Annotated in this window: 50 protein-coding genes, 1 pseudogene and 1 riboswitch (2 of these 52 only partly in view); of the genes and pseudogenes, 32 read left to right on the top strand and 19 right to left on the bottom strand. The window is 66.5% G+C overall.

The features are described 5' to 3' along the window. Positions 1-2, top strand: a 2-nt sliver of a protein-coding gene (locus AC3A6Y_RS04765) for a GntR family transcriptional regulator (RefSeq protein ID WP_487867078.1). It extends 718 nt beyond the left edge of the window; only 2 of the gene's 720 nt are visible here; its start codon lies beyond the left edge, outside the window; the stop codon is cut by the window's left edge — 2 of its three bases fall inside, at positions 1-2. 10 nt (positions 3-12) lie between these two features. On the opposite strand, the gene AC3A6Y_RS04770 is transcribed toward AC3A6Y_RS04765, so the two are convergent. Further along, positions 13-456, bottom strand: a complete 444-nt coding sequence (locus AC3A6Y_RS04770) for a flavin reductase family protein (protein ID WP_487867791.1) — start codon at positions 454-456, stop codon at positions 13-15. 151 nt (positions 457-607) lie between these two features. Beyond that, positions 608-1,837 (bottom strand): nucleoside recognition domain-containing protein, encoded by a 1,230-nt coding sequence (locus AC3A6Y_RS04775; protein WP_487867792.1) that lies wholly within the window; start codon positions 1,835-1,837, stop codon positions 608-610. A gap of 91 nt (positions 1,838-1,928) precedes the next feature. On the opposite strand from AC3A6Y_RS04775, the gene AC3A6Y_RS04780 reads away from it, so the two are divergent. Together AC3A6Y_RS04780 and AC3A6Y_RS04785 are read left to right on the top strand one after the other, a co-directional pair. Continuing rightward, positions 1,929-3,509: a phospholipase D family protein gene (locus tag AC3A6Y_RS04780; RefSeq protein WP_487867079.1), complete on the top strand. Its 1,581-nt coding sequence runs from the start codon at positions 1,929-1,931 to the stop codon at positions 3,507-3,509. 8 nt (positions 3,510-3,517) lie between these two features. Continuing rightward, complete coding sequence (locus AC3A6Y_RS04785) at positions 3,518-5,059, top strand: alkaline phosphatase D family protein (protein ID WP_487867080.1); 1,542 nt, start codon at positions 3,518-3,520, stop codon at positions 5,057-5,059. Positions 5,060-5,069: 10 nt separating this feature from the next. Here AC3A6Y_RS04785 and AC3A6Y_RS04790 read toward each other — a convergent pair whose 3' ends face one another. Continuing rightward, on the bottom strand, positions 5,070-5,900 hold the full coding sequence (locus AC3A6Y_RS04790; RefSeq protein ID WP_487867081.1) for a metallophosphoesterase: 831 nt from the start codon (positions 5,898-5,900) through the stop codon (positions 5,070-5,072). 26 nt (positions 5,901-5,926) lie between these two features. On the opposite strand from AC3A6Y_RS04790, the gene AC3A6Y_RS04795 reads away from it, so the two are divergent. Further along, complete coding sequence (locus tag AC3A6Y_RS04795; RefSeq protein ID WP_487867082.1) at positions 5,927-6,199, top strand: hypothetical protein; 273 nt, start codon at positions 5,927-5,929, stop codon at positions 6,197-6,199. Here the strand turns inward: AC3A6Y_RS04795 and AC3A6Y_RS04800 are convergent. After that, positions 6,196-7,170: a LysR family transcriptional regulator gene (locus AC3A6Y_RS04800; RefSeq protein WP_487867793.1), complete on the bottom strand. Its 975-nt coding sequence runs from the start codon at positions 7,168-7,170 to the stop codon at positions 6,196-6,198. The two genes, AC3A6Y_RS04795 and AC3A6Y_RS04800, sit on opposite strands and share 4 nt — an antisense overlap. A gap of 111 nt (positions 7,171-7,281) precedes the next feature. Between AC3A6Y_RS04800 and AC3A6Y_RS04805 the strand changes: the two genes are divergently transcribed. Further along, positions 7,282-7,812 (top strand): hypothetical protein, encoded by a 531-nt coding sequence (locus AC3A6Y_RS04805; RefSeq protein ID WP_487867083.1) that lies wholly within the window; start codon positions 7,282-7,284, stop codon positions 7,810-7,812. A gap of 59 nt (positions 7,813-7,871) precedes the next feature. On the opposite strand, the gene AC3A6Y_RS04810 is transcribed toward AC3A6Y_RS04805, so the two are convergent. The 3 genes from AC3A6Y_RS04810 to AC3A6Y_RS04820 all read right to left on the bottom strand — a co-directional run bounded on the left by AC3A6Y_RS04810 (position 7,872) and on the right by AC3A6Y_RS04820 (position 11,334). After that, positions 7,872-9,719 carry a phosphoenolpyruvate carboxykinase (GTP) gene (locus AC3A6Y_RS04810; protein WP_487867084.1) on the bottom strand — a complete coding sequence of 616 codons (1,848 nt, stop codon included), beginning with the start codon at positions 9,717-9,719 and terminating at the stop codon, positions 7,872-7,874. A 182-nt stretch (positions 9,720-9,901) separates the two neighbouring features. Further along, on the bottom strand, positions 9,902-10,054 hold the full coding sequence (locus AC3A6Y_RS04815; protein WP_181360692.1) for a hypothetical protein: 153 nt from the start codon (positions 10,052-10,054) through the stop codon (positions 9,902-9,904). Positions 10,055-10,134: 80 nt separating this feature from the next. Further along, positions 10,135-11,334: a threonine ammonia-lyase gene (locus AC3A6Y_RS04820; RefSeq protein ID WP_487867085.1), complete on the bottom strand. Its 1,200-nt coding sequence runs from the start codon at positions 11,332-11,334 to the stop codon at positions 10,135-10,137. A gap of 122 nt (positions 11,335-11,456) precedes the next feature. Between AC3A6Y_RS04820 and AC3A6Y_RS04825 the strand changes: the two genes are divergently transcribed. From AC3A6Y_RS04825 to AC3A6Y_RS04835, 3 genes are all read left to right on the top strand, one after another. After that, positions 11,457-13,778, top strand: a complete 2,322-nt coding sequence (locus AC3A6Y_RS04825; RefSeq protein ID WP_487867086.1) for an ATP-binding protein — start codon at positions 11,457-11,459, stop codon at positions 13,776-13,778. 45 nt (positions 13,779-13,823) lie between these two features. Then, the gene (locus AC3A6Y_RS04830) at positions 13,824-15,395 is read left to right on the top strand and encodes a S41 family peptidase (RefSeq protein WP_487867087.1); all 1,572 of its coding nucleotides are present in this window, start codon (positions 13,824-13,826) and stop codon (positions 15,393-15,395) included. A gap of 250 nt (positions 15,396-15,645) precedes the next feature. Further along, positions 15,646-17,208, top strand: coding sequence for a S41 family peptidase (locus AC3A6Y_RS04835; RefSeq protein ID WP_487867088.1), 1,563 nt, complete (start codon positions 15,646-15,648; stop codon positions 17,206-17,208). Between the two features lie 21 nt (positions 17,209-17,229). Here AC3A6Y_RS04835 and recQ read toward each other — a convergent pair whose 3' ends face one another. Next, a complete protein-coding gene (gene recQ, locus AC3A6Y_RS04840; protein ID WP_487867089.1) occupies positions 17,230-19,080 on the bottom strand; it encodes a DNA helicase RecQ in 1,851 nt (616 codons plus the stop codon). Positions 19,081-19,304: 224 nt separating this feature from the next. Here recQ and AC3A6Y_RS04845 point away from each other — a divergent pair, with 224 nt between their 5' ends. The 16 genes from AC3A6Y_RS04845 to hutG all read left to right on the top strand — a co-directional run bounded on the left by AC3A6Y_RS04845 (position 19,305) and on the right by hutG (position 38,616). Continuing rightward, entirely contained in the window at positions 19,305-19,766 is a 462-nt protein-coding gene (locus AC3A6Y_RS04845; RefSeq protein ID WP_487867090.1) for a CesT family type III secretion system chaperone, read from the top strand. A 12-nt stretch (positions 19,767-19,778) separates the two neighbouring features. Further along, complete coding sequence (locus AC3A6Y_RS04850; RefSeq protein WP_487867091.1) at positions 19,779-22,190, top strand: hypothetical protein; 2,412 nt, start codon at positions 19,779-19,781, stop codon at positions 22,188-22,190. A gap of 269 nt (positions 22,191-22,459) precedes the next feature. After that, complete coding sequence (locus tag AC3A6Y_RS04855; protein ID WP_487867092.1) at positions 22,460-24,610, top strand: hypothetical protein; 2,151 nt, start codon at positions 22,460-22,462, stop codon at positions 24,608-24,610. Positions 24,611-24,866: 256 nt separating this feature from the next. Next, positions 24,867-25,832 (top strand): ABC transporter substrate-binding protein, encoded by a 966-nt coding sequence (locus AC3A6Y_RS04860; RefSeq protein ID WP_487867093.1) that lies wholly within the window; start codon positions 24,867-24,869, stop codon positions 25,830-25,832. Positions 25,833-25,911: 79 nt separating this feature from the next. After that, on the top strand, positions 25,912-26,721 hold the full coding sequence (locus AC3A6Y_RS04865; protein WP_487867794.1) for an ABC transporter permease: 810 nt from the start codon (positions 25,912-25,914) through the stop codon (positions 26,719-26,721). Continuing rightward, positions 26,721-27,503: an ABC transporter ATP-binding protein gene (locus AC3A6Y_RS04870; protein WP_487867094.1), complete on the top strand. Its 783-nt coding sequence runs from the start codon at positions 26,721-26,723 to the stop codon at positions 27,501-27,503. Before AC3A6Y_RS04865 ends, AC3A6Y_RS04870 begins: the two co-directional genes overlap by 1 nt. Before the next feature lie 12 nt (positions 27,504-27,515). Further along, positions 27,516-28,301, top strand: a complete 786-nt coding sequence (hutC, locus tag AC3A6Y_RS04875; RefSeq protein WP_487867795.1) for a histidine utilization transcriptional repressor HutC — start codon at positions 27,516-27,518, stop codon at positions 28,299-28,301. 63 nt (positions 28,302-28,364) lie between these two features. Beyond that, a complete protein-coding gene (gene hutH / locus AC3A6Y_RS04880; protein ID WP_487867095.1) occupies positions 28,365-29,999 on the top strand; it encodes a histidine ammonia-lyase in 1,635 nt (544 codons plus the stop codon). A gap of 31 nt (positions 30,000-30,030) precedes the next feature. Next, positions 30,031-31,752, top strand: a complete 1,722-nt coding sequence (gene hutU, locus AC3A6Y_RS04885) for a urocanate hydratase (protein ID WP_487867096.1) — start codon at positions 30,031-30,033, stop codon at positions 31,750-31,752. Positions 31,753-31,762: 10 nt separating this feature from the next. Further along, a complete protein-coding gene (locus AC3A6Y_RS04890) occupies positions 31,763-32,764 on the top strand; it encodes an ornithine cyclodeaminase family protein (RefSeq protein ID WP_487867097.1) in 1,002 nt (333 codons plus the stop codon). Positions 32,765-32,768: 4 nt separating this feature from the next. After that, the gene (locus tag AC3A6Y_RS04895) at positions 32,769-33,575 is read left to right on the top strand and encodes a phosphate/phosphite/phosphonate ABC transporter substrate-binding protein (protein WP_487867098.1); all 807 of its coding nucleotides are present in this window, start codon (positions 32,769-32,771) and stop codon (positions 33,573-33,575) included. Beyond that, positions 33,575-34,537 (top strand): tripartite tricarboxylate transporter substrate binding protein, encoded by a 963-nt coding sequence (locus AC3A6Y_RS04900; RefSeq protein WP_487867099.1) that lies wholly within the window; start codon positions 33,575-33,577, stop codon positions 34,535-34,537. Before AC3A6Y_RS04895 ends, AC3A6Y_RS04900 begins: the two co-directional genes overlap by 1 nt. Then, positions 34,534-35,136, top strand: a complete 603-nt coding sequence (locus AC3A6Y_RS04905; RefSeq protein ID WP_487867100.1) for a HutD/Ves family protein — start codon at positions 34,534-34,536, stop codon at positions 35,134-35,136. The genes AC3A6Y_RS04900 and AC3A6Y_RS04905 overlap by 4 nt, the downstream gene beginning before the upstream one ends. After that, positions 35,133-36,413, top strand: coding sequence for an imidazolonepropionase (hutI, locus tag AC3A6Y_RS04910; RefSeq protein WP_487867101.1), 1,281 nt, complete (start codon positions 35,133-35,135; stop codon positions 36,411-36,413). Before AC3A6Y_RS04905 ends, hutI begins: the two co-directional genes overlap by 4 nt. Further along, complete coding sequence (locus AC3A6Y_RS04915; protein WP_487867102.1) at positions 36,410-37,804, top strand: formimidoylglutamate deiminase; 1,395 nt, start codon at positions 36,410-36,412, stop codon at positions 37,802-37,804. Before hutI ends, AC3A6Y_RS04915 begins: the two co-directional genes overlap by 4 nt. After that, positions 37,801-38,616, top strand: a complete 816-nt coding sequence (hutG, locus tag AC3A6Y_RS04920) for an N-formylglutamate deformylase (protein WP_487867103.1) — start codon at positions 37,801-37,803, stop codon at positions 38,614-38,616. The genes AC3A6Y_RS04915 and hutG overlap by 4 nt, the downstream gene beginning before the upstream one ends. Before the next feature lie 214 nt (positions 38,617-38,830). On the opposite strand, the gene AC3A6Y_RS04925 is transcribed toward hutG, so the two are convergent. The 3 genes from AC3A6Y_RS04925 to AC3A6Y_RS04935 form a co-directional block, all read right to left on the bottom strand. Further along, complete coding sequence (locus AC3A6Y_RS04925) at positions 38,831-40,183, bottom strand: hypothetical protein (protein ID WP_487867104.1); 1,353 nt, start codon at positions 40,181-40,183, stop codon at positions 38,831-38,833. A gap of 231 nt (positions 40,184-40,414) precedes the next feature. Beyond that, positions 40,415-41,200 carry a hypothetical protein gene (locus AC3A6Y_RS04930; protein WP_487867105.1) on the bottom strand — a complete coding sequence of 262 codons (786 nt, stop codon included), beginning with the start codon at positions 41,198-41,200 and terminating at the stop codon, positions 40,415-40,417. A gap of 66 nt (positions 41,201-41,266) precedes the next feature. After that, on the bottom strand, positions 41,267-41,710 hold the full coding sequence (locus AC3A6Y_RS04935) for a CesT family type III secretion system chaperone (protein WP_487867106.1): 444 nt from the start codon (positions 41,708-41,710) through the stop codon (positions 41,267-41,269). Between the two features lie 146 nt (positions 41,711-41,856). Between AC3A6Y_RS04935 and AC3A6Y_RS04940 the strand changes: the two genes are divergently transcribed. Continuing rightward, entirely contained in the window at positions 41,857-42,909 is a 1,053-nt protein-coding gene (locus AC3A6Y_RS04940; protein WP_487867107.1) for a homocysteine S-methyltransferase family protein, read from the top strand. A gap of 154 nt (positions 42,910-43,063) precedes the next feature. Then, a complete protein-coding gene (locus AC3A6Y_RS04945; protein WP_487867108.1) occupies positions 43,064-43,936 on the top strand; it encodes an SH3 domain-containing protein in 873 nt (290 codons plus the stop codon). Positions 43,937-44,043: 107 nt separating this feature from the next. On the opposite strand, the gene AC3A6Y_RS04950 is transcribed toward AC3A6Y_RS04945, so the two are convergent. Then, entirely contained in the window at positions 44,044-44,931 is an 888-nt protein-coding gene (locus AC3A6Y_RS04950) for a LysR family transcriptional regulator (RefSeq protein ID WP_487867109.1), read from the bottom strand. A 95-nt stretch (positions 44,932-45,026) separates the two neighbouring features. On the opposite strand from AC3A6Y_RS04950, the gene AC3A6Y_RS04955 reads away from it, so the two are divergent. From AC3A6Y_RS04955 to AC3A6Y_RS04980, 6 genes and pseudogenes are all read left to right on the top strand, one after another. Further along, the gene (locus tag AC3A6Y_RS04955) at positions 45,027-45,464 is read left to right on the top strand and encodes a PACE efflux transporter (protein WP_487867110.1); all 438 of its coding nucleotides are present in this window, start codon (positions 45,027-45,029) and stop codon (positions 45,462-45,464) included. 10 nt (positions 45,465-45,474) lie between these two features. After that, positions 45,475-45,561: riboswitch (S-adenosyl-L-homocysteine riboswitch) on the top strand. Positions 45,562-45,627: 66 nt separating this feature from the next. Then, positions 45,628-48,342: a methionine synthase gene (gene metH / locus AC3A6Y_RS04960; protein ID WP_487867111.1), complete on the top strand. Its 2,715-nt coding sequence runs from the start codon at positions 45,628-45,630 to the stop codon at positions 48,340-48,342. Beyond that, complete coding sequence (locus AC3A6Y_RS04965; protein WP_487867112.1) at positions 48,342-50,129, top strand: ArnT family glycosyltransferase; 1,788 nt, start codon at positions 48,342-48,344, stop codon at positions 50,127-50,129. Before metH ends, AC3A6Y_RS04965 begins: the two co-directional genes overlap by 1 nt. Then, positions 50,126-51,115 carry a glycosyltransferase family 2 protein gene (locus AC3A6Y_RS04970; protein WP_487867113.1) on the top strand — a complete coding sequence of 330 codons (990 nt, stop codon included), beginning with the start codon at positions 50,126-50,128 and terminating at the stop codon, positions 51,113-51,115. Before AC3A6Y_RS04965 ends, AC3A6Y_RS04970 begins: the two co-directional genes overlap by 4 nt. Beyond that, entirely contained in the window at positions 51,112-51,510 is a 399-nt protein-coding gene (locus AC3A6Y_RS04975) for a GtrA family protein (protein ID WP_487867114.1), read from the top strand. Before AC3A6Y_RS04970 ends, AC3A6Y_RS04975 begins: the two co-directional genes overlap by 4 nt. Positions 51,511-51,538: 28 nt before the next feature. Further along, positions 51,539-51,682, top strand: a pseudogene (locus tag AC3A6Y_RS04980) (FHA domain-containing protein); the annotation flags it as partial. Between the two features lie 53 nt (positions 51,683-51,735). Here AC3A6Y_RS04980 and AC3A6Y_RS04985 read toward each other — a convergent pair. The 7 genes from AC3A6Y_RS04985 to AC3A6Y_RS05015 all read right to left on the bottom strand — a co-directional run. Then, the gene (locus AC3A6Y_RS04985) at positions 51,736-52,440 is read right to left on the bottom strand and encodes an AP2 domain-containing protein (protein ID WP_487867115.1); all 705 of its coding nucleotides are present in this window, start codon (positions 52,438-52,440) and stop codon (positions 51,736-51,738) included. A gap of 198 nt (positions 52,441-52,638) precedes the next feature. Then, positions 52,639-53,070 (bottom strand): hypothetical protein, encoded by a 432-nt coding sequence (locus tag AC3A6Y_RS04990; RefSeq protein ID WP_487867116.1) that lies wholly within the window; start codon positions 53,068-53,070, stop codon positions 52,639-52,641. A 407-nt stretch (positions 53,071-53,477) separates the two neighbouring features. After that, entirely contained in the window at positions 53,478-53,885 is a 408-nt protein-coding gene (locus AC3A6Y_RS04995; protein WP_487867117.1) for a hypothetical protein, read from the bottom strand. Positions 53,886-53,892: 7 nt separating this feature from the next. Further along, positions 53,893-54,318: a hypothetical protein gene (locus AC3A6Y_RS05000; RefSeq protein WP_487867118.1), complete on the bottom strand. Its 426-nt coding sequence runs from the start codon at positions 54,316-54,318 to the stop codon at positions 53,893-53,895. 273 nt (positions 54,319-54,591) lie between these two features. Beyond that, a complete protein-coding gene (locus AC3A6Y_RS05005) occupies positions 54,592-55,791 on the bottom strand; it encodes an amidohydrolase family protein (protein WP_487867119.1) in 1,200 nt (399 codons plus the stop codon). Then, positions 55,737-56,504, bottom strand: coding sequence for a TetR/AcrR family transcriptional regulator (locus AC3A6Y_RS05010; RefSeq protein WP_106560347.1), 768 nt, complete (start codon positions 56,502-56,504; stop codon positions 55,737-55,739). Before AC3A6Y_RS05010 ends, AC3A6Y_RS05005 begins: the two co-directional genes overlap by 55 nt. Continuing rightward, positions 56,504-56,597: the 3' portion of a ferredoxin--NADP reductase gene (locus tag AC3A6Y_RS05015; protein WP_487867120.1), read on the bottom strand. Its footprint extends 680 nt past the window's final position; only the last 94 of its 774 coding nucleotides appear in the window; its start codon lies off the right edge, out of view; its stop codon occupies positions 56,504-56,506. The genes AC3A6Y_RS05010 and AC3A6Y_RS05015 overlap by 1 nt, the downstream gene beginning before the upstream one ends.

Below are 56,597 nucleotides of genomic sequence, written 5' to 3' on the forward strand. Positions count from 1 at the left end.
GAGCGAGCGCGGCTACAGCGGGTGCTCGGTGTAGAAGCGCCCGCCGTGGAACAGCAGCGGCGAGGCGCCCGGCCGGTGCGTGCAGCGCTCGACCTCGCCGACGAAGATCACGTGGTCGCCCTCGTCGTAGCGGCTTCGGTTGAAGCACTCGAAGCTCGCCGCCGCGCCGGCCAGCACAGGCGCGCCGCCCACGCCCTCGGTGAAGGCGACATCGGCCCAGCGGTCCACGTCCTTCGATGCGAAGCGCTCGGCCAGGGCCTTCTGGTCGGCGGCCAGGATGTTGACCGCGTAGTGCGAGCCGGTGCTGAGTGCGGCCATCGAGGCTGCAGTGCGAGCCAGGCTCCACAGCACCAGCGGCGGAGCCAGCGACACCGAGTTGAAGGAGTTGGCGGTGAGCCCGACCAGCCGCCCGTTGGCCGCGCGCGCGGTGACGATGGTCACGCCGGTCGCGAACATGCCGAGGGCGTCGCGGAATTCGTCGGTCGTGAAGGAGGGCGGTGTCGCCTGGTCGGGTGCGGTCACGGGGAAGCTGGAAGTGAGAGGCTATTCTGGCCGATCACCCTGCGCGCCGCTGTCGCGCCGGGTCGCATGGCCTTTGGCAAGCCGTTCAGCCGAAGAACCAGTAGCCCACGCCGATCGCGCCCAGCACCCCGGCCAGCTCGGCGAGCAGCGCGCAGCCCACCGCATGCCGCGCGCGCTGGATGCCGACCGCGCCGAAGTAGACGGCCAGCACGTAGAAAGTGGTCTCGGTGCTGCCCTGGATGGTGGCCGCGACCTGTGCCGCGAAGCTGTCGACGCCTTGGCTCTGCATCGTCTCGATCAGCATCGCGCGCGCGGCGCTGCCGGAGAAGGGCTTGACCAGCGCGGTCGGCAGGGCATCGACGAAGCGCGCGTCCCAGCCCGCCAGGCCGACGGCCCAGCGGATGCCGGCGAGCACCATGTCCAGCGCGCCCGAAGCCCGCAGCACGCCGACCGCGCACAGCATCGCCACCAGGTAGGGCAGCAGGTTCTTCGCCACGTCGAAGCCTTCCTTGGCGCCCTCGACGAAGCACTCGTAGACCTTCACGCGCCGCAGCGCACCCGCCAGCAGGAAGACGAGCACGATGCCGAACAGCGTGAGGTTGCCCAGCAGCGAGGACAGCGAGGCCAGCGCCGCGGCCGAGAGCGTGGCGAGCAGCGCGATGAAACCGGCGAGCAGCAGGGCGCCCGGCAGCAGGTAGGCGAGCACCACCGGGTCCCAGAGCCTGAGCCGCTGCACCAAGGCCACCGAGAGCAAGCCCACCAGCGTGGAGCAGCTGGTCGCCAGCAGGATCGGCAGGAACACCAGCGTCGGATCGGCCGCGCCCTGCTGCGCCCGGTACATGAAGATGGTGACGGGCAGCAGCGTGAGGGAGGAGGCGTTCAGCACCAGGAACAGGATCTGCGCATTGGTGGCGGTGGTCGCGCTGGGGTTGAGGCTTTGCAGTTCGCGCATCGCTTTCAGCCCGATGGGCGTCGCCGCGTTGTCGAGCCCGAGCGCATTGGCCGCGAAGTTCATGGTGATGAGGCCCAGCGCCGGATGGCCCGCGGGCACTTCGGGCATGAGGTGCCGGAACAAGGGGCCCAGCACGCGCGCGAGCCCGGCGACCAGCCCGGCCGCCTCGGCAATGCGCAGGAACCCCAACCACAGCGTGAGCGTGCCGAAAAGCAGCACCATGACCTCGACCGAGAGCTTGGCCATGGCGAACAGGCTCTCGACGAGCGCGGCGAACACCGAGGGATCGCCGCCGACCAGCCAGCGCGAGAACGCAGCCAGCGCTGCCGCCAGAAAAAAACCGAGCCACAAGCCGTTGAGCACGCGTATCCCTTGCTGCCGCTGTCCTTCGAAGATGCGCGCGATCATAGGGGGCGATGCGGACATGCCATGGCACGGCGTTACATTGCGGCGCATGCCGAAGCTTCCCGGATGGCGCATCGCGCTTTCGTTCCTCGCCGTGGCGTGGCTCGGCGGCTGCGCCACGCTGCCTGCACCGGTGCCGGCCCCGGCCAGCCGCGCGATGACCGAGGTGTCGGGCACGCGGCTGGCGCAGGTCGGCACCGCCGGGGCGCCGGCCGGACAGCCCGGACTGTCGGGCTTCAGGCTGCTGCCGCAGGCCGAGTTCGCCTTCGACGCACGCATCGCGCTGATTCGGCAAGCGCAGAAGTCGCTCGACGTGCAGTACTACCACATCCACAGCGACCCGATCGGGCTGCTCTTCCTGCGTGAACTGCGCGATGCAGCCGCGCGCGGCGTGCGCGTGCGGCTCTTGATGGACGATCTCTACACCGGCGGGCAGGACGATCTGCTGCTGGGGCTGGCTGCGCATGCCCATGTCGAGCTGCGCCTGTTCAATCCGCTGCCCTCGCGCGCCGGATCGCTCGCAGCGCGCTTCCTGTTTTCGCTGCACGAGTTCGGCCGCATCAACCACCGCATGCACAACAAGCTGCTGGTGGGCGACAACAGCTGCGCCGTCACGGGCGGACGCAACATCGCAAGCGAATATTTCATGCACGGCAGCGCCGCGAACTTCATCGATATGGATGTGCTGTCCTGCGGGCCGGTCGTGCGCGAGATGTCGCAGAGCTTCGACCGCTACTGGAACAGCGAGCAGGTGCGTCCGGTCGGCAACGTGGTCGCGCGCACGCCGTCGCCGGACGCGGCACGACGGCACTTCGACGAAGCGGTGCGTGCCGCCATCCCGGAGCTGCCGCTGCCTTCACACGACGTGATGGAGCGCAGCTCCGTCGGCCACCAGCTGGAGGCGGGCACGCTCGAGCTGCGCTGGGCCCGGGCGCAGTTCTATGTCGACGACCCGGGCAAGATCGTGCGCGGGAACGATGCCGAGGCCTTCCGCGGCAGCGTGACCGAGGGCACGCTGCGGGCCTTCGACTCGGCGCGCAGCGACGTCACCATCGTTTCGCCCTACTTCATCCCAGGCCGGCGCGGCATGGAGATGATGCGGCGGGCGACCGGCGGACGGCCCGGCAAGATCTTCCTGGTGACCAATTCGCTGGGCGCAACCGACGAGCCGCTCGCCTATGCCGGCTACACGCGCTACCGCGCCGAGATGCTCCGCATCGGGGTCGCGATCCGCGAGATCGGGCCCACGATCACCGGCAAGTCCGGAAGGTTCGGCGACTTCGGCAGCTCGATCAGCCGGTTGCATGCCAAGCTGGCGGTGATCGACGACCGCCTGCTCTTCATCGGCTCGATGAACATGGACCACCGCTCGGCGGCGATCAACACGGAGGCCGGCCTTCTGATCGACAGCCGGGAGCTCGTGGCCGACTACAACACGCTGGTCGGCGGCCCCAGCCGGGCCGGCACTGTCTACCGGCTGAGGCTCTCGCCGGGAGGAAGCCATGTGCAGTGGCTGGAGGTCGATGCAGACGGCAACGACATCGTCCACGACGACGAGCCGGGCGGCTATTTCTGGCTGCGCTTCAAGAACTGGCTGATGCTGCCCTGGGTGGGCGAGGAACTGCTGTAGAAAAGGCCATGGACATTCGCCGTCGAGATCTCAACCGCGCCGCACTGTGGCTCGCCCTGTGCGGGTGGTCGGCGGCGCGCCCGCTGCGCGCGCAGCCGGCGCCGCGCTGGCGCTCGAATCCCTTCACGCTCGGCGTCGCCAGCGGGCAGCCGCGGCACGACAGCGTCGTCCTCTGGACCCGGCTGGCGGCGGAGGGCGATCCCGGCCTCGACGGCCTGCAGCGCTGCGCCGTGCGCTACGAGATCTTCGGCGATGCCGAGCTCAAGCGGCCGGTGGCGCAGGGCGAGGTGCAGGCCGAAGCCGCGCGCGCCTTCAGCGTGCACGTCCATGCGCAGGGCCTGGCGCCGCAGCGCGAGTACTGGTATCGCTTCCAGTGCGGAGAAGCGCAAAGCCCGGTGGGCCGCACGCGCACGGCGCCCGCCCCGGATGCCGCGGTGGCGCGCCTGCGCATCGCGCTGGGGGCGTGCCAGAACTACGAGCATGGCTTCTACGCGGCACACCGCGAGATCGCAGGGCGCGAACTCGACTTCGTGCTGTTCGCCGGCGACTACATCTACGAAGGCAGCAGCCGGACCCCAGAGCTGCGCCGGCACGGCGCGCCCATTCCGACGACCCTGGAGGGCTACCGCGCGCGCCATGCGCTCTACAAGCGCGACGCCGATCTTCAGGCCGCGCATGCGGCACACCCGTGGATCCTGACCTGGGACGACCACGAAGTGGTCAACGACTATGCGAACGACCGCGACCCGGCCTACACCGAGCCCGGGCTCTTCTTGCAGCGCCGCGCCGCGGCCTACCGCGCCTACTTCGAACACATGCCCTTGCTGCTGCCGCCGCAAGGCGCGGCGATGCGCATCCACGATCGCTTCGCCTGGGGCCGGTTGGCCGAGCTCTGGACCCTGGACTGCCGCCAATACCGCAGCCACCATGCGTGCCCCGATCCGGCGCATGACTGGGGCCGGCTCGTGATCGGCTGCGAGACGCTGGCGGACCCGACGCGCACCATGCTTGGCGCCGAGCAGTCGCGCTGGCTGGCGCAGGGCCTGGCCGCCTCCGGCCGGCAGTGGAAGCTGCTGGGCCAGTCCACCCAGATGAGTCCCACCAGCCTCGAAGCGCCGCGCGGCCGTCAGTTCTGGACCGACGGCTGGGACGGCTATCCGGAGGCGCGGCGCCAGCTGCTGCAGGGCATCGCCGACGCCGGCCTGCGCGACGTGGTGGTGCTGGGGGGCGACGTGCACCGGTACGTCGCGGCGGATCTGCGCGTGGTGCCCAACGACACCGCATCGCCGGTGGTCGCGAGCGAGTTCGTCGGCGGCTCGATCAGTTCGCGCGGCGCCAGCCGGACTTCGATGGATTGGTTGCGGCAAGACAACCCCGACGTGCGCCATGCGCGCGGGGACGAGCGCGGCTATGCCCTGATCGAGGCCACGCCGAAGTCCCTGCACTGCGAGTTCCGCGCGACCGCGCATCCGGTGGTGGCCGATGCGCGCTTCCACACCCAGGCGCGTTTCGTGGTCGAGGCCGGCCGCGCCGGCGTGAAACCGGCCTGAGCCCGGACGCTCAGGCGGCGCGGTCCGGCCGCCTTAGCGGGACCTCGATGAGGAGGCCGGGCCTGAAGCCCTCCTGCTCGCCCTTGCCCACATAGCCCAGCGGGTTCGCCACCACCCGGCACCCGTCCTTCACATAGTCGAAAGCGCAATGCAGGTGGCCGTGCAGCCACAGGTCGGCCCTGGGCAGCAGTTCGTCGAGCGAGTTGCAAAAGCCTGCGGTGCCGGGGCTCAGCCCGTAGCGCGGATCGGCGCTGGCCAAGCTCGGCGCGAAGTGCGTGACGGCCACCGTGGGGCCATCGAAGTCCTCGGCCAACGCATTGCGCAGCCACGCTTGGCACGTCAGTGAGTGCTCTCTCAGAGGCTCGGCGAGGAAGACTTCACCGGCGCGCAGGGTGAGGGCTTTCTCCAGGTAGAAGTTCGCGGCGCGCATCGCCTTGCCCCGCTTGCGCAGTGCCTCCGTCATGCCGTCGCCGGGCTCGACCAGGGCATCGAAGTCGGCCCAGAGGGTGGTGCCGACAAAACGGACGCCGCCGACGACGCAGGTTTCGCGCTCCAGCCACAGAATGTCGAGCGCCTGGCAGAGCGTGCGCAGGCGCTCGTGGGTCTGGTCGAAGTCGGCGTTGTCGTACTCGTGGTTGCCCGGCACGTAGAGCACCGGCGTCGGCCAGCCATGCCGCGGCGAAAACCGGGTGAGGCCGAAGTCGGGCGCCATGAGGCGTGATCCGGCCTGATAGGACCCGATATCACCCGCGAGGACCAGGAGATCGGCACCGGCCGCCGGCGAGATCCGAAACTGCGGATGCACTTCCAGATGCAGATCGGAAAGCAGCTGGAGCTTCATGCCGGCCAGTCTAGGCGAATATCCCTATGCGCGACACGCATAACCTTGCGCTGGAAATACTGGGGAAAACCCTTAATCTTGGTTTCATCACCACTCCAGCGCGGGCCACCGGCCGCGCACGCTTCATGTTCACCTTTCTTGCCCAGATCGCGCGCCTGTTCCGTGCCAAGACCCTGGAAGCCCCTGCCAGCCCCGCCGCGGCCCTGATGGAAAGCGCCGATTCCCGTGCGGGCATGAGTGCCCATCAAGCCCAGGAGCTGCGCGCTGCCGCCAGCGCCTGGCTCAGCGTCGTCCGCTAAGCCGGGCCACCCGGCGCGCCGGCAAAGGCCGCCCTCGCGGAACGCAACAGCGCTTGCCGCAGCCATCCATGGGCGTGGCCGTGCTGCGCCCGGCGGTGCCAGATGGCGTCCACGTGCACCTGCGGCTGTTGGAACGGCAGCTCGCGCAGGACCAGTTGCTCGTCGATCCCAGTGACCTTGACGAAATGGCGAGGCAGCACCGTCAACAGGTCTGAATTGGCCACCACCCGGCCGGCCGTAAAGAACTGGTTGACGGTGACCACGATGCGCCGCTCCCGCCCCAGCGCCCCCAGCGTCTGGTCGATGAAGCCGTAGGGCCGGCCCGAGAAGCTCACCAGCAGGTGCCGCGCGGCGCAGAAGGCGTCGAGCGTCAGCGGCTGGTCCGCCAGCGGATGGCCGCGCCGCATCACGCAGACGTATTCGCCGATGTAGAGGCGTTGCGTCTCGAAGGGCAGCAGGGCCGCATCGGACTGGCCGCGCGCCGCCAGGTTGGCGACAACCGCCGGAAAGTAGCCGATGGCCATGTCGACCTCCTCGCTCTCGAGCAGCCGTCGCGGGTCGCGGGTGGTCAGGGGCAGAACGCGCAGGGAGATTGCCGGCGCCTCTTCTTCGACGATCCTGACCAGCCCGGGAATCAGCTCGGCCGCCGTCGCATCGGCCATCGCAAGAACGAAGGTGTCGTCGGCGACCGCGGCATCGAATTCGCCCGGTGCCAGCGAATGCTGCAGTTGCCGCAGGGCATCGCGCACGGTCGGCCACACCGCCAGCGCCCGCGGTGTGGGCTCGACCCCCGCGCCGGAGCGGCGCACCAGCTCGTCGCCGAGCGTCTCGCGCAACCGCCGCAGGGCATTGCTCACGGCCGGCTGGGTGATCGAGAGATTCCGCGCCGCGCGCGTGAGGTTGCGCTCCGCCATCACCTCGTCAAAGACGCGGAGCAAGTTGAGGTCCAACGTGCGAAAGTTGACATCTATCATTGATGTGAATGATAGACATCATGAAGCTAAAGTAGAAAAGCACTAGGGAAACCACTAATATCGCTGCACCGGCATCAGCCAATCGTCGTCCTAGGAGGGACTTTCACCATGACCAGCTTTGTCCACGTTGAACAACCGGCCACTCACCCGGGCGTCGCCCGCGCGGAAGCCGTCATCGATCAGATTCGCGCTGCCCGCCGCAGCTTCGACGGCGCGCGCGGCCTCGCAGCCCTGCTGCTGGCGGCCATCGTCGCCTCGCTGCTCGTCGTCGCCGACAAGCTCATGTCGACCTGGAACGACGGCGGCCTGCTCGTCGCCTGGCTCGTGCTGTGGGGCGTGGCTTTTGCAACGCTCGCCTTCTTCGCCGGTACCGCCCGCACGCTGGCCGTTCGCGCTGTCTCCGCGGCACGCGCCGCCGCTCGCCGACGCGCTGCGGCCCATGCCGATGCGCAATTCCTGGCCTACGCCAAGCTCGACCCGCGCATCATTCGCGAGCTGCAAGCGATCGCCTCTCGGCAGGAAGCAGAATCGGCGGAAGCGGCTGTGACCGCCTCCGCGCAATCGGCGAAGCTCGCCGACGACAGCGTGCCGACCCTGTACTCGGCGCTGCGCAGGGTGAACCTCGGGCAGCACTACTGATCCCGCTGCGCCCATGAAAAAAGCCGCCCTCGGGCGGCTTTTTCTTTGGGTGCCCCCGTTCAGGCGGCGAGCCGCTGCTCGATCGCGGCCTTGGTCGCCGGCAGCTCCTTCGGCAGGTGGTGCGCCAGCTGCTGGAACAGCTCGGCATGGAGCTTCAGCTCGGCCTGCCAGGCCGCCTTGTCGATGTGGGTGACCGTGTCGAACTGCTCGGCGCTGAAGTCCAGGCCGGTCCAATTGAGGTCTTCGTAGCGCGGGCTGACGCCGAACACGTGCTCGGTGCCTTCGCCCTTGGCCTCGATGCGGTCGATCATCCACTTCAGAACGCGCATGTTCTCGCCGTAGCCCGGCCACACGAACTTGCCGTCCGCGCCCTTGCGGAACCAGTTGGTGGTGTAGATGCGGGGCAGGCGCGCGCCTGCGGCCTCGAGCTTCTTGCCCAGGTCCAGCCAGTGCTGGAAGTAGTCGCTCATGTTGTAGCCGGCGAAGGGCAGCATCGCGAAGGGGTCGCGCCGCACCACGCCCTGCTGGCCGCCGGCGGCGGCGGTGGTCTCGGAGCCCATGGTCGCGGCCATGTAGACGCCCTCGACCCAGTTGCGCGCCTCGGTCACCAGCGGCACCGTGGTGGAGCGGCGGCCACCGAAGATGAAAGCGTCGATCGCCACGCCCTTGGGGTCGTCCCAGGCGTCGTCGAGCGCCGGGTTGTTGGCGGCGGCGACGGTGAAGCGTGCGTTCGGATGGGCGGCCTTGGCGCCGGTTTCCCTGGCGATGGCGGGCGTCCAGTCCTTGCCCTGCCAGTCGATCGCGTGGGCCGGGGGCTCGCCCATGCCTTCCCACCAGACGTCGCCGTCGTCGGTCAACGCCACGTTGGTGAAGATCACATCGCGGTCCAGGCTGGCCATGCAGTTCGGATTGGTCTGGATGTTGGTGCCGGGCGCGACGCCGAAGTAGCCGGCTTCGGGGTTGATCGCGTGCAGCTTGCCGTCGGCGCCGGGCTTGATCCAGGCGATGTCGTCGCCGATGGTCGTGACCTTCCAGCCCTCGAAGCCGGCCGGGGGGATCAGCATCGCGAAGTTGGTCTTGCCGCAGGCGCTGGGGAAGGCCGCCGCCACGTGGTATTTCTTGCCCTCCGGGTTGGTGACGCCCAGGATGAGCATGTGCTCGGCCAGCCAGCCTTCGTCGCGGCCCATGTTCGAGGCGATGCGCAGGGCGAAGCACTTCTTGCCCAGCAGCGCATTGCCACCGTAGCCGGAGCCGTAGCTCCAGATCTCGCGGGTCTCGGGGTAGTGGACGATGTACTTGGTCTTGTTGCACGGCCAAGCCACGTCTTTCTCGCCCGGCTGCAGCGGTGCGCCGACGGTGTGCACGCAAGGCACGAACTCGCGCTCCGCACCCAGCACGTCGTACACATCCTTGCCCATGCGGGTCATGATCTTCATGTTGACTGCCACGTACGGGCTGTCGGAGAGCTCGATGCCGATGTGCGCGATCGGCGAGCCCAGCGGGCCCATGCTGAAAGGCACGACGTACATCGTGCGGCCCTTCATGCAGCCGTCGAACAGGGGCTGCAGCGTGGTGCGCATTTCGGCCGGCGCCATCCAGTTGTTGGTGGGGCCGGCGTCTTCCTTCTTCTCGGAGCAGATGAAGGTGCGGTCCTCGACGCGTGCGACATCGCTCGGGTCGGAACTCGCGAGAAACGAGTTGGGTCGCTTGGCCGGATCGAGTTTCTTGAAGGTGCCGGCGTCCACCAGCAACTGGCACAGGCGCTCGTATTCCTCCTGGCTGCCATCGCACCAGTGGATGGCTTCGGGCTTGCACAGCGCGGCCATATCCGCCACCCAGGCGATCAGCTTCGCGTTCTTGACGTACGAGGGTGCCTGCACGGCAAGGCCCTTGAGCGGTGCGTTCATAGAGTCTCCTAAGTTGAAAAATCGTCTTTCCGAACGGGGCTCAGGGGCCGGGGGCCGCCGAGGTCCGTTGGAAAAAACGTTTCGCGTCTCGGGAGAGAGGGGATCGCGCACCCCGAGGCGGGGGGGCGCAATCCTGGAACGGCGGCGGTCCGTGCAGTGTCCGCCGCAGCCGCAGCCGGCTGTCAGGCCATGTAGACGGCGATGGACGCCAGCAGGAGCATCAAAACCCCGCCGGCGATGGGCAACACCAGGGGCATGAGGGGAACGATCGACTCGACGGCGTCGGCCTCGACGGCGGCGGACTTGGCCGGATCGACAGGGGTGGGATTGGACATGGTTATTCCTCGGGTACGCAAAACTGAGGCCATTTTACCGACCGACCAGCGCCCGGCGGTGTAGGGGCTTGCCAGCAGTGTCAGCGCTGCTCGTTCGCCTCGAACCCGGCCTTGCGCAGGGCCTCGAGCACCGCCGTCAGATGGGCTCGTCCGCGGGTCTGCAGCACCAGCTCGATGTCGACGTTCTGCGCCGCCAGCATGGTGAAGGCGCGCTGGTGATGCACCTCGTCGACGTTGGCGCCCGCTTCCGCGACAGTGGCCGTGATCTGGGCCAAGGAGCCCGGCACGTCCCGCGCGCTGACGCGCACCCGGGCGAGCCGGCCGGCACGCACCATCCCGCGTTCGATGATGGCGGCCAGCAGCAGCGGATCGATGTTGCCGCCCGAAAGAACCAGGCCGACCCGCTTGCCCTTGAAACGCTCGGGATGCCGGATCAGCGCCGCCAGCCCGGCTGCGCCCGCGCCTTCGACCAGCGTCTTCTCGATCTCCAGCAGCATCAGCACCGCCTGCTCGATGTCGCCCTCGTCGACCAGCAGCAGGTCGTTGACCTGCTCGCTGATGATGGCTTGCGTCAGCACGCCCGGCGTTCCGACGGCGATGCCCTCGGCGATGGTGCTTTGCCCCAGCGGGTGGTTCGTGCCCTGCACGGCATTGACCATGGTGGGGAAGCGCCGGGTCTGCACCCCCACGATCTCGATGCCGGGCTGTCGGGCCCGGGCCGCCAGCGCCATGCCGGCAATCAAGCCCCCGCCCCCGACCGACACCACCAGGGCATCGAGCCGCGGCGCCACCGCCAGCATCTCGAGGGCCACGGTGCCCTGCCCGGCGATGATCGCCTCGTCGTCGTAGGGGTGGACGAAGGCCAGGCCTTCCTGCTCCGCCAGCGCCAGGGCATGGGCGCGCGCCGCGTCCAGCGTGTCGCCGTGCAGCACCACTTCGGCGCCGAAGCCGCGGGTGCGCTCGATCTTCACACCGGGGGTGAAGCGCGGCATGACGATGAGCGCCCGCAGGCCCAGGCGCTGGGCGTGGTAGGCCACCCCCTGGGCGTGGTTGCCGGCCGACATCGCGATCACGCCCCGGACGCCCTTCTCCGACAGGTCGACCAATTTGTTGCAGGCCCCGCGTTCCTTGAAGGAGGCCGTGAACTGCAGGTTCTCGAATTTGAGGAAGACCTGCGCGCCGACGATCGCGGACAGCGTGCGGGATTCCACGCAGGGCGTATCGAGCACCTGCCCGCGCAGGCGCTCGGCGGCGCGTTCGATGTCGTCGATTCCAAGCATGGCCGGCATTGTGGACGGAATCGCAACATCCGGGTTTTTACTGTCCCCGAGTCTTCCCCAAGCCAAAACTCTGCGCTATGGTCGCGATCAGTTTCCGTGTTCTCCTAGCTGGGGGTTGCTCGATGGTCAAGCGTTCCGGTGCCGATGTCGTGGCCGCGGCTTCCCGCGGCCATGCATTGCCGTCGCCCGGACTCAAGGAAGCGCCGGTGCTGGAGCTCATGTGTTCGCACTTCGTGCTCACCCTGGCGGCGAAGCAGGGCCCGCGCTTCAACGTGCGGCGCGACCTCAACGGCCTGCTCTCGCTGACCGGCCGCCATCTGGTCTGGCCTCTGGCCGTGCTGCAGCGCCTGCGCGAATTCCTCGGCCGCCGCTGCGCCGGCAACGATGTCTGGAAGGGCGTCGAGCAGTTCGACGGCCGCACGCTGCTGGAGCGCCACGGCGTCTGGCGCGGCCCGTACGAGGAAGGCACGCTTTTCTTCTACCTCGACGAGTACGCCAAGGACCAGCCCAAGGACCTGCTCTCCGTGCTGTCTGCCACGCGCGACTGGCTTACCCATGCGCTGCGCAAGCAGTCGACCCTGGTCGAGAAGAACATCGATGCGCTCGCCGGCCTGCTGCAGCTCAACAAGGCCGAGCGCGCGCTGCTGCTCTACGGCACGCTCGCGCGCTACCAGCGCGACCTGCGCTCGCTGCTGGTGGAGTTCAAGGTCAACAACGCGCCCGAGGCCTATGCCGCGATCGCCGAGGTCGCCGGCGTCAATGCCAGCGACGTCGGCGAGGCGCTGCGTGCCGGCTCGCGGCTGGAACGCATCGGCCTGGTCGAGAACCTGATCTCCGAGCACAACATCACCGACCTCGCCGACCTGATGAAGGTCAGCGAAAAGCTGCCGCCCGTGCTGATGCGCGAGTACCGCGACCACAACGAGCTGATGGCCGTGTTCACGCGGCCCTCGGCCAAGAGCGCGCTCGCGGTGAACGACTTCGCATTCGTGCAGGAAGACGCGCAGATGCTCATCACCCTGCTTTGCGCCGCCGTAGCGCGCAAGGAGCCGGGCGTGAACGTGCTGCTCTACGGCCCGCCCGGCACCGGCAAGACCGAGCTCGCGAAGGTGGTCGCGCAGGCCGCGGGCCTGGAGCTCTTCGAGGTCGAGTACGCCGACCGCGACGGCAATTCGCTGTCGGGCCGCGACCGCTACCGGTCGTTGCAGATCGCGCAGGTTTTCTTGAAGGGCAGCGCGCAGGCGGCCCTGCTGTTCGACGAGGTCGAGGACGTGTTCCCGCCGATCAGCACCGAGGCGGCCCAGCTCATGGCCCGCGCCGAGCAGGTCCCCGCCTCCGCCAGCGGCAGCGTGAGCGGCAAGGCCTGGGTCAACCAGATCCTCGAATCGAATGCCGTGCCCACGATCTGGGTGACCAACCGCATCGAGCAGATCGACCCGGCCTTCCGGCGCCGCTTCGCCTACCACCTGGAGCTCAAGTCGCCCCCGCCGGGTGCGCGCGAGCAACTGGTGCGCAAGACGCTCGAGGGCGTGGCCGTGTCCGAGGCTTTCGCCGCCAAGCTGGCCGCCCGCAAGGGCCTCACGCCGGCGCAGATCCGCACCGCGGTGCGCTTCGCGGGGCTTGCCATGTCCGAGGGCGCCTCGATCGAGAGCCTGATCGAGCGCCAGCTGCGCAATGCCGACCTCGCGCTCGGCACGCAGGGAGGCTTGGGCGCGCGCCGCAGCGTGACCACCTATGACCTCGACATGCTCAACGTCGAGTGCCGTTTCGAAATCCCGCGCGTCGTCGAGGCGCTCAAGGCGCGCGGCCACGGCACCCTGTGCTTCTACGGCGCGCCCGGCACCGGCAAGACCGCACTGGCCGAGTACATGGCGCGGGCCATCGGCCGGCCGCTGATCATCAAGCAGGCGAGCGACCTGATGAGCAAGTACGTCGGCGAGACCGAGCAGAACATGGCCGCCATGTTCAAGGAAGCCGAGGCCGAGCAGGCCATCCTCCTGCTCGACGAGGCCGACAGCTTCCTGCAGGACCGCCGCGGCGCCCAGCGCACCTACGAGGTGACCGAGGTCAACGAGATGCTGCAGGGCATGGAGCGCTTCGACGGCATCTTCGTCTGCACCACCAACCTGCTCGACCGGCTCGACCAGGCGGCGCTGCGGCGCTTCACCTTCAAGATCAAGTTCATGCCGCTGACGCAGGTGCAGCGCGAATGCATGTTCGTCACCGAGGCGCTGGCGGGCGATGCCGCCGGCCTGACGAGCGAGCGGAAGCAGCGCCTGGCCAGGCTGCAGCAGCTGTGCCCGGGCGATTTCGCGGCCGTGAAGCGCCAGACGGATATCCTTGCCGTCGCTTTCTCGGCCGACGAGTTCCTGGACCAGCTCGAGGCCGAGCACCGCATCAAGCCCGAGGTACGCGAATCGCGCGGCATGGGCTTCGTTCACTGAGACAGACGCCGTCGCGCTGGGCGCCGGCGTGCGAGGGAGATCTTCATGGAGCTTGGATTGCAGCGCCTGGCTGCGCTGTTGGCCGTGTGCGCGGCCGCAGTGGCATTGAGCGCCTGTGGGGGCGGCGGAGGAGGCGGCGGCGCCTTCCTGCCGTTGGCCGCGACATCGCAGCAGCCGGCCGCGCCCGCCGCCGAGGACGACGCCATCGTCGCTTCCTCCAGCGTTGCCGGTCTCTGCGCCACGCCGCGCACCGGCATCGATCCGGACACGGGGGCGGCTTTTCTCGACCGCAGCGGAACCACCGTCGACGAGAAGCGCTGGGTGCGCGGCTGGATCGACGAGACCTACCTCTGGTTCGACGAAGTGCCGACCACGTTGGCGTCGAAGGACTACGCCACCCCGATCGCGTGGTTCAGCGTGCTCAAGACGCCGGTTCTCACAGCCTCCGGCCGCGCCAAGGACCGCTTCCACTTCACGCAGGACACGGCCACCTATCGCGCGCTCTCGCAGGGCGGCGTGGATGTCGGCTACGGCCTCGAGCTCGCCTTCCTGAGCGCATCGCCGCCGCGAGACGTGCGCGTGGCCTACACCGAGCCCAACTCGCCGGCGGCGCAGGCCGGCATCGTGCGCGGCACGCGCGTCGTGGAGATCGATGGCATCGACGTCGCCAACGGCAGCGACACCACGAAGCTCAACGCCGGCCTGGCGCCGGCGCGCGAAGGTGAAGCCCACAGCTTCAGGCTGCGTGCCCCGGACGGCACCGAGCGCACGCTCTCGCTGGCCGCTGCGCGCGTCACTCGCGTTCCGGTACAGAACGTGAAGACCATCGCCACCGCCAGCGGGCCCGTCGGCTACATGCAGTTCAACGACCATCTGGCGACCGCGGAGGCCGCGCTGATCGCGGCCGTGAACCAACTGCAGGGTGCCGGCATCGTCGACCTGGTGATCGACATGCGCTACAACGGCGGCGGCCTGCTCGATGTCGCGAGCGAACTGGCCTCCATGGTCAGCTCGGCGGGCGCCACCAGCGGCGCCGTGTTCGAACGCCTCCTCTTCAACAGCAAGAACCCGTTTCGCCTGGCGCCCGCGCAGACGACCTTGCCCTTCCACGCAACGTCCCGCGGCTTCTCCACCCCGGCCGGGCAGGCGTTGCCCCGGCTGGGCCTCTCTCGCGTCACCGTGCTTGCCGGCCCCGACACCTGCTCCGCCAGCGAATCGGTGATCAACAGCCTGCGGGGCGTCGGCGTTGCCGTCAACCTGGTCGGTGCCGCCACTTGCGGCAAGCCCTATGGCTTCTTGCCGCAGGACAACTGCGGCACCACCTATTTCGCCATCCAGTTCCAGGGTGTCAACAACCAGGGCTTCGGCGACTACGGCGATGGCTTCGCGCCAACGTGTGCGGTGGCCGACGATTTCGACCACGCGCTCGGCGACCCGGCAGAAGCGCGCCTGGCAGCTGCGCTGAGCTTGCGCAGCAGCGGAACTTGCCCGACGGCCGGGTCGAGCAAGGCCGAGCTCGCGCTGCGCAAGTCGGAAGCGCAGGGCACGCCGTATCTCGTGCGTTCGCCGGCCCGGGAGAATCGGCTGGTCGTGACGCAGCTGCCGACCCAGCCTTAGCCCGGCACGGTGCAAGGCCGTGCAAGCGCGGCCGTCGAGCGCTGCGCGGATGAAACCTGAACAAATGTCACGCCTGGACCCCGCGTGACAGGAGGCCTCCTAGGATGCCCGCGGCGCTGGCGCTCCGCCGGCGTATCGCACTGGAGGAAAGATGGGGAGAATTCTCGACAAGAAGTTCGCGCGGTCTGCAGTCTGCGCGGCTTGGATCATCGCACTGGCGGCTTGCGGGGGCGGCGGCGGAGGCGCGGTGATGTTTCCGCCCATCGCAGCGGCGCCATCCACGACTCCCGAAGATCCGGCTCCGGCTCCTGACGCCTCGCCGCCCCCTGCGGTGCCCGATCCCTCGGTCCCCCCGCCCACCCCGACGCCCACTCCGCAAGCCACCATCGTTCCGTCGGCTTCGGTGTCCGCCCAATGCGCCGCGCCGCGCGCCGGCATCGACCCCTCGACCAACGCCGCCTTTGCAGATCGCCTGGGCACCCTGGCCAACGAAAAAGACTGGGTGCGCGCATGGATCGACGAGACCTACCTGTGGTTCGACGAGGTCCCCACCACGCTGCTCGCGCAGGACTACGCCACGCCTGTTTCCTACTTCAGTGTGCTGAAGACGCCGAAGCTCACCGCGTCAGGCAAACCCAAGGACCGCTTCCATTTCACCGCCAACACCGAGCAGGCGCGCGCATTGGTGCAGAACGGCGCGGACATCGGCTACGGCATGCAGCTCGCCTTCATCGGCGCTTCGGTGCCGCGCGACATCCGCGTCGCGTTCACCGAGCCGGGTTCTCCGGCGGCACTGGCGGCGGTCGCTCGCGGTGATCGACTGATCGAGATCGACGGGCTCGATGTCGTGAACGGGGTGGATGTCGACGCATTCAACGCGGCGATCGCGCCCCAGCGCGCAGGAGAGCAGCACAGCTTCAAGCTGCGGGCGAACGACGGCACCGAACGCACCCTCACGCTCGCATCGGCGTCGATCACTCGCGATCCCGTGCCGACGCTGAACGCCTTCAACATCAACGGCGGCAAGCGTGTCGGCTACATGCTTTTCAATGGACACATGGCATCAGCCGAATACTGGCTCACCTCCACGATGGAGCTGTTCCAGTCCATCGGCATCACCGATCTCGTGATCGACATGCGCTACAACGGCGGCGGCTATCTCGACATCGCGAGCCAACTCGCGTACATGGTGAGCTCCAGCGCGGCGACCCAGGGCAAGACCTTCGAGCGGCTTCAGTACAACCGCAAGAATCCGTTTCAACTGACGCCTGAGCAGACCATCGTGCCCTTCTATCCCATCGCCCTCGGATTTTCGGAGGATGCGGGGCTCCCTTTGCCCGCGGGGTACCCCTTGCCCCAGCTCGGGCTGTCGCGCGTCACGGTGCTGAGCGGCCCCGACACCTGCTCGGCCAGCGAGTCCGTCGTCAACAGCCTGCGGGGCATCGGCATCACCGTCGACCTGGTCGGCGGCGGCACCTGCGGCAAGCCTTACGGCTTCACCCCGCAGGACAACTGCGGCACCAGCTACTACGCAATCCAGTTCCAGGGCGTCAACGACAAGGGCTTCGGCGACTACGGAGACGGCTTCGCGCCGACCTGTGCGGTGGTGGACGACTTCACGCACGAGCTCGGCGATCCGAAAGAAGCGCGCCTTGCAGTGGCATTGCATCTGCTCGGGGGCGGGGTCTGTCCCACCCCGCCATCGGCCAGCAAGGCCGACATCGCCATGCGCAAGGCCGAGGCCGAGCGCGTGCCCTACCTGGTGCGCTCTCCGGTCCTCGAGAACCGCCTGCTCCGACCCGCCCGGCGCTAGTGCTGACGGGCCTATGACGGTTCACGAGAACGCGGCGCAGACCCTGAGTACGTCCGTCCCGTAGGCTTCGAGCTTCTTGCTGCCGATCCCGCTCAGGCCCTGCAGGTCCTCGAGCGTGGCCGGTGCCCGCTCGGCGATCGCGGCCAGCGTGGCGTCGTGGAAGATCACGTAGGCCGGCAGGTTGTGCTCGCGCGCCACCTCGGCACGCCAGGCCTTCAGCGCGGCGAAGCGCGCCTGGCCCGTCGCGTCCAGCGTGGCCGCAGCCGGCGACGGCGTGCCGCGCGCCGGCTTCTCCCGTCGTGATTTCTTGCGCTCGCCCGGCGAAGACACCGATTCGCGCAGCAGCACCGCTACCTCGCCTTTGAGCACCGCCCGGGAGCCCTCGGTCAGCTGCAGCGTGTTGTAGGCCTGCGCGTCGACCGCCAGCGCGCCGGTCGCGATCAACTGGCGCATCACCCCGCGCAGTTGCGCTTCGCTGAACTCGTTGCCGAGGCCGAAGGTGCTGAGCCTCGCATGGCCGAACTGCGTCACCTTCTCCGTCGTCTTGCCGCGCAGGATGTCCATGATGTGCCCGGCGCCGAAGCTGATGCCGCTTTGCTGCTGCACGCGATAGACGGTGCTGAGCAGCTTGCGCGCCGCATCCGTGCCGTCCCAGACCTGTGGCGGGTTCAGGCAGTTGTCGCAGTTCCCGCAGGGCGTGCTGTGCTCGCCGAAGTAGTGCAGCAGCCGCACCCGCCGGCAGTCGCTCGCCTCGGCCAGCGAGAGCAGGGCGTCGAGCTTGCCGCGCATCACCTGCTTGAAATCCTCGCCGGCGGGACTCTCGTCGATCATGCGGCGCTGGTTGACCACGTCCTGCAGCCCGTAGGCCATCCAGGCATCCGCCGGTGCGCCGTCCCGGCCGGCACGGCCCGTCTCCTGGTAGTAGCCCTCGATGTTCTTCGGCATGTCGAGGTGGGCGACGAAGCGCACGTCCGGCTTGTCGATGCCCATGCCGAAGGCGATGGTCGCCACCATCACGATGCCTTCGTCGCGCAGAAAGCGGTCTTGGTGCTTCTGCCGCACCGCGGCATCGAGGCCGGCGTGGTAGGGCAGGGCCTCGACGCCGGCGTCGCGCAGGGTCTGGGCCGTGTCCTCGACGCGCTTGCGCGACTGGCAGTAGACAACGCCCGCATCGCCCTCGTGCTCGCGTTCGATGAAGCGCAGCAACTGCGTGGCCGGTTCCTTCTTCTCGACGATGGTGTAGCGGATATTCGGACGATCGAAGCTGGAGACGAACTGGCGCGCCTCCTCGAGCTGCAGCCGTTCCACGATGTCGGCCCGCGTCAGCGCGTCGGCGGTCGCCGTGAGCGCGATGCGCGGCACGCTCGCATAGCGCTCGTGCAGCACCGTCAGCGCACGGTACTCCGGACGGAAGTCATGCCCCCACTGGCTTACGCAATGCGCCTCGTCAATTGCAAACAGCGACAGCTTGCCGCGTGCGTGCAGCCCGTCGAGTTGCGAGAGAAAGCGCGGCGTCGTCACGCGTTCGGGGGCCGCGTAGAGCAAGGTGATCTCGCCGCGCAGCAGACGGCGCTCGACGTCCTGCGTCTGTTCCCAATCGAGCGTGGAATTCAGGAAGGCCGCCGCCACGCCCGCCTCGTGCAAGGCCCCCACCTGGTCGTGCATCAGCGCGATCAGCGGCGAGACCACCACCGTCACGCCGCGGCCCGCGCGCTGCCGCGCAATCGCGGGAATCTGATAGCACAGCGACTTGCCGCCGCCGGTGGGCATCAGCACCAGCGCGTCGCCTCCGTGGGTGACGTGCTCGACGACGGCCTGCTGATGGCCGCGGAACTCGGCATAGCCGAAGACGTCGCGAAGGATTTGCGACAACTCGCGTTCGGATGATGGAGACGGCAGGACAGACACGGGTTTGACACCGACGGCGTGGTGATTTCGGGAGAGGGCTGAGCGGCACCGCATTGGGCGCCGAAAACTGATTGTCGCTTGAGCCGCCGCCACAAAAAGTCAGGCCGCTTGCGGAGTGTCCAGGACACGATTGTTACCAACAGATCAGGTGGAACTTCCATTGTTCGATCTGGTGAGGAGACGGGCCCATGAGTCGAGAAGACTATGTCGAGCTGATTCAGGATCTTTGCGAGGAGCTGGAGCTCGGCGACGCCGGCGAGTTCCTGGATCGCGGCTTGCTGCAGGTGGACGACACGCTGGTCGCCATCGAGTACCTCGAGGAGCGCGACGAGATTCGCCTGCTCGCGGATCTCGGAGAGATCGAGGACGGCATCGACCGCAACGCGATGCTGGAGCTGCTCCTGGAAGCCAACCTCGGCAACACCAGCTTGTACTTGCCGACCTTCAGCGTGCACCCCGAGAACCATCACCCCGTCGTGGCGTACCACATTCCTCTGCCGGTCTTGCTGGAGGAGGACGTCGATCTCGCATTCGTGCTCACCGAACAGCTGATCCCTTTGCTGGACGAATGGAGGCTCAGATTGCAGGAGGCACTCGACAGTGATTCATGCGACGCCGGCCCCTTGCCTCTTTCCGGCTCGCTGGTTTGAAGGAGATTCGTGATGCCCGTGTTCCAACTCAGCAACCGGACTCCTTCACAGTCCCAGACCAACAGAAAGTATCCCCAGGCCATGCCGGCGATGGGGGACAAGTTGCCACGAGTTCATTCGTTCAAAGGGGTCAAAGGGAATGCGGGGTTTGGACCTTCTCCGCGATTGCGTGCGGTGAGGGTCTCTTCGGTGAACCCGCATGCAGACATAGAGGAGGCCGAAGAAGGCACAGAGTGGTCCGAGGCGGACATTCAGATCAACGACCAATTCGATGCCGTCCTCCATGAGTCATCAGCACCAGAAGCAGTCGTGCAGCCGGGAAAGCCGCTCAATGGCGCGTTCGGAATACCTTTGGAAAAATTGGAGGCAGTTGGCGATTCACGCTCGAAGTTCAAGAGCTTCTACAAGGAAGCGATCAAATGGCAGCTCGAGAAAGGTGACAAGCTCACCGAAAACCAGTATGCCGTGGTAACAAGGCGCAAGGCCACGCATAGCGTGAGGTTCCAAGCCTGGCAGGCCAGGACGGGAAACAAGCTGCAGATCCCCTTCAACAAGTTCGCGCGCGTCCTGCGCGAGAGGACCGGCTTCCCGCGCAAGAGAGGCGGCAACTACCTGACCGACAAACCAAAAGAAGAGCTACTGACACCCGGCAAACAGGTGATCAATGACTACGCTGCCGCGGCCGTGGCGGGGACCAGAGCAGCCAACCAGTTCCCCGCTGTCTTTGCCTGGCCGGAAGTCCCGGACTTGAGCGCCGACACGGCTCCTGCGAGCGATGGACTGGCGGGTCTCGCGGTGGTGCCATCGGCCATCGACGCGGTATTCGCTGGCAGAGCGTACGCAAGTCTTTGCTCCGAGAAAGAGAAGGCCAAGCATGACCTCAACTACGCAAAACCCGCTGAAGAATTCACGAGGAAACTGCATGTCGCCACTCCTCAGGATGCCGAGAGCTTTTTGAAGTTCATGGAAGCCGGAGACAAGGTGCTCGCGCCGACGCAGGAAAGCATCTCCATCAAGACGGCGGCGCTCTTTCGTCAAATAAGAACGACGGGTTCGGCGCCGGTCAACGCTGCCGTGGCCGGCATCGAGATTGCCAATACGGTTGCGGCAGTCGTTCCTGGGGCGACGACTTTTGCGGCGCCGGTCACAGTGGGCTTGGGCATGGTCGAGATCTACGAAGGCAGACACGAGTTGCTGCGACGCGTGGATCAAAAAGCGCAAGCGATGCTTTGCAAGGAGAAGATGAATGCGGTATTGGACACTGCGTCCAAGGACCATCCCGACTATGGATTGGCGAAAGGCCTCGTCGCTTGCCTCAACGTTCAGCAAGACCGCCTGATACGCCAGGCAAGGCGCGAGAAGAAATTTGCCCGAACGCGCATCGCCAAAGGCGGTGGTGCCGTCGGTGGGGCAGTGGGCGCGGCGGCCGCTGTTGGTGCATTGGCCGCTTTTGGAGCTCTCACTGCGGTAACAGGGGGTGCAGCAGCGGTAGGGGCTGCTTTGGTGGCGGCGATCGGGGGCGGCGCAATGGCAGCACGCAACGATCTGCGGGCGCGTGCCGAGCACACTTCGAAGTGGCGCCAGCGTATGGCGCAAGTGGTTGCTCTCGAAACCTCGCGCGAAGAACTGCAAGCCAAACTGAGCGGGACCCTAGAAGACACCCTCATTCGTTTCGAGCAACAGGAAGGCGAATACTTGCCTGAGGGTCATCGCTTCGCGGGAACTCATGTTCTGGAACTCGAGGCGCGCAACAACGAGTACGTTGGTCTTCGCATACTGGCGCTCAAGGTCCGGGACATGGTCCAAGCCGGTACATACGATGAGAACTCGCCAATCGTTGCCCTCGTGCATGCCATCGGCATCGATCCCCTCTACCTCCTGGCCATTTGCAAAGCGGCCCAACCGAAGAAGCCGGAGGAACAACTGGACTTCATCCAATCGAAGCTGGGGCTCAAGTTGGGCATCAAGCTGAGGATGGCGGGGGCGACCCAGGCGCCTCCCCATGTGTCGGTTTTCCTCAGGCATTTCGAGGTGGCATGGGATAAGGCCTTCTGGAAGGACAAGAAGGGTCTCGTGCCCCATTCGACCGGCTTGTATTCAGCAATTCGGGAGGAACTGGTGGCGCTCTATCCCGACTCGCAGGCGGGCATGCGTGCCTTCGAGAGTGCTATCGGAAGCTTCCTGAAGAACACGCAACGACTTCCTCAGACAGAGTTCACCACATTGCTCAAGGGGTTCGCCGAGTATGTGAGACAACCTCGCGACAGGTTTGACGGTCTTCTCAACAAGGAACGCACTGCCGCGAAGATGAAGGCCGACAACATCAAGCAAGCAATAGAGAAAGAGGCTACCGATCTCGCCGAAGAATTGGAACGATTCGCTCGTATGAAGCAAGCCGATGCGGTGATGCTGACACGGGCATGATTTGGGCACGAGGCTTGCATGCGAGCCTGCCACCACGCAATAAGGAAGTCATGTCGGCAATAGCAACCCACAAGAAAGCAATTGCGCCTGTTTCGCCGCACCCCGCAAAGCCCGCAAGCGCCCGATGCGAGAACTGGCCGGAGCGGAGCAAGATCAAGCTTGCGGATTGCGTGGCTGCTCATGCTTGGAAAAGCGCCACGGTGCCGAACGCCAGGAAGGCACCAACTCGGGCAGGAGCTCCTCCGGCAGGGTCCCACGATGATGCATCGATGCACTCTACCGAGGCCATCCCGCGCGAAGCGATGACGAACGCGGCAAGCGCGAACGAGGAAACGAATGCCAGGAAGAGCGACACCTTCGGCATCGATGCCAAACGATTGAACTCGGACCTGGTGGCCGGCAAGAAGCGCTTTCTCAATTACTACGAACAGGCCAAGAAGCGCGAGCACGCAGTCCAGCATCGCAAGCACTACCAGACTGCCGAGGTGTCGTTCGTGCGGGACGACGGCCGCATCGACAAGGAAGAACGCTTTGTCCGTGTCGAGAAAGCCCGCGCACAGCACACACAGGAACGCAACGAGAAGAATGGCGAGCGCGTCAAGCGCGCGTTCAACCACCTGAGCGGTTGGCTTCGCGAGATCGCTGATAGACCTCGCAAGACCGGCAGCCACTACGGCAGGAGGAAAGGCCGCGGGTCTCTGGTGGCGCCGGCAACGCTGATGCCGGTCGAGCAGTTGGGAGTCGCCGTTGGGTCCGGAAAGTTGATCACAGGCGCTGTCCGCAGCGGCGCGATGAGCGAGCAGCCTGGGCTTCTGCCGTCCCTCTCTCCGGCCAGCGATGCACTGGCGGTGGCGGGTATGCCAAGCGTCATTGGCGACGCAATGGAGGCGGCCGACCTCGCGCTGGGCGTGTCGAGCACCAAGGCGCAAGCCAAGGCCGACTTTCTGCACCACCGCGAGGATGCGTTGCGGTTTCGACGGTTTCTTGGCAGGGCGACCATGGCCGAGGCGGAGGCTTACCTGGCCTTCGACACGGCGGCTGCCAGCTTGATCGCCCCCACGGTGGAACAGCAGCGTGCCGATGCAGTCATCCGCGATATCGCCATCAAGGGTCTGGGCATCCAGCCGGTGTCGAGTGGCGTTGCGCTCGGTGCCCAGGTCACGGGCTACGCGATGCCTGTTTCTGCTGCAGCGGTGAGCGTCGTTGCGGGTCCGCTGGCCGTGGCGGGCGGGGCCGTCGATCTGCATCAGGCCCGGCAGGAATACCTGCGCCGAGGAGCCCAGGCTGCGACCGCGTGGAACCGCAAGCAAGTCATGGCGTCGGTGTTGAATGAGTTCGGGGAGCAAGCGCTCGATGAGCGGCCCGGGGCTGGTGTTCTCGCCGGCGCCATGGCCAGCCTTGATGGACAGCAGGATCGATTGATCTGGCAGGCCAAACGCGAAAAGGGTTTTGCCAAGATCCGGGCTGCCCGGGCCGGCGCCGCCATCGGCGGCGGCATATCCGGCACTGTGTTGGCCGGGGTGGTGCTGGGAGGCGTGGTGACCGCGGCGGTGGCGACCCCGGCTGGTGTCGTGCTGGCCGCGCCGCTGCTCGCGGGCAGCGCTGCGCTCGCGGTGCGCAGCGTTCGCCAGCATCGGGCAGAGCACACATCCAAATGGCGCCAACGCGCTGCGGCCACCGCCATCCAGGGGCTGACGCGCCGCGAGCTGGAAGACAAGCTATCCAAGCCCGCGGGCGACAAGGCTGCCCAATTGACGGTGAGCCTTGCGGAGGGCCAGTATCTGGAAGGCGAAGACCGCTTCGCCGGCAAACGCACCATCACCTTCGACGTCCGCGAGAACGAGTACGTGGGGCTGCACATCTTCGCACTGCAGATCCGGGACCTGATCCGCCACCGCGGCGAAAAGGCCGCGGAGCCGTGGATCGAGACCTTGAAGGGCCTGGGCGTCGATTCGGTCCGGCTGCTGGCCATCTGCAAGGTCGCCTCCGCCAGGCCCGTGCACCAGCAGCTCGACTTCATCAAATCGCAGCTCGCGCCTGCGCTGGGCATGAAGTACCGGATGACCGGCTCCCAGGCTCTGCCGCATCCTTCGGTGTTCCTCGGTCGTTTCCAGAGCGCGCTGCGCGACGCGGGCGTCGAGAAGAAGCCGCTGCCGACGACCAGCGAATACGGCCGCGTTCGTGAAGCGCTGGTCAAGCAATTTGGCGATGAAGAAGAAGGAATGGCCGCCTTCAAGGCCTCCATCGGCGAGTTCCTGCGCAAGACGGAAAAGCTTCCGGCGTCGCCGCTGCGCTCTCATCTGCAAGCCTTCCTCGCCCTGGATGGATTGCTTGCGTCCGGTACGCCTTTGCCCGAGCTCGATCCGGATGTGGCGACCAAGTTGTCGCGGGCGCCGTATCTGCACCTCCTTCACCCGTAGCCGCTGCGCGGCCATGCGCATGGCGAGGCGCCCTCTCGCGGCACGCGCCTTGCTTTCCGTGAAAAGCCCGCGTCCGCGCGGGCTGCCCGACGAACCCTGATGCACCGGAGCCGAGCGCGGCAAGCCCCAGGAACATTTCATTCTGGGGTTTGCCTGTATATACAGGTGCATCGCAGGTGGGCAACATATGCCTGAATGCCGCGTGTGTCACGTATGGCGAGACAGGCTTTTTTCGAACGCAACAGGAGTACCCCAGATGGTCAAGACCCTCGCCAAAACCGCCTCGCTGCTCGCGGCAGGCCTCTGCGCCGCAGGCATGGCGGCAACCGCCCACGCCCAGGAAAGCAAGCTCACCCTCGGCATGTCCGGCTGGACCGGCTTCGCACCGCTTTCCCTGGCCGACAAGGCCGGCATCTTCAAGAAGAACGGGCTCGACGTGGAGATCAAGATGATCCCGCAGAAGGACCGCCATCTCGCCCTGGCCTCGGGCGCCATCCAGTGCGCGGCCACCACGGTCGAGACGCACGTGGCCTGGAACGCCAACGGCGTGCCGATCGTGCAGATCTTCCAGATGGACAAGTCCTACGGCGCCGACGGCATCGCGGTGCGCAACGACATCAAGTCCTTCGCCGACCTCAAGGGCAAGACCATCGGCGTCAGTGCTCCCGGCACCGCGCCATTCTTCGGCCTGGCCTGGATGCTGAGCAAGAACGGCATGTCGCTGAAGGACGTGAAGACCGTTTCGCTCGAGCCCCAGCCCGCCGCCCAGGCCTTCGTCGCCGGCCAGAACGATGCGGCCATGACCTACGAGCCCTATCTCTCCACCGTGCGCGCCAACCCGCAGGCCGGCAAGATCCTCGCCACCACGCTCGACTACCCGATGGTGATGGACACCGTCGGCTGCGCGCCCACCTGGCTCAAGGCCAACGCCAAGGCCGCGCAAGCCCTGACCAACTCGTACTTCGAGGCGCTGGAGATGATCAAGAGCGACCCCACCAAGGCCAACGAACTGATGGGCTCGGCCGTCAAGCAGAGCGGCGAGCAGTTCGCCAAGTCCGCGGCCTACCTGCGCTGGCAGGACAAGGCGGCCAACCAGAAGTTCTTCGCGGGCGAGCTCACCCAGTTCATGAAGGAGTCGGTGCCGATCCTGCTGGAGGCCGGCGTGATCCGCAAGGCGCCCGAGGATCTCTCGGCGACCTTCGACGCGAGCTTCATCAAGTAAGGCCTACGAACCTGCCCGGGCCCCTGCCATGCAAGCGACCACCGCCGTCCCAACCGCTGCGCCTGCAGCACCCGCCGCCATGCCGGCCGCCGCAGCGCCCCGCCGGCGCCGCCGCATGGCGCCGCTCGAACCCGTCAGCCCGCGCGCGCGCTGGATGCTGGGCCTGGGCTTCTTCGTCGTCTTCTTCGCGATCTGGGCCGCGTTCACGCTGGGCGGCTTCGTGCCGCCCACCTTCCTGGCGAGCCCGGTGACGATGGTGAAGGAGGGCTACGGCCTCTTCACCGAATTCAACTTCATCCACGACATCGGCATGACGGTGTGGCGCGTGGTCGGCGGCTTCGTGCTGGCGGCTGTCGTCGCCGTGCCGCTGGGCATCGCGATGGGCGCCTACAAGCCCATCGAGGCCTTCTTCGAGCCCTTCGTTTCCTTCTGCCGCTATCTGCCGGCCTCGGCCTTCATCCCATTGCTGATCCTTTGGGCCGGCATCGGCGAGGCGCAAAAGCTGCTGGTCATCTTCATCGGCTCGGTATTCCAGATCACGCTGATGGTCGCCGTCACCGTGGGCGGCGCGCGGCGCGACCTGGTGGAGGCGGCCTACACGCTGGGCGCCGACAGCCGCGGCATCGTCGCGCGCGTGCTGATCCCCGGCGCGGCTCCAGGCATCGCCGAAACCTTGCGCCTGGTGCTGGGCTGGGCCTGGACCTACGTCATCGTGGCCGAGCTGATCGGCTCTTCGTCGGGCATCGGCCACATGATCACCGACAGCCAGGCGCTGCTCAACACCGGCCAGATCATCTTCGGGATCATCGTCATCGGCGTGATCGGGCTGGTCTCGGACTTCGCCTTCAAGTTCCTCAACCGCCGTCTGTTCGCGTGGAGTGCCCTGTGATGCAAAGCCAGCTCTCGATCCGCAGCGTCTCACGCACCTTCACCGGCAATCGCGGCCAGCGCACGCAAGCGCTCTTGCCCATCGACTTCGAGGTGCGCGAGAACGACTTCGTCACCATCCTCGGCCCCTCCGGCTGCGGCAAGTCCACGCTGCTGCGCATCGTCGCGGGCCTGGACGACCCGAGCGAAGGCCGCGTGCTGCTCGACGGCCAACCCATCGAAGGGCCGGGCGCCGACCGCGGCATGGTGTTCCAGAGCTACACGCTCTTTCCCTGGCTCACCATCGCGCAGAACATCCGCTTCGGCCTGCGCGAGCGCGGCATGGGCGAAGCCCAGCAGAAGGAGCGCAGCGACTACTTCATCGCCAAGGTCGGCCTGCGCGGCTTCGAGAACCACTACCCCAAGCAGCTCTCGGGCGGCATGCAGCAGCGCACGGCGATCGCGCGGGCGCTCGCCAACGACCCCAAGATCCTGCTGCTCGACGAGCCCTTCGGCGCCCTCGACAACCAGACCCGCGTGCTGATGCAGGAACTGCTGCTGGGCATCTGGGAATCGGCGCAGAAGACCGTGCTCTTCGTCACGCACGACATCGACGAAGCCATCTTCATGGCCAACCGCGTGGCGGTGTTCAGTGCGCGGCCCGGCCGCATCAAGAGCGAGATCGCGGTCGACTTCCCGCATCCGCGGCACTACACCATCAAGACCTCGCCGGAGTTCATGGACATCAAGGCGCGCCTCACCGAGGAGATCCGCGCCGAGTCCATGGCCGCGGCCGAACACTGACGAATGAAGACCATGAGCACCGGCGCCAAGCACCGCAGCAGCAAGCCCGCGCACCGGACGGCGGCACCGGCGCAGCCTGCGCTGGCGCTCTATGAGCAGGTCAAGTCCTTCATCACCCACAAGATCCAGGACGGCTCCTGGCCCGCCGGCCATCGCCTGCCTTCCGAGAGCGAGCTGGTCGCGCAGTTCGGCGTCGCGCGCATGACGGTCAATCGCGCGCTGCGCGAGCTCGTGGAACAGGGCCGCATCGTGCGCGTGGCGGGCGTCGGCAGCTTCGTGGCCGAAGACAAACCGCAATCCACGCTGCTGCAGATCGCCAACATCGCGAGCGAGATCCGCGCCCGCGGCCACGACTACCGCTGCAAGTTCCTGGTGGCCGAGCGCATCGCCGCCTCGCCCGACGTGGCCGTGTGGCTGGACCTGCGGCCCGGCGAGTCGGTCTTTCACACCGTGTGCCTGCACCTGGAGAACAACCTGCCCGTGCAGCTGGAAGACCGCCACGTCAACCCGCGCATGGTGCCGGCTTTCCTCGAGCAGGACTTCTCGGCCATGTCGCCCAGCGAGTACCTGGTGCGCAACGTGCCCTTCGACCAGATCGAGCACGTGGTCGACGCCGTGCTGCCCACGCTCGAGCAGGCCGAGCGCCTGGACATGCCCTCCAACGATCCGTGCCTGCTGCTGACGCGCCGCACCTGGTCGCGCAGCACCCCCGTGACGATGGTGCGCTGCCTGCATCCGGCGTCGCGCTACCGCCTGGGCAGCCGCTTCCGCGCGGACGGAAATCCGAGCTTCGGCTGAACGAAGTCCGCCCCGACCAGACCGCCGTTCGCACGCACCTACTTGTATAGACAGGATTCACGCATGGACAATGCCTCCCTCTCCACCGCACCGCTGCTGCTCACGCCCGGCGAAGTCGAGCTCGCCGCGCTGCGCCGCGTGCATGCCGGCGGTGTGCAGCTCGCCCTCGACCCTGCAGCGCGCGCGGGCCTGCTCGCGGCCCAGGCGACCGTGCGCCGGATCGTCGATGCCGGCGAGGTCGTCTACGGCATCAACACCGGCTTCGGCAAGCTCGCTCAGACCATCATTCCGCACGAGCGCCTGGCCGAGCTGCAGCGCAACCTCGTGCTCTCGCACAGCGCCGGCACCGGCGCGCCGCTGCCGGACGGCGTGGTGCGCCTGGTGCTCGCCACCAAGGCCGTGAGCCTGGCGCGCGGGCATTCCGGCATTGCGCCGGAGATCGTCGATGCGCTGATTGCGCTGCACAACGCCGGCCTCCTGCCGCTGATCCCGTCCAAAGGCTCGGTCGGCGCCTCCGGCGATCTCGCGCCGCTCGCGCACCTGGCCTGCGTGCTGATCGGCGAGGGCGAGGTCACCACGCCCGAGGGCGCGGTGATCGGCGGCGCGGAGGCGCTTTCGCGCATCGGCCTCCAGCCCTTCGTGCTCGGCCCCAAGGAAGGCCTGGCCCTGCTCAACGGCACGCAGGTCTCGACAGCGCTGGCGCTGGCGGGCCTCTTCGGTGCCGAGGATGTGTTCGCGGCCGGCCTCATGGCGGGCGCGCTCTCGCTCGAGGCGATCCAGGGTTCGATCAAGCCCTTCGACGCCCGCATCCACGCCGCGCGCGGCCAGCCGGGCCAGATCGCCGTTGCCGCCGCGGTGCGCACGCTGCTCGAAGGCAGCGAGATCATCCCTTCGCATGCCGACTGCGGGCGCGTGCAGGACCCGTACTCCGTGCGCTGCGTGCCGCAGGTCATGGGCGCCTGCCTCGACAACCTCGCGCATGCCGCTCGCGTGCTGCGCACCGAGGCCAACGCGGCCTCCGACAACCCGCTGGTCTTCGACAACGGCGACGTCATCTCCGGCGGCAACTTCCACGCCGAGCCCGTGGCCTTCGCAGCCGACATCATCGCGCTGGCCGTGGCCGAGATCGGTGCCATCAGCGAGCGCCGCATGGCCTTGCTGCTCGACAGCGGCCTCTCGGGCCTGCCGCCCTTCCTGGTGCGCGATGGCGGCGTCAACTCCGGCTTCATGATCGCGCAGGTCACGGCCGCGTCGCTCGCCTCGGAGAACAAGTCGCTCGCCCATCCGGCCAGCGTGGACAGCTTGCCCACTTCGGCCAACCAGGAAGACCATGTGTCGATGGCCACCTTCGCGGCACGGCGCCTCGCCGAGATGGTGGAGAACACCGCAGTGGTCGTCGGCATCGAGGCGATGGGTGCAGCGCAAGGCATCGAGCTGAAACGCGGGAGTACGGCCCCCACGCTCGGCACTGACGTGTCCTCGCTGCCCCCCGAGGGGGCGCAGCCCGCCTTGGGGCGGCCCGGCGGCGGGCTAAAAAGTTCGCCCCTGCTCGAAGCCGAATTCGCCGCCATCCGCCGGCGCGTCGCCTTCATCGACCAGGACCATTTCATCGCCCCCGACATCGAGGCCATGCGCCAATGGGCGCGCCGCAGCGATTGGCCTGCCGCCCTGCTGGACATCCTCCCCAGCCGACCCTGAACCTCGCCCCCCAACGAAAGGACAAGCCGCCATGAACGCTCCAGACAAGTTCGTCGCCCAGACCGCCACCGATCCCCGCCACGACCCGAGCCGCGTGATCCGCGCGCCGCGCGGCAGCCAGCTCAGCTGCAAGAGCTGGCTCACCGAGGCTCCCTTCCGCATGCTGCAGAACAACCTCGACGCCGAGGTGGCCGAGCGCCCGCAGGACCTGGTGGTGTACGGCGGCATCGGCCGCGCGGCGCGCAACTGGGAATGCTTCGACCAGATCCTCGCCTCGCTGAAGACGCTCGAGGACGACGAGACCCTGCTGATCCAGTCCGGCAAGCCCGTCGGCGTGTTCAAGACCCATCCCGACGCTCCGCGCGTGCTGCTCGCCAACTCCAACCTGGTGCCCAAGTGGGCGACCTGGGAGCACTTCAACGAGCTGGACCGAAAGGGACTCTTCATGTACGGCCAGATGACCGCCGGCAGCTGGATCTACATCGGCAGCCAGGGCATCGTGCAGGGCACCTTCGAGACCTTCGTGGAGGCCGGGCGGCAGCACTACGACAACGACCTCGCCGGCAAGTGGTTCCTCACGGCCGGCCTCGGCGGCATGGGCGGCGCACAGCCCCTGGCCGCGACGCTCGCCGGTGCGGTCTCGCTCAACATCGAATGCAAGCAGTCGAGCATCGACTTCCGGCTGCGCACGCGCTATGTGGACAAGCAGGCCAAGGACATCGATGACGCGATCGCGCTCATCCGGCAGCACACGGCGGCGAAGGAGGCCGTGTCGATCGCGCTGCTGGGCAACGCGGCCGAGATCCTGCCCGAGCTGGTGAAGCGCGCCAAGGCCGGCGGCCTGAAGCCCGACCTCGTCACCGACCAGACCTCGGCGCACGACCTGATCAACGGCTACCTGCCTGCGGGCTGGAGCGTCGAGCAATGGGTCGACGCGCAGAAGGACCCGTCGCAGCACGAGCGCCTGAAGGCCGAGGCCGCGAAATCCTGCGCGGTGCACGTGCAGGCCATGCTGGACTTCCAGGCCATGGGCATCCCCACCGTCGATTACGGCAACAACATCCGCCAGGTCGCCTTCGACGAGGGCGTGAAGAACGCCTTCGACTTTCCCGGCTTCGTGCCCGCCTACATCCGCCCGCTCTTCTGCGAGGGCAAGGGCCCGTTCCGCTGGGTCGCGCTCTCCGGCGACCCGGAGGACATCTACAAGACCGACGCCAAGATCAAGGAGCTCTTCCCCGACAACAAGCATACGCACCGCTGGCTGGACATGGCCCGCGAGCGCATCTCCTTCCAGGGCCTGCCGGCGCGCATCTGCTGGCTGGGCCTGGGCGAGCGCCACAAGGCGGGCCTGGCCTTCAACGAGATGGTGAAGTCGGGCGAGCTCAAGGGCCCGATCGTCATCGGCCGCGACCACCTCGACACCGGCTCGGTCGCCAGCCCCAACCGCGAGACCGAAGCCATGAAAGACGGCACCGATGCCGTGTCCGACTGGCCGCTGCTCAACGCGCTGCTCAACACCGCGGGCGGCGCGACCTGGGTCAGCCTGCACCACGGTGGCGGCGTCGGCATGGGCTACTCGCAGCATTCGGGCGTGGTGATCGTGTGCGACGGCACCGACGCCGCCGCCAAGCGCATCGCACGCGTGCTCTGGAACGACCCGGCCACCGGCGTGATGCGCCATGCCGACGCGGGCTACGAGCAGGCGGTCGCGACGGCGAAGCAGCACGCCCTTCAACTCCCCATGATCAAGTGAGGCCGCAAGCATGTCCGAAATCTATCTGCACTACCTGAACCACCTCGACGTCCAGGCGCTCGCGATGACCGACGCCGAGATCGTCGCCGCCGTCGAAGACGGCTTGCTCGCGCAAGGCCGCGGCGAGACCACCATCGAGCCGCGCATGCACCTGGTGCCCGAGAAGGACTACCCGGGCCATTTCAACGTGCTGCGCGGCTACATCCGGCCGCTCGGCGTGGCGGGCGTGAAGGTCGTGGGCGACTTCTACCGCAACTACGAGGTGGGCCTGCCCTCGGAGCTGGCGCTGCTCAACCTCTTCGATCCGAAGACCGGCGTGCCCGTGGCCATCATCGATGCCTCCGACATCACCGACATGCGCACCGGCGCCATCACGGCGATCGGCGCCAAGCACCTGGCGCGCAAGAACTCGAAGATCCTCGGCCACATCGGCGCGCGCGGCACTTCGTACTGGAACGTGCGCCTGCTGCATTCCATCTTTCACTTCGACGAGATCCGCGTGCATTCGCGCCGCCCCGAGAGCCGCGAGAAATTCGCCGCCCGCCTGGAGCGCGACCTGGGCACGAAGATCACCATCACCGAGGACTGGGAGTCCTGCGTGCGCGGCGCCGACATCGTGGTCGAGGCCTCGCGCCTGGAAAAACCCACGCCCATGCTCAAGACCGAATGGATCAAGAAGGGCGCCTGCGTCATTCCCTACGGCACCATGAGCGCGGTCGAGCTTTCGCTGACCGACATCATGGACAAGATGGTGATGGACGACTGGGGCCAGGCCAAGGCCGGTCCGCTGGGCGCGCTGCGCGCCCACGTCGACAGCGGCAAGCTGTCGGAGCAGACGCTGCATGCCGAGCTCGGCCAGATCGTCGCCGGCATCAAGCCCGGTCGCCAGAGCGAGGACGAGACCAACCTGTTCTGGCACCGCGGCCTGTCGCTGTCCGACATCGCGCTCGGCTCGGCCATGCTCGAGAAGGCCAGGCGCATGGGCCTGGGGCAGCAGCTTCGCTTCCGCTGAGGCCATGGCCCCGGTCGCCAACGCGCGCATGTACTCGGCCAACGCCTCGGTGCGGGCCGACTGGAAGACCCTGCTCGCATGGGTGCTCGCGCGCGCGGAGCTCGGCTGGGAGGTGATCGACTACGACCCGCCTGCACCGCTCGCTGCCCTGTGGGCGCGCGACGACCTGGGCCTGGCGATGATGTGCGGGCTGCCCTTCTCGCAGCGCGTGCCGCGGCCCACGCTGGTCGCCGCGCCGGTGCCTTCGCCGGCGCGCTACGGCGGCCTGCCGGTCTACTTCACCGACATCGTCGTGCGCGCCGACGCGCCATACCAGCGACTCGAAGACACCTTCAGCGGCGTGGTGGGCTACACGCTGGCCGATTCGATGTCGGGCGGCGTGGCCTTGGCGAACCACCTCGCGCCTTACCGCGAAGCGCGGGGCCTGCGCCTCTACCGCAAGGCGGTCGGCAACCTGATCCACGCGCGCGGCGTGATCGATGCATTGGCGGCCGGCACCATCGATGTCGGCCCCCTCGACAGCTACTACCACGACCTGTTGCGACACAACGAGCCGGCCTTCGCGCAGCAGGTGCGCATCATCGCCAGCACCGAGGCGCGGCCGATCCCGCCGCTCGTGGCGACGGCCGCATTGAAGCCCGACGAGCTCGCGCGCCTGCGCGAAGCGCTGCAGGCCGGCACGCAGGCCCCGGAGCTGCGCGCCGTGGCGGAACGCTTGTTGCTCGCCGGCTTCGCCGTGCCCGATCCCGCGGACTACGAGGTCCTCGCGCAGATCGCCCGTCCCGACCTTCCCACCTTCGAGGAACTCTGATGATCCAGCGTCGTCTTGCCCTTCTGCTGCCTTTGCTCGCCGCGCCCTTGATCGCGCATGCGCAGCCCTATCCCTCCAAGCCCGTGCGCGTCATCGTGCCCTTCGCACCCGGGGGGCCGGCCGATGTGCTGGCGCGCGTCATCGGGCAGGAGCTCTCCGATGCCCTCGGCCAACCCTTCGTGGTGGAGAACAAGGTGGGTGCCGCCGGCAACATCGGCGTCGAGCAGATCGCCAAGGCAATGCCCGATGGCTACACCGTGGGCATCGTGCCCGTGGGCAACGTGGCGGTGAACCCCAGCCTCTTTCCCGCGTTGCCCTACAAGGCCAGCGAGCTGGCGCCCATCGCCATGCTCGCGACCGTCGAGAACGTGCTGGTGGTCCACGCGGGCGTGCCCGCCAAGTCGCTCAAGGAGCTGCTCGCGCTCGCGAAGCAGAAGCCCGGCACGCTCAGCTTCGCATCGCCCGGCGCGGGCAGCCAGGCGCACCTGGCCGGCGAGCTGATGGCGCTCAGTGCCGAGGTGAAGCTCATTCACGTGCCGTACAAGGGCATCGGCCCCGCGCTCAACGACGTGGTGGGCGGGCAGGTGACGATGATGTTCGGCGCCATGTCGGCGGTGCTGCCGCACGTCAAGTCGGGCAAGCTGCGTGCGCTCGGCGTCGCGAGCATCCAGCGCTCGGCCACCATGCCCGAGCTGCCGACCATTGCCGAGCAGGGGCTGCCGCGCTTCGAAGCCGTGTCCTGGTATGCGCTGATGGGGCCGGCCGGCACGCCTGCGCCCATCATCGATCGGCTCAACGCCGAGATCGCGCGTTCGCTCGCCAAGCCCGCGATCCGGGAGAAGTTCGCGGCCCAGGGGCTGGAGCCCGGTGGCGGCAAGCCGCAGGAGCTCGCCACCGAGATCCAGGCCGAGACCGTGCGCTGGGCCGATGTGATCCGCAAGCAGAACATCAAGCCGGAATGACGGGCCTTCATCGCTTCTCGCGCGCCACGCTGCCCGCGACGCCCTGGAAGAACGGCGGCGGCACGACGCAGGAGATTGCCTGCTGGCCGCCGGGCACGGGCCTGTCCGACTTCGGCTGGCGCGTGAGCATCGCCACCATCGCGGCTGCCGGGCCCTTCTCGGCCTTCGCGGGCGTGGACCGCAGCATCATGCTGCTGGAGGGCGAGGGCGTTCGCCTGCACTCGCGCGATGGGCGCATCGATCATCGGCTCGACGTGCCGCACCGGCCCTTCGCCTTTCCCGGCGTTGCGGAGGTCGACTGCACGCTGCAGGGCGGTGCGTCGAGCGACTTCAATGTGATGACGCGGCGCGGGCAGTGGCGCGCGGAGGTGCAAGTGCTCGACGGCGCAGCCGAGATCGCGCCCGCCTCGCATGGCGTGCTGCTGGCCTTGCGGGGCGACTGGCGCCTGGATGGCGAAGGCCGGGTCTGCCGCGAAGGCGAGGGCCTGTATTGGGCCGAGGCGCCGCACGCGTGGCAGGCCGCGCCGTCGAGCCAGGATGCACGCCTGGCCGTCGTGCGCTTCCTGCCTGCCGACGAGGCCTCGAGACACGAACCATGACAACCCCGAATCAACTTCCTTCCGCCGACGGCCTCTGGACGGGCCTGCGCCTGGCGCCCGGTGCGGCACCCGATGTGTCGCTGCCCGAGGGCGCGCAAGCGGCGATCGCCGTGGAGCAGGGCCGTATCGCCTGGATCGGCGACGGCTGCGCCGTGCCCCAGCGCTTCGCCGATGCGCCGCGCCACGACGGCGCAGGCGCGCTCGTCACGCCCGGCCTGATCGACTGCCACACGCACCTGGTCTACGGCGGCCAGCGTGCCAACGAGTTTGCGATGCGCCTCGCCGGTGCGAGCTACGAGGAAATTGCGAAAGCCGGCGGCGGCATCGTCTCCTCGGTCCGCGCCACGCGCGAGGCGGACGAGGACCAGCTCTTCGCCCAGGCGGCGCCGCGCCTGGAGCAGCTGCTGGCCGATGGCGTGTGCGCGATCGAGATCAAGTCGGGCTACGGCCTCTCGCTCGAACACGAGCGCAAGCAGCTGCGCGTGGCGCGGCGGCTCGGCCGGGCCTATGGCGTCACGGTGCGCACCACCTTCCTCGGCGCCCATGCGCTGCCGCCGGAGTTCGCGGGCCGCAGCGGCGACTACATCGACGCCGTGTGCCGGGAGATGATGCCCGCACTCGCTGCCGAAGGGCTGATCGACGCAGTCGACGTCTTCTGCGAACGCATCGCCTTCTCGCTGGAAGAGACGGAGCGCGTGTTCCAGGCGGCCCGCGCGCTGGGCCTGCCGGTCAAGCTGCATGCCGAGCAGCTGTCCGACATGGGCGGTGCGGCGCTGGCGGCGCGCTACGGTGCGCTGTCGTGCGACCACGTCGAGCACCTCTCCCCCGAGGGCATCGCTGCCATGCGCCAGGCCGGCACGGTGGCCGTGCTGCTGCCGGGTGCCTACTACACGCTGCGCGATACCCACCTGCCGCCCATCGAGGCGCTGCGTGCGGCCGGCGTGCCGATGGCCGTGTCGACCGACCACAACCCCGGCACGTCGCCGGCCCTGAGCCTGCTGCTGATGGTGAACATGGCTTGCACGTTGTTCCGCCTGACGGTGCCCGAGGCGCTGGCTGGGGTCACGGTGCATGCGGCGCGGGCGCTGGGTCTTTCGGACACGCATGGCGTGCTGGGCGTGGGGCGGGCGGCCGACTTCGTGCTGTGGGATGTGCGCGAGGCGGCGGAGCTGGCGTACTGGTTTGGCCACAGGCCTGCGCGCATCGTGGTGCGGCAGGGCCGCGTCGCTTTTCCCTCTCCCTCTGGGAGACGGCAGGATGAGGGCACGCGGCCGTGACCAGCAACACGCTCTTCGCGCAGCATGCGCTGCTGCCGGCAGGCTGGTCGAAGAACGTCCTGCTGACTTGGAACGACGCCGGCCAACTCACGCAGGTGCGGCCCGACGCGCGCCCGCCGGCAGGCACGCCGACCGCAAGCGGCCCCGTCATCCCCGGCATGCCCAACCTGCACTCGCACGCCTTCCAGCGTGCCTTTGCCGGGCTCACCGAATTCCGAGGCAGCGGCGAAGACAGCTTCTGGAGCTGGCGCACCCTGATGTACCGCTTCGCGGCGCAGCTCTCCCCCGCGCAGGTCGAGGCCATCGCCACCTGGCTCTATGTCGAGATGCTCGAAGCCGGCTACACCTCGGTCTGCGAGTTCCACTACCTGCACCACGACCGCGACGGCCGGCCCTATGCGGACGACGCCGAGCTTGCGCTCGCGCTGTTGCGCGCAGCCGACCGTGCCGGCATCGGCCTGACCCTGCTGCCCGTGCTCTACCAGGCGAGCGGCTTTGGCGGCCAGCCGCCCAATGCGGGCCAAGGGCGCTTCGTGCGTTCGACGGAATCGATGCTGCGCCTGCTCGAGCGCCTGCGCCCCGCGTGCGAGTCGCAGGGCGCGCGCCTCGGCCTCGCGCCGCATTCGCTGCGCGCGGTCGCGCCCGACGCCTTGCGCGACGTGCGCGCGGGCTTGGATGCGATCGATGCCAGCGCGCCCATTCACATCCACATCGCCGAGCAGACCGCCGAGGTCGAGGCCTGCCTGGCCTGGAGCGGCCAGCGCCCCGTCGCCTGGCTGCTCGATCATGCGCCCGTCGATGCGCGGTGGTGCCTGGTCCATGCCACGCACATGGATGCGGGTGAATACCGCCGCGCGGCCGCGAGCGGCGCTGTCGCGGGGCTGTGCCCGACCACCGAGGCCAACCTCGGCGACGGACTGTTCGACTTCGGAGCGTGGCGCGCGAGCGGCGGGCGCTGGGGTGTGGGCTCCGACAGCCACGCCTGCGTCAACGCGGCCGAGGAGCTGCTGATGCTCGAATACGGCCAGCGGCTCGCGACCCGGCAGCGCAACATCGGCGCCGATGCCGCGCAGCCCGGCGTTGCGACGGCCATGACGCTTGCGGCAGTGCAGGGCGGGGCGCAGGCGTCAGGCCGCCCCATCTCGGGCCTGGCGGTCGGGCAGCAGGCCGACCTTGTGATGCTCGACCCCGGCCATCCCGCGCTCGCCGGCCTCACCGCGAGCGACATGCTGTCGTCCCATGTCTTCGCCAGTCACCGCACCAACGCGATCGCCTCCGCCTGGGTGGCCGGTCAACGGCGCGTGGGCGGCGGATTGCATCCTCTTCACCACGAAGCCGCGGCGGCCTTCGTCGCCGCGCGCAGCCAACTGCTCACGCATTCACCGTCATGAACTTCTTCGAAACCACCGAGCCGCCCTTCCGCTTCCGCCAGGGCACGCGACCGCTGCTGATCTCCATGCCGCATGTCGGCACCCATGTCCCGCCCGCGCTCGCCGCGCGGCTGACCGAGGAGGCGAGGCAGGTGCCCGACACCGACTGGCACCTGGAGCGCCTCTACGACTTCGCCGACGAACTGGGCGCTTCCGTGCTCGTGGCCACGCATTCGCGCTACGTGATCGACCTGAACCGGCCGCCGGACAACCAGAACCTCTATCCCGGCCAGGACACCACGGGTCTGTGCCCTGTCGACACCTTCGACAAGACGCCGCTCTACGCCGCTGGCGATGTGCCCGGCGAGGCTGAGATTGCCGCGCGCGTGGATGCGATCTGGAGGCCGTATCACCAGAAGCTGGCGGCGGAATTGGAGCGCATGAAGGCGGTGCATGGCACCGTGGCGCTGTGGGATGCGCATTCGATCCGCTCGGTGCTGCCGCGCTTCTTTGAAGGGCGGTTGACGGATCTGAATCTGGGGACGGGGGGCGGGACGAGCTGCGATCCGGCGTTGGCTGACAGGCTGCTCCGGATCGCCTCGTCGGCAGGCGGTTATACGGCGGTGTTGAACGGGCGCTTCAAGGGGGGGCATATCACGCGCACCTATGGGAATCCCGCGGGTGGCGTGCATGCGGTGCAGTTGGAAATGACGCAGGTCAGCTATATGGAGGAGTGCCTGCCGTTTGCGTACCTGTCCGAAACCGCCATCCGCGTGCAGCCGGTGGTGCGGCGGATGGTGGAGGAGGTGTTGGGGTTTGTTGGAAGCCGGTAGGCGCGCCGTTTGCGCTCCGAAATTCCCTATGGCATATCCGAGGATGCACATTTTTGCATCCTCGAATTGCTCAATTTCGATTGCAGAATTGCCACGCGGAAAGCGATAGCTCCTCTCTGGCTTTTAGCTGAGGAGAATGAGGCCACCATTCTTGCATCATCGGCTGCACGAGATCACGATTGATATTCTCGCAATCGCCAGTTGTTGCAGGGCTTTACAACTGAACCTTGAAGTCAAGATCGGAGAGACAGGTCGCGATAGCTCGTCGAATTGGAAAAAGTTGAGCCTCTATGAGCGAACGATCTCTTGTTACATTGACGGCACTGTAGAGATTCCCGAAATTAGATCTTATTGTTTCATATTGACCAGAGGTTAAATAAGGTTTAAATGCATCGAGTAAGCTGGCCAAATAGTCATGCCTTTTATTGTGCGGAAGATTTTTTAACACTCGCGCGTAGGCCCCAGTTTCCGGTAAATCCGACTCGATGATAATTTTTCCCCCGGCAGCGCAGAACAGCATATTCAGCACTCGCACTGTTGGCATGGGAGACTCCGGGGTTAAAGTTTCCGCAATTGAGTCTTTGATCTCGTCCGCCAATTTTTTGACGCCCGGTAGTGCGACTGTACTTAGTTCGGACCATCGCTCACTCGGCTTATATTGCTTTGCTATGTCTCGTCGCTTGGATGCCTTTTCCCTGCGCAGACTAATTGCTATGTCTTCGTAAACATTAGATCGGGCTTCGTCAAGATCGGCTTCAAGCTTATTCAAATCATTTAATGTCGGAAGAATATCTTCCGGCGTCGGGAGAGTTTCTTCCTCTAGTGGAATCAAAGAAGCCTGGAGTGTTACGGATGGAAGGTTCAACTCAGGAAGAGTTTCTACGTCGTCTGCGAGCTTGTTCAATTCGCATATCAAATCGGCAGTCTCTTCATCATTTGGCTTCAGCACCTCTTCTTTCGATAAGTCTTGAGCATCTAGAAGCTGCAACCAATCAGGTTGCAGCGGTGTCGGATCGTTACTGTCCGGAAATTCCTCGGCGCGCTCTAGGAATTCATCTGTCTCGCTGGGAAAATGCTGCTTCGATTGCACTTGATCGGTTGGCTTCTTCGAAGGAGCTTTGTGTAGACCCACCCGGCGCCGCGGCGTCGTATTTACAAGGCTTGTCGACGAGCTTTTCTCTCTTCTCGGAATAAAGCTCATTAGGGATGGCGTTTGCTTCACGTCTGCGTCTGAATTGATCTTAAATGCATCTTCTAAGGGGCGAGGCGCCATCCTGGGGATTTCGACATCAGCTTCGCTAGAGGAGGATCGCAGTGCAATTTCCTCATCAAGGATGGCAAGACGCTGAATGTCAGCTTTAGGCGAATCGGGCGATTGAATCATTACTTGCGAATTCGGAAGCACCGGTCTTTTCCGTGTGGTAGTGGGCTTCGAGATAACAGTTGTCAGCGGCTCTTGGGCTTTCTCTTTTTTGCTGGGTTTTTTCAATAAATCGCTAGAAAATGGACTACTTTTAATCCGAAAGATGCTCTTGCGCGAGTCGGTTGATCCGGATGGGTTGCTCATGGATAAACTTCTCGAGATATTTCAATAATTGAATGGGAAAGCAGGGCAGTGCCTGTTTCTAAGGCGTGGTGAGTAGAGGCAATGCTATATCGCGGTGTTGAGCGTGTCGTTTAAAGGGGCATGCAGTGCTGGTGGAAACGATGGAGGCCAGCTAAACGGAGGAGCAGCTCCCCTTTTGCGTACCGGCCTGAAGCCGGCCTCCGTATGAAGTAGGTGGTAGGGCGCTCATGTTTAGTTTTTTTCCTTCTTTTCGCTAAGGCCATACTCAGTGGAGTTTCGATCAGTTGTTTCAGTACCTTTTTCGAGGATCGATTCGAAGGTGGTAGACAAACCGGATCCAATCTTGGTTGGCGAAAGATCAATCTGTTCTGTCGTGGCTGGCCGGGAGTTGGTTTTTGCCCGAAGAAGCTGGGGACGAGATTGAGGACCAAGGCTTTTTCGCGGACTTGAAAGAGTTTGAGCCGATAAATTTGCGGTTTCTTTAGTCTGTTCTGTCGTGGTCGGCGGAGGAGAATTACTCAGGTCTTTTTCCAAATCCGTTAGAAACCTCTCATAAGGAGTAAGCGGTGGTGGCCGCTGAGGCGGCGCCGACTCCCGTATCGACAATCGCTTGTTTTGTTTGTTCAATTGAGGTCGATCTCTCGTTGGGCGGTTTGCTAAACGGTCGGTCGGGCTGTCCTCGCTCTTGCAGGGAGAAACTTTGGGGGTTGAATTATTGAGTTCAGAACTGCTGCTGACGAGCGCTGGCTCAGGCGATACATCTTGGTGGCGAATTTGCGGTTGTGTCCTGGTCGAAGGCGAAGAACTCTCAACAGCTGTCCTCGCATCTAATTTCTCATTCGATTCCCGGCTTGTGGGACTTTTATCCGGCTCCAGCCGGGGGGTCGATCTAGGCGAGCCTGAATCTCTTCTGAAAACGAGGGTCGGCAACTCTGTTGTTTTCGGCATGTCTGAAAGCTGCTTTGTATCGTTCGTAGAAATATTGGATTTAACGGGGAGGGGCGGAAGTTTTCTCAAGCTACTCATTGGATTAAATTTTTTGTTGCTATATTGAAGCAGTGGGGAAACCCAGACAGCAAAAGATCAAGCGAGCACGCTCGTCAGCATGGCACGGTGGGGATCGGAGGCGCGAATGCTGGCGACGTCTCGCGCCGTTCGGGTTTCCTCGAGATGAAAGCGGACCATTTCCGCCACGAATTCGCCATCGAGTGCCTCGGCGTCCCGAAGCTCTCCACAAAAAATCGCGCGCGACGAGCCGGCGTCGAAGGCATAGGCACCGCGCAGTGTTCCGTGCGCTCGGAGGTTGAGCTGCAGCAGTTGCTCGCAAGCCTCGGCCCGTTCATGCGGGCTGGTCTCGCCCAAGTCAATATAGAAGTAAAGCGCGTTGGTGTCTTCCGCGTCGTCGAAGTCCATCAGGATTTCGATCTCGTCTACCGAGAACGAGTAGCGCCCGTCCTGCTTCGATGGGTCCACACGCAAGGCGCGGGCGGCGGCTTCGCAGATGCCGTTGAATTGAATTTGGTTCATGGTGGAGTTCCTGATTGCGCCCTTGTCCTTGTCCAAAGCGGACTCAGCAGCGCGCCTAAATGCGTAACCCCTGGCGGCCGATTGGTTCCATGCGGTGCAAGGCCAAGGCTCCAAAAGGGATGTCGAGCCTTTCCTACAATCCCCCCATGAAGCCCCTCGCCTACACGCGCGCCCAGCAGCTCCCCGCCATCCTCGCCACCCGCATCGCCATCCTCGACGGCGCCATGGGAACGATGATCCAGCGCTTCAAGCTCACCGAAGCCCAGTACCGCGGCGAGCGCTTCAAGGACTTTCCGCGCGACGTCAAGGGCAACAACGAGCTCCTCTCGCTCACCCGCCCCGATGTGATCCGGGACATTCACGAGGGCTACCTGGCCGCCGGCGCCGACCTGATCGAGACCAATACCTTCGGCGCCACCCGCATCGCGCAGGAGGACTACAAGATGGCCGATCTCGCGCGCGAGATGAACCTCGAATCGGCCCGCATCGCCCGCGCCGCCTGCGACAAGTTCTCCACGCCCGACAAACCGCGCTTCGTGGCCGGCGCGCTCGGCCCGACGCCCAAGACCGCCAGCATCAGCCCCGACGTGAACGACCCCGGCGCTCGCAACGTGAGCTTCGAGGAACTGCGCGCGTCCTACTACGAGCAGGTCGAAGCCTTGGTCGAAGGCGGCGCCGACGTGCTGCTGGTCGAGACGATCTTCGACACACTCAACGCCAAGGCCGCGCTGTTCGCGGTCGACGAGTACTTCGAGGCGAGCGGCGAGCGGCTGCCGCTGATCATCAGCGGCACGGTGACCGATGCCTCCGGCCGCATCCTCAGCGGGCAGACGGTCACCGCCTTCTGGCACAGCGTGCGCCACGCGCGGCCGCTGGCCATCGGGCTCAACTGCGCGCTGGGCGCGGCGCTGATGCGGCCTTACATCCAGGAACTGGCGCGCGTGGCCGACGACACCTTCATCAGCTGCTACCCCAATGCCGGCCTGCCCAATCCGATGAGCGAAACCGGGTTCGACGAGACGCCCGAGGTCACGTCGCGCCTGCTGCACGAGTTCGCCGCCGAAGGCCTGGTCAACATCGTGGGCGGCTGCTGCGGCACCACGCCGGAGCACATCGCGGCGATCGGGCAGGCGGTGTCGCCGCTGGCGGGGCGGACACTGCATCGCGCGGCCTTCTATTCCGAAGCCGAGGTGGCCTGAGGGCGGAAAGCGGCCTGTAAAGGCCGGATGAAGAAGCTCTCCAAGGGTTATGGCGGTGCACCGCCGCTCGACCGGCCCCGTTGGACGGGAAGGCCGTGGCCCGAGGGCAGCGCCTGGGCACGCGGCCTGCCCTGAAGTTCATCAAGGAGGCACCATGAACAACAAGCTCGCACAACGCTGGATCGGCATCGGAACCCTCGCGCTCGCGCTTCCGATTGCCGCGGCGGCCCAGGAGGCCGTCGCGCGCAGCACCGTCAATCTCCGGGCGGGGCCTTCGGGCGACTATCCGGTGGTGGCCCGGCTGGGCCCCGGCCAGCCCTTCGAGGTGCTGGGCTGCATCAGCGGCTACCGCTGGTGCGACGTGGTGCTGCCCGACGGCCTGCGCGGCTGGGTGCATGCAGGCGCCATCGACTACATCTACGACGACCGGCGCCTGCCCCTGGCGAGCTACGGCGCGATCATCGGCGTGCCGATCGTCGGCTTCACGATCGGCAACTACTGGGCCGACCACTACCGCGACCGGCCCTGGTACCGCGAGCCGCGCTGGTGGCATGGTCATCGGCCGCCGCCACCGGTGGCGGGCTGGCGCCCGGTGCCGGCGCCGCGGCCGGACTGGCAGCCCCGCCCCTGGCATGACCGCGACTCGGGCTACCGGCCGCATCCGGGCCGGGGCTACCAGCCCCAGCCGGACCCGGGCTTCCGGCCGCAGCCCGGCTGGCAGCAGCCGCCCGGGCCGCGCCCGCCGCAGGATCACGGGTTCCGGCCGCCGCGGCCCGATCGTGACGTCCGGCCGCCGCAGCCCGGTCCTGACTTCCATCAGCCGCGGGCCATTCCAGGGGTCGTGCCGCCGCAGCCGCACGCGCAGCCGCCGGGCATGCAGCCAGGGGCTCGTCCGCCGCAGATGCACCCGGGGCAGGCGGGCGGTCGGCCACCGGCGCCGGCGCCCGTCATGCCCAGCGCGGACCCGCGGCAACGGCAGATGGAGCGGTTCAACCGGCCGCCGTCGTCGTCCGACGATCGGCCTTAGAGGCACGCAGAAGACAGTCGCCTTGAAAAGGATGCGGCGGTGGATGCGCCCGGCGCCTTCACCCCAGCCCTCTCACAGGGGAAGAGGGCGCAAGACGCAAGGCAAGCTCAGTTCTTCTTGCGAGCGATCAGCGCCACGAAGCGCTGCGCGCCCAGGCCCAGCGGGCGTTCGCGCGACCAGACCACGTCCACCCAGAGGTCCAGCCCATTCGAGAGGTTCTCGAAGGGAATCTCCACCAGCGCCCCCGCCGCCACGTGCGGCCGGGCGAAGTTGCGCGGCAGCCAGCCCCAGCCCAGGCCGGCGGTGATCAGGCTCAGGGCGGCCAGCGCGTTGTCGGTGCGCCAGACGTGGCGCGCGAATTCGAAGCGCGCGTCGCGGGTGGCCAGGTCGCGGCCCGCCACCACGATCTGGCGGGTGGTCCGCAGATGGTCCTCGCGCAGGCGGCCGCCGGCACCGGCCAGCACCGGGTGGGCGGGCGCGATCACAGCCACCATCATCTCGTTGGCCACTTCCTGAAAGGCCTCGCGCCCGTCCAGGCTCGGGCGCTCGAAGACCAGCGCCAGTTGCGCCCGGCCGCTGTGCAGCAGCGCCAGCGCATCGGCCTGCGGGGCGGCCAGCACTTCGACTTCCAGCTGCGGATACTCCTGCGCCAGCGTCGCCAGCGGCCCGCTCCAAGGCGCGGCCAGGAGTTCGGGGGCAATGGCCAGCGTCAGCCGGTTCTCCAGGCCCTGAGTCAGCGCGAGCGCCTGCACCTGCAGCTGCTGGAGCTGGGCCGCCAGCAGCCGTGCCTGCGGCTCCAGCGAACGCGCGGCGGCGGTGGGCTGAGGCTCGCGGCCGCTGCGGTCGAACAGCGAGAGGTCCAGTTCCGCCTCGAGGTTGGCGATCGCCATGCTGACGGCCGAGGGCACGCGATGCAGTGCCCGCGCGGCGGCAGAAAAGGAGCCGTGGTCGAGCACGGCCAGGAAGACCTCCACGTTGTCGCTGCTGAAGCTCATGGATCTATCAATAAAATTGAAGGAAGATGATTTCTTATATCAGCGATGGAAACATAAAGTCGAGCCCGACGCAGCAACAAAACGGAAACGAATTCATGCAAGGGCTCAAGCGCCGGATCGTCTACATCTCGCTTTACGAAGGCATCGCCATCGTCGCCGCCAGCGCCGGGCTCGCCCTGATGACGGGGCAGAGCGCCGGCCATTCGGGCGTGGCGGCCGTGCTGGCCTCGGGCATCGCGATCCTCTGGAACCTCAGCTTCAATGCCCTCTTCGAGCGCTGGGAGTCGCGCCAGGCGGTGCGCGGCCGGAGCCTGCGCCGCCGTATCGCACACGCGATCGGCTTCGAGGGCGGGCTGGTGGCCTTCCTGGTGCCGGTCTTCGCCTGGTGGCTGGACGTGAGCCTCTGGCAGGCGCTGGTGATGGATCTCGGCCTGGTGGTGTTCTTCCTCATCTACACCTTCGTGTTCAACTGGGCCTTCGACGGGATCTTCGGCCTGCCCGCCTCCGCGTCCGGGGCGGTGCAGCCAGCGTAAAATCCGCGGCTCCCAAGGAGCGTTGCAGCGCGGGCCGCCCCGGTCGATCGAGCCAGGCGCCGCGTCAGGCTTGGGCTTGCAACGACGCTCGCCTGATCCTCCGCCCACAGGTGAGCCCATGTCTTCCGATTCTTCCTCTCCCGTCCAAATCTCCCCACCCCCGATGAAGCTGTCCGGCCTGGAGCCGGTGCGCATCGGCGAGGGCACGCTGTTCGTCAACATCGGCGAGCGCACCAACGTCACCGGCTCCAAGGCCTTCGCCCGCATGATCCTCAACGGCCAGTTCGAGGAGGCATTGGCGGTGGCGCGCCAGCAGGTCGAGAACGGCGCGCAGGTGATCGACATCAACATGGACGAAGCCATGCTCGACAGCAAGGCTGCGATGGTGCGCTTCCTCAACCTGATCGCCAGCGAGCCCGACATCGCGCGCGTGCCGATCATGATCGACAGCTCCAAGTGGGAGGTGATCGAGGCCGGCCTGCGCTGCATCCAGGGCAAGGGCATCGTCAATTCGATCAGCATGAAGGAGGGCGTGGAAGCCTTCAAGCACCAGGCCACGCTGCTGCGCCGCTACGGCGCGGCGGCGGTCGTGATGGCCTTCGACGAGAAGGGCCAGGCCGACACCTACGAACGCAAGATCGAGATCTGCGAGCGCGCCTACCGCATCCTGGTCGACGAGGTGGGCTTCCCGCCCGAGGACATCATCTTCGACCCGAACATCTTCGCGATCGCCACCGGCATCGAGGAGCACAACAACTACGCGGTCGACTTCATCGAAGCCACGCGCTGGATCAAGAAGAACCTGCCAGGCGCCAAGGTCTCGGGCGGCGTGTCGAACGTGAGCTTCAGTTTCCGCGGCAACGACCCGGTGCGCGAGGCGATCCACACGGTGTTCCTCTACCACGCGATCCAGGCCGGCATGGACATGGGCATCGTCAACGCCGGCATGGTGGGCGTGTACGACGACCTCGAGCCCGGCCTGCGCGAGCGGGTGGAAGACGTGGTGCTCAACCGCCGCCCCGACGCCGGCGAGCGCCTGGTCGAGGTGGCCGAAAGCGCCAAGAGCGGCGCCAAGGACGACAGCAAGAAGCTCGAATGGCGCGGCACGCCGGAGCAGCCGGTGTCGGTCAGCCAGCGCCTGTCGCATGCGCTGGTGCACGGCATCACCGACTTCATCGTCGAGGACACCGAGGAGGCCTACCAGGCCATCCTGGCCAAGGGCGGCCGGCCCCTGCACGTCATCGAGGGCCCGCTGATGGACGGCATGAACGTGGTCGGCGACCTCTTCGGCGCCGGCAAGATGTTCCTGCCCCAGGTGGTGAAGTCCGCGCGCGTGATGAAGCAGGCCGTCGCCCACCTGATCCCCTACATCGAGGAAGAAAAGCGCCAGGACGAGGCCGCGGGCCGCGACGTGCGCAGCAAGGGCAAGATCATCATCGCCACCGTCAAGGGCGACGTGCACGACATCGGCAAGAACATCGTCACCGTCGTGCTCCAGTGCAACAACTTCGAGGTGGTGAACATGGGCGTGATGGTCCCCTGCCACGAGATCCTGGCGCGTGCCAAGGTCGAGGGCGCGGACATCGTCGGCCTGTCGGGCCTGATCACGCCCAGCCTGGAGGAGATGCAATACGTCGCCGGCGAAATGCAGAAAGACGAGCATTTCCGCATTCGCAAGATCCCGCTCCTGATCGGGGGCGCCACCACCAGCCGCGTGCACACGGCCGTGAAGATCGCGCCGCACTACGAGGGGCCGGTGGTCTACGTGCCCGACGCGTCGCGCAGCGTGAGCGTGGCGCAGTCGCTGCTCTCCGACCAGGCCGCGGCCTACATCGACGAGCTCAACACCGACTACGACAAGGTGCGGCACCTGCATGCCAACAAGAAGCAGGTGCCGCTGTGGCCGCTGGCCAAGGCGCGCGCCAACAAGACGCCCATCGACTGGCAGGGCTATGTGCCTCCTAGCCCCAAGTTCACCGGCCGGCGCGTGTTCCGCAACTTCGACCTGGCGGAGCTCGCGAAGTACATCGACTGGGGCCCCTTCTTCCAGACCTGGGACCTGGCCGGGCCCTTCCCCGCGATCCTCAAGGACGAGGTGGTGGGCAGCGAGGCGGTGCGCGTCTTCGGCGACGGGCAGCGCATGCTCAAGCGGCTGATCGAGGGACGCTGGCTCACGGCCAACGGCGTGATCGGCTTCTGGCCCGCCAATACGGTGAACGACGACGACATCACGCTCTACACCGACGAGACCCGCACCCAGGCCGCGCTCACCTGGTATGGCCTGCGCCAACAGACCGAGAAGCAGGCCATCGACGGCGTCATGCGCCCGAGCCGCTGCCTGGCCGACTTCGTGGCGCCGCGCGACAGCGGCCTGGCGGACTACGTGGGCATGTTCGCCGTCACCGCCGGCATCGGCGTCGAGAAGAAGGAGAAGTTCTTCATCGACGACCTCGACGACTACTCGGCCATCATGCTCAAGGCCCTGGCCGACCGGCTGGCCGAGGCCTTCGCGGAGGCGCTGCACCACCGCGTGCGCACCGACCTCTGGGGCTATGCGCACGACGAGGCCCTGAGCAACGAGGCGATGATCGCCGAGAAGTACCGCGGCATCCGCCCCGCCCCCGGCTACCCCGCCTGCCCGGACCACAGCGTGAAGGGCCCGATGTTCGAGCTGCTGCAGTGCCGGGATATCGGCATGACCCTCACGGAAAGCCTGGCCATGATGCCCGCCGCCAGCGTCAGCGGCTTCTACCTGAGCCATCCGGAAGCGACCTACTTCAACGTCGGCAAGATCGGGCACGACCAACTGCAGGACCAAGCCGCGCGGCGCCACGAGAGCGAGGCGGACCTGGAGCGGCTGCTGGCGCCCAATCTCTGATGTTTTTCGAGAAACTCACATTCGCGGCCGCGCACTACGCCGCGCTGGCAATCTTCGTCGCCGGGTGCTGGGGCTTCGGCCGCGCGGTGTTCCTGCGCCTGGGCGTGCCGGTGCGCCGCGACCTTTGGCTCGAGACGGCGATGAGCACCGCCCTCGGCATCGGCGTCTTCATCTGTGCCCTCCAGGCGCTCGGCATCGCCGGACTGCTCCGTGCGTCGGCTGTGCTGCTGCTGGTCGCCATCGGCTTCGCGGCCGCTTGCGCCCAACTTCCCACCTGGCTCCGCGAGGCGCGCGCCTTCGAGTCCGGACCGCCGCTGAGCTGGGTCGACAAGGCGGCATTCGCCGCGTTGCTCCTGGTGGCGCTGCCCACGCTGTTCGCCCCGCTGGCGCTGCCGGCCGCCTTCGACGAGCTCATGTACCACCTGCCCTACGCGCGCCAGGTGGCCCAGAGCGGCACCTTGGGAATCCATGAGTGGCTGCGCTATCCCTGGTTCCCGTACAACTACAACCTGCTCTATGCGGGCGCGCTGCAGGTCGGCGACGACGTGCTGCCGCATTTCCTGAGTGCACTTGCGGGCTGGCTGTCGGTGTGGATGGTCTATCGCCTGGGCATGCAGTACCTGAACCGGGTGCTGGCCTGCGCGGCCGCCGCCATCTGGCTGGGCATGGGCGACTATTCGAGCGCGTTGATCGACATGGGCGTCGCGCTGTTCGTGCTCTCGGCCTGGATCGCGTTGTGGTGGTGGAACGAAGCGCACACCACCGATCCGAAGAAGGGCGCGCGCTGGCTGGCGCTGGCGGCCTTCTTCCTCGGCCTCGCGGCCGGCTCGAAGTACCAAGCCCTGACCTTCCTGCCGCTGGCGGGCTGGTTCGTGATCCGGCGCGAGCGCCGCCCTGGCATCTGGGCCCTCGCGCTGCTGTGCTTCCTGCTGCCCTGCATCTACTGGTACGCGCGCAACGCGCTCATGACCGGCGACCCCTTCAATCCCATCGGCGCCAAGCTGTTCGGCTTCAGCAACTGGAATCTTGCCGATTACCAGAACCAGGTGAACGACGTGCGCGCCCATGCCGCGCTGCCGAGCTACCTGGTCTGGCCGGTGCTGCTGGCGCCCTTCAGCCGGGCCTGGCGGCGCACGCCCGCAGTGCATGCGGCCATTGTCTTCAGCGTCTACTCGTTGCTCGTGTGGGTGCTGACCTCGCGCTATCCGCGCTATATGACGGCCTCCTTCCCGCTGCTGGCGCTGACCGCAGTGCTGGGGTGGCAGATGCTGCTGGGCTGGCTCGTGGCGGGCCTGCGCCGGCTCGTGCCCGCCTCCGGCCGCGCGGGCTGGCCACCGCGCGCGGGCAGCCTCTTCGTCAGCCTGTTCCTGGTGGTGCTGGCGGCCGTGTCGTACCGGCACAGCACGCGCGAGCTCACGAAGGTGTCGCTCTCGCCTACCGCCCGCGAGGCCTTCCTGCGAGCGAACGTGCCGGGCTATGGCGTCATGAACCACGTGCGCGAGCATGCCACCGGCCGCGTCTACCAGATCGCACTGAGCGAGGCCATCTACTACGGGCCCAATCCGATCTGGGGCGATACGCTCGGCCCCTGGCGCTATCCGGATTTCCCGTTGCTGCCGGGGGCCGAGGCCGCGAAGAGGTTCGCCGAACTGGGCTTCGAAGCCGTCGTGATGCCCGATGCGGTGGCGCGCACCCTGACCAGCCATGAGGATTTCAACCGCCACTTCGCTTTGATGTACGAGCAGGACGGCGCCAAGGCGTACCGTATCCTGCCCCCCGCACCATGAACGAAGCTCCTGTCTTGACCGCCCTGCGGCCCGCGCTGCGCATCGCCGCGGTGATCCCCTGCTACAACGAGGCGCTCGCCATCGCGCGGGTGGTGGACGAGTTCCGCGCCGCATTGCCCGAGGCCGAGATCAACGTGTTCGACAACGCCTCCAGCGACGACACCGCGGCCATTGCGCGCGCAGCCGGCGCCAAGGTGACCTATGTGGCCCTGCGCGGCAAGGGCAACGTGGCGCGCCGCATGTTCGCGGACGTCGAGGCCGACATCTACGTGATGGTCGACGGCGATGCCACCTACGACCTGGGCGAGCTGCGCCACCTGGTCGACACGCTGGTGGAGGGCAACCTCGACATGGTCGTGGGCTCGCGCGTGGACGACGGCGACGATGCCCAGACCTACCGCGCGGGCCATCGCTTCGGCAACCGCCTCCTCACCGGTGCGGTGGCGGCGCTCTTCGGCGGCCGGCTCACCGACATGCTCTCGGGGCTGCGCGTGTTCTCGCGGCGCTATGCGAAGTCCTTCCCTGCCGTTTCCGAAGGCTTCGAGATCGAGACCGAGCTCACGGTCCACGCGCTGGAGCTGCGCATGCCTTTCGCCGAGCTGCCGGTGCGTTACCGCTCGCGGCTCGAGGGCTCGCACAGCAAGCTCTCCACCTACCGCGACGGCTGGCGCATTCTCAGGACCATCTGCAAGCTGTTCGTGAGCGAAAGGCCGCTGCTCTTCTTTTCCGGCATCGCGACCGTGCTCGCGCTGGGCTCGGTCCTGGCGGCCGTGCCGCTGGCACTGACCTACCTCGAGACCGGCCTGGTCCCGCGCCTGCCCACCGCCGTGCTGCTGACCGGCACCATGCTGAGCGCGATGCTCGCCTTCGTCTGCGGCGTCGTGCTGCACACCGTGACCAAGGGCCGGCAGGAGGCCAAGCGCCTGCGCTACCTGGCCATTCCGGGCGTGCGGCATCGCGGGCCCGTCGACCGGCCCGGACGATGAAGGCAGGCCGCGAGTTCCTGCTGTTTGCGCTCGCCGGCGTGATCGGCCTGGGTGTCGACGTGGGCGTGCTCTACCTGGCCGCCCCGCTCCTGGGCTGGTATGCGGCGCGCGTGCTGTCCTTCCTCGCGGCCGCGACCGCCACTTGGTCGCTGAACCGGCGCTATGCCTTCGCCACACGAAATTCGGGCGCCTCGCTGGCGCGCGAATACGCGGGCTACCTGCTGACCATGCTCGGCGGGGCCGTGGTGAACTACGGCGTCTATGTCTTCGTGCTGCACAGCCTCGCCGGGCCCTGGGTGCCGGCGCTGGGTGTGGCGCTGGGCAGCTGCGCGGGGCTGGCGCTGAACTTCCTTGCTGCACGGCAGCTGATCTTCAAGTCCAGGCGCGGGCGCTGAAGGCAGATGGCGAGGTCCTGATCGGGCGGTGGGAGGGGAGCGAGATCGTTCTTTCCCGCCCGAAGGTCAGGCGGGTGCATGCCTCCTGAGCTGCCAGGGCGCCTTCGCGACGATCAAGGACGCGCGCAGCACCAATGGCACCTTCGTCAACGGGGCGCCGACCGATCCGGTGCCGCATCTACTCGGCGAATTTACGCTGCCGCTTGGAAAGCCTGGCCACCTGCTTCAACTGCCTGTGCCGCTCGGCGATGGCCAGCGCCTTGGCCCCTCGTATCCATGCTCCTTGACCGCGAAACTCTTGTACAAGTTATTGCCGTTGATGCGCGTGACCGCCGCCCAGAAGCCCTGACGCGCCGGACTGTGCTGGCGGTACTTCACGCCGGCGACGCCGCTCGTGTTGGAACTGCGCACAATTTCCCATTGGGCGACGGGCGCGGGGCAATCGCTCGGCAATTTTCGTTCGGGCGCTGCGCGCATGTGCGCTTCGTCGGGATGCGGGAGTGAAAGCCCCGTCATCTGCAGCAGTTGCCTCTGGCGTTCGGCGATGGCCAGTTGCTTGGCATCTGCGCCGTAGCGCCCGACGCTGAAGCACTTGGTGAGCTTCTTGCCCGGCGCTAGGGCCGTCTCCGCATGCCAGTACCGAGGCATGCCATCGGGTCCCGTCGCGCACCTCACGCCTGGAATGCCGCTCGTATTGTTACTACGCGGAACCTGGGCCATCTCGCGCCGGAGTTTCGGCGGATGCTTCTTGACCACCCCATCGCGCCACGTCTGGGCGCGCAGCAGCGCCGCCGCCTCGCCTTGATGCATCCTGAAGCCGAAATGCTTGTAGAAGACGACGCCATTGCGCGTCAGCGAGACTTTCCAGCCTCGGACGCCGCGCGTGATGCCGTACATCGCGGCGGGTTTGCTGCGGGTACCACTGGGCATTCGATTCGTCTCCTTGGGCGGGTTATTACCGCGGGGCTTCGACCCAGATCATTTCATGTGACCCGCAGTCCTTCGTTTGTATGCATGTCACGTGCCATGAATAGCTATCAGGGGAGGCAAAAAAATCAAAGCAAGGACTGTTGATGCCGCAGCGTAGATGCCTAGTTCTGAGGCGAGGTTTGAGGGATTTCATGATGTTTAGAAGATCGACCAAACAACACCCTTCGCGAGCGCACATACTTGCGCACCCCAAGACGGCACCAGCGATACAAGAACGTACTTTCCGTTAAGCACGTGCTGAACAGCAGCTTCGACCTCTTGTTCACTGGACAGGCTTTCCCCGTCGGAAGTGCCCGACATCCACTCCAGACGCCCACGAAGTTCGTCTTGCATTGGCCGCTGGGCCGAGTCAATGACGGTCAATTCGAGCACGACATTTTGCAGTCCGAAGTCGCTGCAACGAAACTTCTCGACGTCCGTCAGCAACAACGTCAGGTCATGTCCATCGACCGTGCGAAAAATGCATTCGACGGTACTCGACCATGGGTCATGACGTACTGCATAGAGCTCTGCATCGTGCAGTTCAGGCATGGGCGTTGTGTTGCTTTCCATCTTGTTGGCGACGTTCATGGTTTGAGACATCCATTGATGATGCGATCCCTTGGCCAGGCGAAGGTGGGACCGGGAACTCGTCACTACCTCTCATCTTTTTTGTCAACGTGGAAGATGCGCCGCCAGTTCAACAACCAGTGAACGCCAATCCCCATGAACACTCCGATGGCGTGCACGGCGATGAGCCAGCCAAGTTTTTCCCAAGTTCTGAACCGCGAGGTGGCGGTTTCAATTTCTTCTGCATAGCTCTGTCTGAGTGCTCGTGAAGGAAAGTGCGTGCTTGAGAGCTTTCATTTCAAAACCCAGAACGTATGCGCTGGCTGCTGAGCGTCTTTGCAGGGGCGTGATGTCGAGGTCCGCAAACCTGTTGTGTGCCGTTGTCGGCTTCGTCTCGCCGAAGGCGCTGTACGACCACAAACTGCGCGTCAGCCGCGGGGCGTCGGTGGGCGGTTGTTGAAAAACGAGAGATTTTCTGCGATCGGCTTGCCAAGCCGTGCAAGTAGATGTGCAGCTTCGCGACGAAGGTCTTCCCACGCAGGATGATCTAAGGCCTCGTCACTAGAGCGCAGCGCATCTGGGGGGAGAGTCCTTATCTTGTTCAGTAATGAAACTACGCCCATGCGCTCTGACTGCGAAAGGAAAGGACCCGCACATCTCAGTACAGTCTCTCCGGAATCCAGAACATCGTTCTGAAGCTCCCATGCTGCGTGGGCGCCACCCACTTGTTCCTTTTGTTTTGTTGCATCCAGCGCCATCACACCCAATCCCTCTACAAAGTAAAAGAAGGTGTTATGAAGGGCTTCAATCAAGGACAGTTCGTTTTCGCTCATCATGCCTCTCTCAATTCAGCCCATTTTCGGAGGGCATCAACACATTGCACAGCGGACATACCAGTGGGTGAATCGGCATCCTGCCCGGAATCCCTAGAGGCGATAGAGGCCTGCTGCCTTGCGGATTTCCAGGATGCGCCTCCTCTGGTGTGATGGGGTTGCCCTTTCCTCCCACCACCGGGCTGTAGATGAATTTCTGGCCAGGCTGTGCCATGGCTGCGCAGTACTCGTCGATGCTCGAGTAGAGCTTGCCGTATTCGGCCACCCAGGGGTACGGGTTGTAATACCAGAGCTTGGCATCTGCATGGCCCGACAAGCACGCGAGCACGATAAGCACGCCGTGCCATGGTCTTTTGATGGTGAAAGTCCCGAGTCGCTCTCGCGGCGCGATGCCGGACTGGCTGCGAGCGAGGGCGATTGAAAGTGCAGCGCGCATGCGTGCGCGCCGCTGACGGCTTGCCATGGGAATCCCTGGTGAATTGATCTTCTCGCTGCGTGCCCTGGGCACGCAGCGGCGCATTCAATGAAAGGGAGTGCGGTGGCAACGACATCCCGTCACTGCATCCATTTCATTGGTGGCGCGGATCGTAGCCACACAAGTCACAGCAGCATAGACAGGAGAAAGTTCAACCCATGTCAATTCGGGTGAGGACGAGTAGTACTTATCGCGTCCCTTTGAGACCTCAGAAGGACTGCCCGCAGAATTTCTTCAGTGCGCGCCCGACACCACCACCGGAATCTCCGTCGCCGGCGGCGTATTCCGGCTGCGCCCGCAGCGCACCATGCCGTCGATCATCACCATCCCCACGCCCGGGATGTCGCCCAGCTGCACGCTCTCCAGCAGCGTCTTGCCGGCCGTGTGCTGCGCCCGGTCCATGAAGACGAAGTCCGCCGCGCGGCCGGGTTGGATCAGCCCGCAGTTCAGCTTGCGGATGCGCGCCGTGTTGCCGGTCGCGAAGCAGAACACCAGCTCGGCCGGGATGTTGGCGAGCGAGGACAGCATCGCCACCATGCGCAGGATGCCCAGCGGCTGCACGCCCGAACCAGCCGGCCCGTCGGTGCCCAGGATGATGCGGTGCGGGCACTTCAGGTCCAGCGCCGCCTTGGCCGCCGCGATCGCCACGCGCTCGTTGCCGTTGTGCACGATCTCGATGGCGCGCGACGACTTCTCGCACAGCTCGCACACATGCGCCTCGGGCAGCGAGGTATGGCCGCCGTTGATGTGGCCGATGACGTCGGCGTCGGCCTCCAGCACCACGTCCTTGTCGATCAGGCCCGAGCCCGGGATCGACGGCCCGCCGGTGTGGATGGTGCTCTGGATGCCGTACTTGCGCGCCCAGGCCACCATCTCCTTGGCCTCGTAGCCGGCCTTCACCGAGCCCAGGCCCACCTCGCCGAGCAGGCCGACGCCGGCCTCGGCCATTTCCTTGAAGTCGCTCTCGACCATGCCCTTCTCGAGCACCGGCGCGCCCGCCAGCACTTTCACGCCGCCCGGGCGGAAATTGTCGAAGGCGCGCTGCGCGGTGATGGCCAGCGCCTTCACGCCCACGATGTCCTTGGGGCGGCCGGGCAGATGCACCTCGCCGGCAGAGATCATGGTGGTCACGCCGCCGTTCATGGTCGAGTCGATCCAGCCCAGCTGGCTTTGCCGCGGCGTCCAGTCGCCGAAGACCGGGTGCACGTGGCTGTCGATCAGACCGGGCGCGACGCAGGTCTTCTTCGCGTCGATCACCGTCTGCGCGCCTTCGCAATCGCAGTCCTTCTCCTTGCCGACGGCAACGATCAGGCCGTCGTTCACGACGATCGTGTCGGCATCGAGGATGGGCTGGTCCAGGTCGCCGGACAGCAGCAGACCTATGTTCCGGATGACGACCTTGCCCGACTTTGCGGTGCTTGCGACTTCTGCCATGTCTTGTCCTCGTGGGGTGCTGGGGATGGGGGTGCTTCTTCTTCGGAGGGCCCCGCGTCGACCGTGCGCAGCACGGTCTCGATCACGAAGTCCTCCCAGTGCGTGACCGCCTCCGGCGTCTCCAGCGGCTCGCCGAGGAAGGCGGTGAGCGTGTGGCGGTTGGAGGTGTAGAAATAGCCGGTGGAGGCGATCAGCAGATACAGGTCGCGCGCCGCCACGTCCTTGCGGAACAGGCCCTGCGCCACGCCGCTTTCCAGCAGCTCCTGGATGATCGCGATCGCCTTCGACGAGTACTCGCGCGCGCGCAGCGACTTCGCGATGTGCCGGCCCTTGTGCAGGTTCTCGGTGTTCAGCAGGGTCACGAACTCGGGGTTCTTGCGGTAGTAGCCGAGCACGAAGCGGATCACCGCCGCGAGCGCTTCCACCGGCCGGCTCGCATCGAGGTGCAGCGCGGCCTCGGCATCGTCCATGCGGCGGTAAATGCTTTCCAGCACAGCGATGAACAGGCCTTCCTTGCTGCCGAAGTAGTAGTAGATCATCCGGTCGTACGAGTTGGCGGCCTTCGAGATCTTCTCGACGCTGCCGCCGTCGTAGCCGTACTTGGCAAACACCTTGGTGGCCGCGCGCAGGATGCTGTCGCGCGTGGCCTGCGCGGCGGCCTCGCGCACGCCGGTGCGGCGCGTGGCCGGCTTGGGTGCGCGGGCCGTTGCCATTACTTTTCGGCGAAGGCGCGTTCGATGACGAAGTCGCCCGGGGTCGACGTGTTGCCCTCCTTGAAGCCGCGGCCTTCGAGGATGTGCTTCAGG

The organism is Variovorax sp. Soil_C_17 (assembly GCF_057657265.1).

Bases quoted from the DNA above. Each gene is read 5' to 3' on its own strand.
- AC3A6Y_RS04770 (WP_487867791.1), bottom strand. From the start codon at position 456: ATGTTCGCGACCGGCGTGACCATCGTCACCGCGCGCGCGGCCAACGGG.
- AC3A6Y_RS04780 (WP_487867079.1), top strand. From the start codon at position 1,929: ATGCCGAAGCTTCCCGGATGGCGCATCGCGCTTTCGTTCCTCGCCGTG.
- AC3A6Y_RS04785 (WP_487867080.1), top strand. From the start codon at position 3,518: ATGGACATTCGCCGTCGAGATCTCAACCGCGCCGCACTGTGGCTCGCC.
- AC3A6Y_RS04790 (WP_487867081.1), bottom strand. From the start codon at position 5,900: ATGAAGCTCCAGCTGCTTTCCGATCTGCATCTGGAAGTGCATCCGCAG.
- AC3A6Y_RS04795 (WP_487867082.1), top strand. From the start codon at position 5,927: ATGCGCGACACGCATAACCTTGCGCTGGAAATACTGGGGAAAACCCTT.
- AC3A6Y_RS04805 (WP_487867083.1), top strand. From the start codon at position 7,282: ATGACCAGCTTTGTCCACGTTGAACAACCGGCCACTCACCCGGGCGTC.
- AC3A6Y_RS04810 (WP_487867084.1), bottom strand. From the start codon at position 9,719: ATGAACGCACCGCTCAAGGGCCTTGCCGTGCAGGCACCCTCGTACGTC.
- AC3A6Y_RS04815 (WP_181360692.1), bottom strand. From the start codon at position 10,054: ATGTCCAATCCCACCCCTGTCGATCCGGCCAAGTCCGCCGCCGTCGAG.
- AC3A6Y_RS04820 (WP_487867085.1), bottom strand. From the start codon at position 11,334: ATGCTTGGAATCGACGACATCGAACGCGCCGCCGAGCGCCTGCGCGGG.
- AC3A6Y_RS04825 (WP_487867086.1), top strand. From the start codon at position 11,457: ATGGTCAAGCGTTCCGGTGCCGATGTCGTGGCCGCGGCTTCCCGCGGC.
- AC3A6Y_RS04830 (WP_487867087.1), top strand. From the start codon at position 13,824: ATGGAGCTTGGATTGCAGCGCCTGGCTGCGCTGTTGGCCGTGTGCGCG.
- AC3A6Y_RS04835 (WP_487867088.1), top strand. From the start codon at position 15,646: ATGTTTCCGCCCATCGCAGCGGCGCCATCCACGACTCCCGAAGATCCG.
- AC3A6Y_RS04845 (WP_487867090.1), top strand. From the start codon at position 19,305: ATGAGTCGAGAAGACTATGTCGAGCTGATTCAGGATCTTTGCGAGGAG.
- AC3A6Y_RS04850 (WP_487867091.1), top strand. From the start codon at position 19,779: ATGCCCGTGTTCCAACTCAGCAACCGGACTCCTTCACAGTCCCAGACC.
- AC3A6Y_RS04855 (WP_487867092.1), top strand. From the start codon at position 22,460: ATGCACTCTACCGAGGCCATCCCGCGCGAAGCGATGACGAACGCGGCA.
- AC3A6Y_RS04860 (WP_487867093.1), top strand. From the start codon at position 24,867: ATGGTCAAGACCCTCGCCAAAACCGCCTCGCTGCTCGCGGCAGGCCTC.
- AC3A6Y_RS04865 (WP_487867794.1), top strand. From the start codon at position 25,912: ATGCCGGCCGCCGCAGCGCCCCGCCGGCGCCGCCGCATGGCGCCGCTC.
- AC3A6Y_RS04870 (WP_487867094.1), top strand. From the start codon at position 26,721: ATGCAAAGCCAGCTCTCGATCCGCAGCGTCTCACGCACCTTCACCGGC.
- hutC (WP_487867795.1), top strand. From the start codon at position 27,516: ATGAGCACCGGCGCCAAGCACCGCAGCAGCAAGCCCGCGCACCGGACG.
- hutH (WP_487867095.1), top strand. From the start codon at position 28,365: ATGGACAATGCCTCCCTCTCCACCGCACCGCTGCTGCTCACGCCCGGC.
- hutU (WP_487867096.1), top strand. From the start codon at position 30,031: ATGAACGCTCCAGACAAGTTCGTCGCCCAGACCGCCACCGATCCCCGC.
- AC3A6Y_RS04890 (WP_487867097.1), top strand. From the start codon at position 31,763: ATGTCCGAAATCTATCTGCACTACCTGAACCACCTCGACGTCCAGGCG.
- AC3A6Y_RS04895 (WP_487867098.1), top strand. From the start codon at position 32,769: ATGGCCCCGGTCGCCAACGCGCGCATGTACTCGGCCAACGCCTCGGTG.
- AC3A6Y_RS04900 (WP_487867099.1), top strand. From the start codon at position 33,575: ATGATCCAGCGTCGTCTTGCCCTTCTGCTGCCTTTGCTCGCCGCGCCC.
- AC3A6Y_RS04905 (WP_487867100.1), top strand. From the start codon at position 34,534: ATGACGGGCCTTCATCGCTTCTCGCGCGCCACGCTGCCCGCGACGCCC.
- hutI (WP_487867101.1), top strand. From the start codon at position 35,133: ATGACAACCCCGAATCAACTTCCTTCCGCCGACGGCCTCTGGACGGGC.
- hutG (WP_487867103.1), top strand. From the start codon at position 37,801: ATGAACTTCTTCGAAACCACCGAGCCGCCCTTCCGCTTCCGCCAGGGC.
- AC3A6Y_RS04925 (WP_487867104.1), bottom strand. From the start codon at position 40,183: ATGAGCAACCCATCCGGATCAACCGACTCGCGCAAGAGCATCTTTCGG.
- AC3A6Y_RS04935 (WP_487867106.1), bottom strand. From the start codon at position 41,710: ATGAACCAAATTCAATTCAACGGCATCTGCGAAGCCGCCGCCCGCGCC.
- AC3A6Y_RS04940 (WP_487867107.1), top strand. From the start codon at position 41,857: ATGAAGCCCCTCGCCTACACGCGCGCCCAGCAGCTCCCCGCCATCCTC.
- AC3A6Y_RS04945 (WP_487867108.1), top strand. From the start codon at position 43,064: ATGAACAACAAGCTCGCACAACGCTGGATCGGCATCGGAACCCTCGCG.
- AC3A6Y_RS04950 (WP_487867109.1), bottom strand. From the start codon at position 44,931: ATGAGCTTCAGCAGCGACAACGTGGAGGTCTTCCTGGCCGTGCTCGAC.
- AC3A6Y_RS04955 (WP_487867110.1), top strand. From the start codon at position 45,027: ATGCAAGGGCTCAAGCGCCGGATCGTCTACATCTCGCTTTACGAAGGC.
- metH (WP_487867111.1), top strand. From the start codon at position 45,628: ATGAAGCTGTCCGGCCTGGAGCCGGTGCGCATCGGCGAGGGCACGCTG.
- AC3A6Y_RS04965 (WP_487867112.1), top strand. From the start codon at position 48,342: ATGTTTTTCGAGAAACTCACATTCGCGGCCGCGCACTACGCCGCGCTG.
- AC3A6Y_RS04970 (WP_487867113.1), top strand. From the start codon at position 50,126: ATGAACGAAGCTCCTGTCTTGACCGCCCTGCGGCCCGCGCTGCGCATC.
- AC3A6Y_RS04975 (WP_487867114.1), top strand. From the start codon at position 51,112: ATGAAGGCAGGCCGCGAGTTCCTGCTGTTTGCGCTCGCCGGCGTGATC.
- AC3A6Y_RS04985 (WP_487867115.1), bottom strand. From the start codon at position 52,440: ATGCCCAGTGGTACCCGCAGCAAACCCGCCGCGATGTACGGCATCACG.
- AC3A6Y_RS04990 (WP_487867116.1), bottom strand. From the start codon at position 53,070: ATGAACGTCGCCAACAAGATGGAAAGCAACACAACGCCCATGCCTGAA.
- AC3A6Y_RS04995 (WP_487867117.1), bottom strand. From the start codon at position 53,885: ATGATGAGCGAAAACGAACTGTCCTTGATTGAAGCCCTTCATAACACC.
- AC3A6Y_RS05000 (WP_487867118.1), bottom strand. From the start codon at position 54,318: ATGCGCGCTGCACTTTCAATCGCCCTCGCTCGCAGCCAGTCCGGCATC.
- AC3A6Y_RS05005 (WP_487867119.1), bottom strand. From the start codon at position 55,791: ATGGCAGAAGTCGCAAGCACCGCAAAGTCGGGCAAGGTCGTCATCCGG.
- AC3A6Y_RS05010 (WP_106560347.1), bottom strand. From the start codon at position 56,504: ATGGCAACGGCCCGCGCACCCAAGCCGGCCACGCGCCGCACCGGCGTG.